At 68.8% G+C, this 54,467-nt stretch carries 57 protein-coding genes and 1 pseudogene (2 of these 58 cut by a window edge); 37 read left to right on the top strand and 21 right to left on the bottom strand.

Annotation, left to right across the window (positions count from 1 at the left end; translation table 11 throughout):
- The 7 genes in view from ccoN to AC1DYD_RS02930 are tightly spaced (at most 34 nt apart) and all read left to right on the top strand, a layout consistent with a single transcriptional unit that may run on beyond the window.
- Positions 1–155, top strand: the final stretch of a protein-coding gene (ccoN, locus tag AC1DYD_RS02960) for a cytochrome-c oxidase, cbb3-type subunit I (protein ID WP_478171250.1). It extends 1,285 nt beyond the left edge of the window; 155 of the gene's 1,440 nt are visible here — the last part of the coding sequence; its start codon lies off the left edge, out of view; its stop codon occupies positions 153–155.
- 9 nt (positions 156–164) lie between these two features.
- The gene (gene ccoO, locus AC1DYD_RS02955) at positions 165–791 is read left to right on the top strand and encodes a cytochrome-c oxidase, cbb3-type subunit II (RefSeq protein WP_478171249.1); all 627 of its coding nucleotides are present in this window, start codon (positions 165–167) and stop codon (positions 789–791) included.
- A 14-nt stretch (positions 792–805) separates the two neighbouring features.
- Complete coding sequence (locus AC1DYD_RS02950; RefSeq protein WP_478171248.1) at positions 806–952, top strand: cbb3-type cytochrome oxidase subunit 3; 147 nt, start codon at positions 806–808, stop codon at positions 950–952.
- Positions 949–1,866 carry a cytochrome-c oxidase, cbb3-type subunit III gene (ccoP, locus tag AC1DYD_RS02945; protein ID WP_478171247.1) on the top strand — a complete coding sequence of 306 codons (918 nt, stop codon included), beginning with the start codon at positions 949–951 and terminating at the stop codon, positions 1,864–1,866. Before AC1DYD_RS02950 ends, ccoP begins: the two co-directional genes overlap by 4 nt.
- Positions 1,867–1,900: 34 nt before the next feature.
- Positions 1,901–3,331, top strand: a complete 1,431-nt coding sequence (gene ccoG, locus AC1DYD_RS02940) for a cytochrome c oxidase accessory protein CcoG (RefSeq protein ID WP_478171246.1) — start codon at positions 1,901–1,903, stop codon at positions 3,329–3,331.
- A gap of 23 nt (positions 3,332–3,354) precedes the next feature.
- Positions 3,355–3,633: a FixH family protein gene (locus AC1DYD_RS02935; protein WP_478171435.1), complete on the top strand. Its 279-nt coding sequence runs from the start codon at positions 3,355–3,357 to the stop codon at positions 3,631–3,633.
- A gap of 4 nt (positions 3,634–3,637) precedes the next feature.
- On the top strand, positions 3,638–3,883 hold the full coding sequence (locus tag AC1DYD_RS02930; RefSeq protein WP_478171245.1) for a hypothetical protein: 246 nt from the start codon (positions 3,638–3,640) through the stop codon (positions 3,881–3,883).
- Here AC1DYD_RS02930 and fnr read toward each other — a convergent pair.
- Positions 3,864–4,580 (bottom strand): fumarate/nitrate reduction transcriptional regulator Fnr, encoded by a 717-nt coding sequence (gene fnr / locus AC1DYD_RS02925; RefSeq protein ID WP_478171244.1) that lies wholly within the window; start codon positions 4,578–4,580, stop codon positions 3,864–3,866. The genes AC1DYD_RS02930 and fnr overlap by 20 nt on opposite strands.
- Before the next feature lie 124 nt (positions 4,581–4,704).
- Here fnr and hemN point away from each other — a divergent pair, with 124 nt between their 5' ends.
- A complete protein-coding gene (hemN, locus tag AC1DYD_RS02920) occupies positions 4,705–6,120 on the top strand; it encodes an oxygen-independent coproporphyrinogen III oxidase (protein ID WP_478171243.1) in 1,416 nt (471 codons plus the stop codon).
- 151 nt (positions 6,121–6,271) lie between these two features.
- On the top strand, positions 6,272–6,985 hold the full coding sequence (locus AC1DYD_RS02915; protein WP_478171242.1) for a sulfite exporter TauE/SafE family protein: 714 nt from the start codon (positions 6,272–6,274) through the stop codon (positions 6,983–6,985).
- Between the two features lie 22 nt (positions 6,986–7,007).
- On the opposite strand, the gene AC1DYD_RS02910 is transcribed toward AC1DYD_RS02915, so the two are convergent.
- A complete protein-coding gene (locus tag AC1DYD_RS02910; RefSeq protein WP_478171241.1) occupies positions 7,008–9,686 on the bottom strand; it encodes a bifunctional acetate--CoA ligase family protein/GNAT family N-acetyltransferase in 2,679 nt (892 codons plus the stop codon).
- 199 nt (positions 9,687–9,885) lie between these two features.
- Here AC1DYD_RS02910 and AC1DYD_RS02905 point away from each other — a divergent pair, with 199 nt between their 5' ends.
- From AC1DYD_RS02905 to ubiM, 6 genes are all read left to right on the top strand, one after another.
- Positions 9,886–10,506, top strand: coding sequence for a hemerythrin domain-containing protein (locus tag AC1DYD_RS02905; protein ID WP_478171240.1), 621 nt, complete (start codon positions 9,886–9,888; stop codon positions 10,504–10,506).
- Between the two features lie 66 nt (positions 10,507–10,572).
- Entirely contained in the window at positions 10,573–11,016 is a 444-nt protein-coding gene (locus AC1DYD_RS02900) for a universal stress protein (protein WP_478171239.1), read from the top strand.
- 87 nt (positions 11,017–11,103) lie between these two features.
- Complete coding sequence (locus AC1DYD_RS02895; protein WP_478171238.1) at positions 11,104–12,345, top strand: NAD(P)H-dependent flavin oxidoreductase; 1,242 nt, start codon at positions 11,104–11,106, stop codon at positions 12,343–12,345.
- Entirely contained in the window at positions 12,342–14,741 is a 2,400-nt protein-coding gene (locus tag AC1DYD_RS02890) for an adenosylcobalamin-dependent ribonucleoside-diphosphate reductase (protein ID WP_478171237.1), read from the top strand. The genes AC1DYD_RS02895 and AC1DYD_RS02890 overlap by 4 nt, the downstream gene beginning before the upstream one ends.
- On the top strand, positions 14,738–15,628 hold the full coding sequence (locus tag AC1DYD_RS02885) for an acyltransferase (protein ID WP_478171236.1): 891 nt from the start codon (positions 14,738–14,740) through the stop codon (positions 15,626–15,628). Before AC1DYD_RS02890 ends, AC1DYD_RS02885 begins: the two co-directional genes overlap by 4 nt.
- Entirely contained in the window at positions 15,612–16,838 is a 1,227-nt protein-coding gene (gene ubiM, locus AC1DYD_RS02880; RefSeq protein WP_478171235.1) for a 5-demethoxyubiquinol-8 5-hydroxylase UbiM, read from the top strand. The genes AC1DYD_RS02885 and ubiM overlap by 17 nt, the downstream gene beginning before the upstream one ends.
- On the opposite strand, the gene AC1DYD_RS02875 is transcribed toward ubiM, so the two are convergent.
- On the bottom strand, positions 16,813–18,015 hold the full coding sequence (locus tag AC1DYD_RS02875) for an acyl-CoA dehydrogenase family protein (RefSeq protein WP_478171234.1): 1,203 nt from the start codon (positions 18,013–18,015) through the stop codon (positions 16,813–16,815). The two genes, ubiM and AC1DYD_RS02875, sit on opposite strands and share 26 nt — an antisense overlap.
- A 41-nt stretch (positions 18,016–18,056) precedes the next feature.
- Positions 18,057–18,839: an enoyl-CoA hydratase/isomerase family protein gene (locus AC1DYD_RS02870; protein ID WP_478171233.1), complete on the bottom strand. Its 783-nt coding sequence runs from the start codon at positions 18,837–18,839 to the stop codon at positions 18,057–18,059.
- Positions 18,840–19,148: 309 nt separating this feature from the next.
- Between AC1DYD_RS02870 and AC1DYD_RS02865 the strand changes: the two genes are divergently transcribed.
- The 16 genes from AC1DYD_RS02865 to AC1DYD_RS02790 are packed head-to-tail and all read left to right on the top strand — an operon-like array spanning position 19,149 to position 36,889.
- Positions 19,149–19,940, top strand: a complete 792-nt coding sequence (locus AC1DYD_RS02865) for an ABC transporter ATP-binding protein (RefSeq protein ID WP_478090181.1) — start codon at positions 19,149–19,151, stop codon at positions 19,938–19,940.
- Positions 19,937–20,719: an ABC transporter ATP-binding protein gene (locus AC1DYD_RS02860; RefSeq protein WP_478171232.1), complete on the top strand. Its 783-nt coding sequence runs from the start codon at positions 19,937–19,939 to the stop codon at positions 20,717–20,719. Before AC1DYD_RS02865 ends, AC1DYD_RS02860 begins: the two co-directional genes overlap by 4 nt.
- Positions 20,716–22,629, top strand: a complete 1,914-nt coding sequence (locus AC1DYD_RS02855) for an AMP-dependent synthetase/ligase (protein WP_478171231.1) — start codon at positions 20,716–20,718, stop codon at positions 22,627–22,629. Before AC1DYD_RS02860 ends, AC1DYD_RS02855 begins: the two co-directional genes overlap by 4 nt.
- Complete coding sequence (locus tag AC1DYD_RS02850; RefSeq protein WP_478090178.1) at positions 22,629–23,501, top strand: branched-chain amino acid ABC transporter permease; 873 nt, start codon at positions 22,629–22,631, stop codon at positions 23,499–23,501. Before AC1DYD_RS02855 ends, AC1DYD_RS02850 begins: the two co-directional genes overlap by 1 nt.
- Entirely contained in the window at positions 23,501–24,547 is a 1,047-nt protein-coding gene (locus AC1DYD_RS02845) for a branched-chain amino acid ABC transporter permease (protein ID WP_478171230.1), read from the top strand. Before AC1DYD_RS02850 ends, AC1DYD_RS02845 begins: the two co-directional genes overlap by 1 nt.
- 26 nt (positions 24,548–24,573) lie before the next feature.
- A complete protein-coding gene (locus AC1DYD_RS02840) occupies positions 24,574–25,770 on the top strand; it encodes an ABC transporter substrate-binding protein (protein WP_478171229.1) in 1,197 nt (398 codons plus the stop codon).
- A gap of 11 nt (positions 25,771–25,781) precedes the next feature.
- Complete coding sequence (locus tag AC1DYD_RS02835; RefSeq protein WP_478171228.1) at positions 25,782–26,717, top strand: SDR family oxidoreductase; 936 nt, start codon at positions 25,782–25,784, stop codon at positions 26,715–26,717.
- Positions 26,714–27,517: an enoyl-CoA hydratase-related protein gene (locus AC1DYD_RS02830; RefSeq protein ID WP_478171227.1), complete on the top strand. Its 804-nt coding sequence runs from the start codon at positions 26,714–26,716 to the stop codon at positions 27,515–27,517. The genes AC1DYD_RS02835 and AC1DYD_RS02830 overlap by 4 nt, the downstream gene beginning before the upstream one ends.
- The gene (locus AC1DYD_RS02825; RefSeq protein WP_478171226.1) at positions 27,514–29,319 is read left to right on the top strand and encodes an acyclic terpene utilization AtuA family protein; all 1,806 of its coding nucleotides are present in this window, start codon (positions 27,514–27,516) and stop codon (positions 29,317–29,319) included. The genes AC1DYD_RS02830 and AC1DYD_RS02825 overlap by 4 nt, the downstream gene beginning before the upstream one ends.
- Positions 29,316–30,179, top strand: a complete 864-nt coding sequence (locus AC1DYD_RS02820; RefSeq protein WP_478171225.1) for a TetR/AcrR family transcriptional regulator — start codon at positions 29,316–29,318, stop codon at positions 30,177–30,179. Before AC1DYD_RS02825 ends, AC1DYD_RS02820 begins: the two co-directional genes overlap by 4 nt.
- Entirely contained in the window at positions 30,176–31,648 is a 1,473-nt protein-coding gene (locus tag AC1DYD_RS02815; RefSeq protein WP_478171224.1) for an acetyl-CoA carboxylase biotin carboxylase subunit, read from the top strand. The genes AC1DYD_RS02820 and AC1DYD_RS02815 overlap by 4 nt, the downstream gene beginning before the upstream one ends.
- A gap of 19 nt (positions 31,649–31,667) precedes the next feature.
- A complete protein-coding gene (locus AC1DYD_RS02810; RefSeq protein ID WP_478171223.1) occupies positions 31,668–32,153 on the top strand; it encodes an acyl-CoA carboxylase biotin carboxyl carrier protein subunit in 486 nt (161 codons plus the stop codon).
- Positions 32,150–33,760: an acyl-CoA carboxylase subunit beta gene (locus AC1DYD_RS02805; RefSeq protein ID WP_478171222.1), complete on the top strand. Its 1,611-nt coding sequence runs from the start codon at positions 32,150–32,152 to the stop codon at positions 33,758–33,760. The genes AC1DYD_RS02810 and AC1DYD_RS02805 overlap by 4 nt, the downstream gene beginning before the upstream one ends.
- A 33-nt stretch (positions 33,761–33,793) precedes the next feature.
- A complete protein-coding gene (locus AC1DYD_RS02800; RefSeq protein ID WP_478171221.1) occupies positions 33,794–35,464 on the top strand; it encodes an AMP-binding protein in 1,671 nt (556 codons plus the stop codon).
- Positions 35,461–36,102: a DsbA family protein gene (locus tag AC1DYD_RS02795; RefSeq protein WP_478171220.1), complete on the top strand. Its 642-nt coding sequence runs from the start codon at positions 35,461–35,463 to the stop codon at positions 36,100–36,102. Before AC1DYD_RS02800 ends, AC1DYD_RS02795 begins: the two co-directional genes overlap by 4 nt.
- 4 nt (positions 36,103–36,106) lie before the next feature.
- Positions 36,107–36,889: an enoyl-CoA hydratase/isomerase family protein gene (locus tag AC1DYD_RS02790; RefSeq protein WP_478171219.1), complete on the top strand. Its 783-nt coding sequence runs from the start codon at positions 36,107–36,109 to the stop codon at positions 36,887–36,889.
- Positions 36,890–36,895: 6 nt separating this feature from the next.
- Here AC1DYD_RS02790 and AC1DYD_RS02785 read toward each other — a convergent pair whose 3' ends face one another.
- The 3 genes from AC1DYD_RS02785 to AC1DYD_RS02775 all read right to left on the bottom strand — a co-directional run bounded on the left by AC1DYD_RS02785 (position 36,896) and on the right by AC1DYD_RS02775 (position 37,946).
- On the bottom strand, positions 36,896–37,339 hold the full coding sequence (locus AC1DYD_RS02785) for a bacteriohemerythrin (RefSeq protein ID WP_478171218.1): 444 nt from the start codon (positions 37,337–37,339) through the stop codon (positions 36,896–36,898).
- A 96-nt stretch (positions 37,340–37,435) separates the two neighbouring features.
- Positions 37,436–37,588: a hypothetical protein gene (locus AC1DYD_RS02780; protein WP_478171217.1), complete on the bottom strand. Its 153-nt coding sequence runs from the start codon at positions 37,586–37,588 to the stop codon at positions 37,436–37,438.
- A gap of 79 nt (positions 37,589–37,667) precedes the next feature.
- The gene (locus AC1DYD_RS02775; RefSeq protein ID WP_478171216.1) at positions 37,668–37,946 is read right to left on the bottom strand and encodes a hypothetical protein; all 279 of its coding nucleotides are present in this window, start codon (positions 37,944–37,946) and stop codon (positions 37,668–37,670) included.
- Positions 37,947–38,650: 704 nt separating this feature from the next.
- On the opposite strand from AC1DYD_RS02775, the gene AC1DYD_RS02770 reads away from it, so the two are divergent.
- Positions 38,651–39,298, top strand: a complete 648-nt coding sequence (locus AC1DYD_RS02770; protein ID WP_478171215.1) for a mannitol dehydrogenase family protein — start codon at positions 38,651–38,653, stop codon at positions 39,296–39,298.
- On the opposite strand, the gene AC1DYD_RS02765 is transcribed toward AC1DYD_RS02770, so the two are convergent.
- The 3 genes from AC1DYD_RS02765 to AC1DYD_RS02755 form a co-directional block, all read right to left on the bottom strand.
- On the bottom strand, positions 39,282–39,695 hold the full coding sequence (locus AC1DYD_RS02765) for a hypothetical protein (RefSeq protein ID WP_478171214.1): 414 nt from the start codon (positions 39,693–39,695) through the stop codon (positions 39,282–39,284). The two genes, AC1DYD_RS02770 and AC1DYD_RS02765, sit on opposite strands and share 17 nt — an antisense overlap.
- Positions 39,696–40,381: 686 nt before the next feature.
- Positions 40,382–42,250, bottom strand: a complete 1,869-nt coding sequence (locus AC1DYD_RS02760; protein WP_478171213.1) for a potassium transporter Kup — start codon at positions 42,248–42,250, stop codon at positions 40,382–40,384.
- A gap of 12 nt (positions 42,251–42,262) precedes the next feature.
- The gene (locus AC1DYD_RS02755; protein ID WP_478171212.1) at positions 42,263–42,445 is read right to left on the bottom strand and encodes a hypothetical protein; all 183 of its coding nucleotides are present in this window, start codon (positions 42,443–42,445) and stop codon (positions 42,263–42,265) included.
- Positions 42,446–42,675: 230 nt separating this feature from the next.
- Here AC1DYD_RS02755 and AC1DYD_RS02750 point away from each other — a divergent pair, with 230 nt between their 5' ends.
- Positions 42,676–43,536: a protein kinase family protein gene (locus tag AC1DYD_RS02750; protein WP_478171211.1), complete on the top strand. Its 861-nt coding sequence runs from the start codon at positions 42,676–42,678 to the stop codon at positions 43,534–43,536.
- On the opposite strand, the gene minE is transcribed toward AC1DYD_RS02750, so the two are convergent.
- The 6 genes from minE to AC1DYD_RS02720 all read right to left on the bottom strand — a co-directional run bounded on the left by minE (position 43,533) and on the right by AC1DYD_RS02720 (position 48,167).
- On the bottom strand, positions 43,533–43,805 hold the full coding sequence (gene minE, locus AC1DYD_RS02745) for a cell division topological specificity factor MinE (protein WP_478171210.1): 273 nt from the start codon (positions 43,803–43,805) through the stop codon (positions 43,533–43,535). The two genes, AC1DYD_RS02750 and minE, sit on opposite strands and share 4 nt — an antisense overlap.
- A gap of 2 nt (positions 43,806–43,807) precedes the next feature.
- Positions 43,808–44,620, bottom strand: a complete 813-nt coding sequence (gene minD, locus AC1DYD_RS02740) for a septum site-determining protein MinD (protein WP_478171209.1) — start codon at positions 44,618–44,620, stop codon at positions 43,808–43,810.
- Positions 44,621–44,677: 57 nt separating this feature from the next.
- A complete protein-coding gene (minC, locus tag AC1DYD_RS02735) occupies positions 44,678–45,439 on the bottom strand; it encodes a septum site-determining protein MinC (protein WP_478171208.1) in 762 nt (253 codons plus the stop codon).
- A 241-nt stretch (positions 45,440–45,680) separates the two neighbouring features.
- Complete coding sequence (locus AC1DYD_RS02730) at positions 45,681–46,118, bottom strand: universal stress protein (RefSeq protein WP_478171207.1); 438 nt, start codon at positions 46,116–46,118, stop codon at positions 45,681–45,683.
- Between the two features lie 202 nt (positions 46,119–46,320).
- On the bottom strand, positions 46,321–47,685 hold the full coding sequence (locus tag AC1DYD_RS02725) for a solute carrier family 23 protein (RefSeq protein WP_478171206.1): 1,365 nt from the start codon (positions 47,683–47,685) through the stop codon (positions 46,321–46,323).
- Between the two features lie 53 nt (positions 47,686–47,738).
- Positions 47,739–48,167 carry a hotdog fold thioesterase gene (locus AC1DYD_RS02720; RefSeq protein ID WP_478171205.1) on the bottom strand — a complete coding sequence of 143 codons (429 nt, stop codon included), beginning with the start codon at positions 48,165–48,167 and terminating at the stop codon, positions 47,739–47,741.
- Between the two features lie 221 nt (positions 48,168–48,388).
- On the opposite strand from AC1DYD_RS02720, the gene AC1DYD_RS02715 reads away from it, so the two are divergent.
- A complete protein-coding gene (locus tag AC1DYD_RS02715) occupies positions 48,389–48,781 on the top strand; it encodes a hypothetical protein (protein WP_478171204.1) in 393 nt (130 codons plus the stop codon).
- Positions 48,782–48,812: 31 nt separating this feature from the next.
- Here the strand turns inward: AC1DYD_RS02715 and AC1DYD_RS02710 are convergent.
- Positions 48,813–48,878 (bottom strand): annotated as a pseudogene (locus tag AC1DYD_RS02710) (methyl-accepting chemotaxis protein); the annotation flags it as partial.
- Between the two features lie 147 nt (positions 48,879–49,025).
- A complete protein-coding gene (locus AC1DYD_RS02705; RefSeq protein WP_478171203.1) occupies positions 49,026–49,481 on the bottom strand; it encodes an FHA domain-containing protein in 456 nt (151 codons plus the stop codon).
- Positions 49,482–49,695: 214 nt separating this feature from the next.
- Between AC1DYD_RS02705 and AC1DYD_RS02700 the strand changes: the two genes are divergently transcribed.
- Positions 49,696–50,334, top strand: coding sequence for a LuxR C-terminal-related transcriptional regulator (locus AC1DYD_RS02700; protein WP_478171202.1), 639 nt, complete (start codon positions 49,696–49,698; stop codon positions 50,332–50,334).
- 5 nt (positions 50,335–50,339) lie between these two features.
- Here the strand turns inward: AC1DYD_RS02700 and AC1DYD_RS02695 are convergent, their stop codons facing one another.
- Positions 50,340–51,266, bottom strand: coding sequence for a LysR family transcriptional regulator (locus tag AC1DYD_RS02695; RefSeq protein ID WP_478171201.1), 927 nt, complete (start codon positions 51,264–51,266; stop codon positions 50,340–50,342).
- Between the two features lie 134 nt (positions 51,267–51,400).
- On the opposite strand from AC1DYD_RS02695, the gene AC1DYD_RS02690 reads away from it, so the two are divergent.
- Together AC1DYD_RS02690 and AC1DYD_RS02685 are read left to right on the top strand one after the other, a co-directional pair.
- A complete protein-coding gene (locus tag AC1DYD_RS02690; RefSeq protein WP_478171200.1) occupies positions 51,401–51,754 on the top strand; it encodes a protocatechuate 4,5-dioxygenase subunit alpha in 354 nt (117 codons plus the stop codon).
- 3 nt (positions 51,755–51,757) lie between these two features.
- Positions 51,758–52,597, top strand: coding sequence for a class III extradiol dioxygenase family protein (locus AC1DYD_RS02685; RefSeq protein WP_478171199.1), 840 nt, complete (start codon positions 51,758–51,760; stop codon positions 52,595–52,597).
- A 43-nt stretch (positions 52,598–52,640) separates the two neighbouring features.
- On the opposite strand, the gene AC1DYD_RS02680 is transcribed toward AC1DYD_RS02685, so the two are convergent.
- Both AC1DYD_RS02680 and AC1DYD_RS02675 read right to left on the bottom strand, forming a co-directional pair.
- A complete protein-coding gene (locus AC1DYD_RS02680) occupies positions 52,641–54,452 on the bottom strand; it encodes a feruloyl-CoA synthase (RefSeq protein WP_478171198.1) in 1,812 nt (603 codons plus the stop codon).
- Positions 54,449–54,467, bottom strand: partial view of a 3-hydroxyacyl-CoA dehydrogenase NAD-binding domain-containing protein gene (locus AC1DYD_RS02675; RefSeq protein WP_478171197.1) — the 3' end only. 989 nt of this gene lie beyond the right edge of the window; only the last 19 of its 1,008 coding nucleotides appear in the window; its start codon lies off the right edge, out of view; it ends in the stop codon at positions 54,449–54,451. Before AC1DYD_RS02675 ends, AC1DYD_RS02680 begins: the two co-directional genes overlap by 4 nt.

Genomic DNA, 54,467 nt, shown 5'->3' with positions numbered 1-54,467 from the left:
TGAAGGCGACCTATCCCTACTACGTGGTGCGCGTGCTCGGCGGCGTCCTGTATCTCAGCGGCATGCTGGTGATGGCATGGAACGTCTGGATGACGGTGATCTCGGGCTTCTCCAGGCCGTCGCCGATTCCGCAGACCGCCATTGCCCACGCCTGAGGACACACCATGAGTTCGAATACCCCCCCGGCCGGCTTCTCGCACCAGAAGATCGAGACCAACAACTTCCTGATGATCGTGCTGATCCTGCTGGTGATCGCGGTCGGCGGCCTGGTCGAGATCGTGCCGCTGTTCTTCCAGAAGTCGACCACCGAAGCGGTCACCGGCGTCCAGCCGCTGACGCCGCTGCAGCTCGCGGGCCGCGACATCTACGTGCGCGAGGGCTGCTACAACTGCCACTCGCAGATGATCCGGCCGTTCCGTGCCGAGACGCTGCGCTACGGCCATTACTCGGTGGCCGGCGAATTCGTCTACGACCACCCCTTCCAGTGGGGCAGCAAGCGCACCGGTCCCGACCTGCAACGGGTCGGCGGCAAGTACAGCGACGAATGGCACCGCATCCACCTGAACAACCCGCGCGACGTGGTGCCCGAGTCGAACATGCCGGCCTACACCTGGCTCGAGAAGACGCCGCTCGACGGCGCCGAGTCCGCGGCCCACATGACGGCGCTGCGCCGGGTCGGGGTGCCCTACACCGACGCGCAGATCGCGGCTGCGGCGGCCGAGGTCAAGGGCAAGAGCGAGATGGACGCCATCGTCGCGTACCTGCAGTCGCTCGGTCTCGCACTCAAGTAAGCAGGAGCGCAACGATGGACACCATCACCACCCTGCGGATCGCCGCCACGCTGGCGTCGTTCGCCACTTTCATCGGCATCCTGGTCTGGGCCTATTCGCGCCGCAACGCGAAGGCCTTCGAAGAGGCCGCTCGACTCCCCTTCGAAGAGGACCCCTCATGAGTGACTTCACCAGCGGCTTCTGGTCGCACTTCGTGACCGCCATCGCACTCGGCGGCATCCTGGCCTGCGCATTGCTGCTGTGGTGGACCGCGCGCTTCCGCGGCCCGGCCAGCACCGACAACACCACCGGCCACGTCTGGGACGAGGACCTGCGCGAGATGAACAACCCGCTGCCGCGCTGGTGGATGGGACTGTTCGTGCTGACCATCGTGTTCGGCATCGGCTACCTGGTGGTGTTCCCGGGCCTGGGCAGCTACCGCGGCACGCTGGCCTGGAGCACCCAGGGCGAATACGCGAAGGAGGTCGAGAAGGCCAATGCCGATTTGGCACCGGTCTACGCCGCCTACTCGGCCCAGCCGGTCGAGCGCCTGGCGACCGATCCCGGTGCCTTGGCGATCGGCGAGCGCCTGTTCCTCAACAACTGCGCGCAGTGCCACGGCTCGGATGCGCGCGGCAGCAAGGGCTTTCCGAACCTGACCGATGGCGACTGGCTGCACGGCGGCACGCCCGAGAAGATCCACGAGACCATCGCGCTCGGCCGCATCGGCGTGATGCCGCCGATGGCCGAAGCGGTCGGATCGACCGAGGACGTGAAGAACCTCGCCAACTACGTGCTGAGCCTGTCGGGCAGCCCGCACGACTCGGTGCGCGCCGGACTCGGCAAGAGCAAGTTCACGGCCTGCGCAGCCTGCCACGGCATCGGCGGCGTCGGCAACCCCGCGCTGGGTGCGCCGAACCTGGCCGACAAGATCTGGCTGCACGGCTACGGGCAGGAGGCGATCATCGCGATGATCAATGGCGGCAAGACCAATCAGATGCCGGCGCAGCAGGGCCGCCTGACCGAGGCGCAGATCCATGTGCTGACCGCCTACGTCTGGGGCCTGTCGAACAAGCCGGCCGCTGCGACGCAATGAAGCCGATGGACTGAGTTCCCCGATGAGCGCTTCCATGACCGAACCGACACCACAGAAGCCGCGCACCGTGATCCCGATCGCGGTGGCCGAGGAGAGCGTCGGACTCTACGCGGCCCACAAGAAGATCTATCCGCGCAGCGTCAGCGGCTATTTCGCTCGCTGGCGTTGGGCGCTGGTGTTCGCGACGCAGCTGGTGTTCTACGGACTGCCGTGGCTGGAGTGGGGCCAGCGCCAGGCCGTGCTGTTCGACCTCGGCGCTCGGCGCTTCTTCCTGTTCGGGCTGGTGCTCTATCCCCAGGACCTGATCTACCTGACCGGGCTGCTGGTGATCTCGGCCCTGTCGCTGTTCCTGTTCACCGCGGTGGCGGGCCGCCTGTGGTGCGGCTATGCCTGTCCGCAGACCGTCTACACCGAGATCTTCATGTGGGTCGAGGAGAAGATCGAAGGCAGCCGGATCGCGCGGATGCGACTCGACAGCGGCGACTTCTCGACCGAGAAGCTGGTCAAGAAGTGGTTCAAGCATGTGGTCTGGATCTCGATCGGGCTCTGGACCGGCTTCACCTTCGTCGGCTACTTCACGCCGATCCGCGAGCTGGCCATGGAGTTCCTGCAGACCCGCATGGGCTCCTGGGAAATCTTCTGGGTGCTGTTCTACGGCTTCGCGACCTACGGCAACGCCGGCTTCATGCGCGAGCAGGTGTGCAAGTACATGTGCCCCTACGCGCGCTTCCAGAGCGCGATGTTCGACCGCGACACGCTGATCGTCAGCTATGACACCGCGCGCGGAGAGCCGCGCGGCGTGCCGTCCAAGGCGCGGGCAGCCACGGCGCCGGCGCTCGGCCACTGCATCGACTGCAAGCTGTGCGTGCAGGTCTGTCCCACGGGGATCGATATCCGCCAGGGCCTGCAGTACGAATGCATCGGCTGCGGCCTCTGCGTGGACGCCTGCAACATCGTCATGGACAAGATGGAGACCCCGCGCGACCTGATCCGCTATGCCACCCAGAACGGCATGGCCGGACGCTGGACGCCGCAGCAGGTGCTGCGCCGCGTGCTGCGGCCGCGGGTGCTGATCTACACCACGATCCTGGCCGCCTTGAGCATCGGCCTGCTTGCCAGCCTGGTGACGCGCACGCCGCTCAAGGTCGACGTGGTGCGCGATCGCGCGTCGCTGGCGCGCATCGTCGAGGGCGGCCAGCTCGAGAATGTCTATCGTCTGCAGATCATGAATGCCACCGAGCAGGTGCAGCGCTATCGCATCGAGGCGAGCGGCCTCGAAGGGCTGCACGTGTCCTCGGAACCCGTGGTCGAGGTCGCGCCGGCGCAGTCGCGCTGGGTGGCGGTCCGGCTGCAGCTGCCCTATGGCGCGGCACCGGCCGGTTCGCACAAGGTGCACTTCGATGTCCGTGCGGAAGGCGGCCTGGGCAGCGTGTCCGAGAAGGCCGTGTTCCTGGTCCCGCGATGAATCCCCTGGCTTCCAAGGAGACGATGATGACCGACGAGAACGACGCGCTCCGCCCCTGTCCGCCCTGGTACCGCTTTCCGCTGGTGTGGATGGTGATCGGCGGGCCGGGCGTGGTGGTGATCGCGAGTTTCGCCACGCTGTGGCTGGCCCTGCGCACGCCCGATCCGGTGGTCGACGAGGACTACTACCGCAAGGGCGTGGAAATCAACCGCACGCTGCCCGACAAGAAGCTGATGCCGGCGGTGGCCGGTCGCAACCACGCGGTGACGCCGGGCGCCGACGTGCCGGGCCCGAGGCGCTGAGGCCATGCGAGCGCAGCGCTGGATGTGGATTCTCTGGCCGGCCTTCCTGCTGGCTTGCGCGCTCGAGGTGCTGGTGTTCGCGCTGGTCGACCCGGGCGACCTGCACTGGCGCGGCGAGACGCTCGGGGCCTCGCGGCAGGCCGTCTACACGGTCGGCTTCTTCGCCTTCTGGCTGCTGGCCGTGGGGTCGGGCGCGCTGACGCTGATGCTGACCCGTCCGGCGCGGGAGATCAACAACCTGGCGGATTGACGATGTGCCGGAGTGCTTCGGGGTCGAGGATGCGCACGTTGCGCTGCTCGACCTCGACGATGCCGTCGGCCGCGAATTTCGACAGCGTCCGGCTCACGGTCTCGAGCTTGAGCCCGAGATAGCTGCCGATCTCCTCGCGGGTCATGCGCAGCACCAGCTCGGAGCGCGAGAAGCCGCGCGCATGCAGCCGCTGCACCAGGTTCAGCAGGAAGGCCGCCAGCCGCTCCTCGGCCCGCATGCTGCCGAGCAGCAGCATCACGCCGTGCTCGCGCACGATCTCGCGGCTCATGATCTGGTGCACGTGGCGCTGCAGCGCCGTGACCTCGCGCGACAGCTCCTCGATGCGGTCGAAGGGCATCACGCAGACCTCGGAATCCTCCAGCGCCACGGCGTCGCAGGTGTGCTGGTCGTTGACGATGCCGTCCAGCCCGATGATCTCGCCGGCCATCTGGAAACCCGTGACCTGGTCGCGCCCATCCTCGCTGGTGACCCGAGTCTTGAAGACGCCGGTGCGGATCGCATAGAGCGAAGTGAAGGGTTCGCCGTTGCGGAACAGGGTCTCGCGCCGCTTGACCTTGCGTCGCGTGGCGACGATATCGTCGATGCGCTGCAGCTCACCGGGCGCCAGGCCCACTGGCATGCAGAGTTCGCGCAGGTTGCAGTTGGAACAGGCGACCTTGATATTTTCTGGTTTCATTGATGCAGTCGAGGTCATGCGGGGATTCTCCGATGGGGGCTGGGCCGGATGCTTGACCCAGGTCAAGATTAGCGGGTCGCGACAGCGGCATAGTGACACACCAAAGCCCTTGCCGCCGTCCGCGATGCTCATTGCCTCCGCTCCCGTTCTCACACCGTCCGTTCCGGTGCCCACGCCGGCCGTGCTGCAGGAATTCGACGTGGCAGGGCCGCGCTACACCTCCTATCCGACAGCGGACCGCTTCGTCGACGCCTTCACGGCCGAGGACTATGCGCAGACGCTCGAGCAGCGCGGCGGGGCCGGCGCCAGCGCCCGGGCGCTGTCGCTGTACGTGCACATCCCGTTCTGCGAATCGCTCTGCTACTACTGCGCTTGCAACAAGATCGTGACCAAGCACAAGAGCAAGGGCCGCGAGTACCTGGACTACCTGGCCCGCGAGATCTCGCTGCAGGTCGAGAAGCTCGGCCGCGGTGCAGTCGTTCGCCAGCTCCACCTCGGCGGCGGCACGCCCACCTTTCTCGACGACGCCTCCCTGCGCCAGCTCATGGCCATGCTCCGCGATGCCTTCACGCTGTCGCCCGACGGCGAGCATTCGATCGAGATCGATCCGCGCACCGTCGACCGCGAGCGCCTCGTGACGCTGGCCGCGCTGGGCTTCAACCGGCTCAGCTTCGGCGTCCAGGACTTCGACCCCGACGTGCAGAAGGCGGTGCACCGGATCCAGCCCGCCGAACAGGTCTTCGACCTGATGGCCACCGCCCGCGGGCTGGAATTCGATTCGGTCAACGTCGACCTGATCTACGGGTTGCCGCGCCAGAGCGCCGCGTCCTTCGACCGCACGCTGGCGCAGGTCTGCGCGCTGCGGCCCGATCGCATCGCGCTCTACGCCTACGCCCACCTGCCCGAGCGCTTCAAGGCGCAGCGCCGCATCGCCACCGAGACCCTGCCCGACGCGGCGACCAAGGTCGAGATGCTGTCGCGCTCGATCGCCGCGCTCACCGCGGCCGGCTATGTCTACATCGGCATGGACCATTTCGCGCTGCCCGGCGACGCCCTGGCCGTGGCCAAGCGTCAGGGTCGGCTGCACCGCAACTTCCAGGGCTACAGCACGCAGCCGGATTGCGACCTGGTGGCCCTCGGCGTGTCGGCGATCGGCCGCATCGGCGCCACCTACAGCCAGAACGCCAAGACGCTCGAGGAGTACTACGACCTGCTCGACCAGGGGCGGCTGCCGGTGGTGCGCGGCCTGGCACTGACGCGCGACGACGTGCTGCGGCGGTCCGTGATCATGGCGATCATGTGCCAGGGGCGGGTCGACTTCGAAACCATCGGTGCGGCGCACCTGGTCGATTTTGCGCAGTGCTTCGCCGCCGAACTCGAAGCGCTCGAGCCGCTCGAGGCGCAGGGGCTGGTGCTGCTGAGCGACCGCCACATCGAGGTCACGCCGCTCGGCTGGTTCTTCGTGCGCGCGATCGCCATGGTGTTCGACCGCTACCTGCAGGCCGACCGCAACCGGACGCGCTTCTCGCGCATCGTCTGAAGTGAAGCCCACCCCCGATAGCGCCTGCGGCGCCCCCCTCGAGGGGGCGATACCAGCGGCCCGGCAAAGCCGGTTCCGCGGTATCCCTGGCATTGGGCTGCGCCGGTTTCATGCGTTGTGGGTGGCGCGCAGCGCCATGGACAACTGAGCCATGCAGGCGGCGCTGCTGGCCTCCGCGCTGGTGATGGGGCTGGTGGGCGGCCCGCACTGCGTCGCGATGTGCGGTGCCGCCTGCGCGGGCGTGGTCCGCCTGGTGCGGGCGCCGGTCGGCGGCGGCGCCGCCGTGCTGGCGCCCTCGGCCCGTTCGCTGCCGGCGGGGATGCTGTTTCACGCCGGGCGCGTGGCGGGCTATGCGGCTGCCGGGGCAGCGGCTGCCGCCATGGTGCAGGGCCTGGCGCTGGCGGGCGGGCAGCTGAGCGCGCTGCGCCCGGCCTGGATGCTGCTGCATGTTTTCGTCTTCGCCTGGGGCCTTCTGCTCGCCGCCTCGGGCCGGCAACCGGCGTGGGCGCATCGTTTCGGACGATGGGCCGCGGCACGGCTGCGGCCCATGACCCGCAGCCCCTTCGGCGTGCTGGCGGCCGGTGCATTGTGGGTCGCGATGCCCTGCGGCCTCCTGTACTCGGCGCTGATGCTGGCGGCCCTGAGCAACGGCGTGCTCGAGGGCGCGGCCGTCATGGCGTCGTTCGCGGCTGGCAGTGCCGTGTCGCTGCTGCTGGCGCCGTGGCTGTTCGAGCGTCTGCGTTCGGGGGGCGGCCGGATGTCGCAGCAGTGGGGCACGCGTCTGGCGGGCGTGTTGCTCGCCGCGGTGGCCCTGCAGGCGCTCCGGATGGATCTCGCGCAGCAGATCGAGATCTGGTGCCGCTGAGCTTCGCCTTCTTCGCGGCGCCTCAGGCGCCGGGCGCGGGCTCGTCCAGATTCATGACCACGTGGAACACGTCGGACGATTCTTCCTCGCTGGGCGCGCGCACGAAGCCCAGGGCACGCGACAGCTTCAGCATCCGGGTGTTCTCGCGCAGGATCAGCCCGGCCAGGCGCCGGGTGCCGCGGCTGCGCGCATGGGCGATCAGCTGCTCGAACAGCAGCCTGCCGAGCCCGCCGCCCTTGAGGTCCGAGCGCACGACCAGCGCGAATTCGGCCTCCACGTTGTCGGGGTCGCAGATGGTGCGGGCCACGCCCAGCGTTTCCGGCAGGCCGTCGTCGCCGATGGATTCGGCGATGAAGGCCATCTCGCGGTCGTAGTCGATCTGGGTCAGGCGGGCGAGTTCGCTGCGCGGCAACTCGCTGCGGGCCTGGAACAGCCGCATGCGGATGTCCTCCGGATCGAGCTTCGCCAGGAAGCGCAGGTGCTGCGCCTCGTCCTCGGGCCGGATCGGGCGGAGGACGAGGGTGCGGCCGTTCCATGCGATCGTCCGGACCCATTGCGTCGGATAGGGCCGGATCGCAAAGCGGGCGGCACCGGCGACCGGCGCGGCCGCCACCCGCAGCCGCGCATCGAGCGCCAGCGCGCCGTGCTCGTCGACCCACAGCGGATTGATGTCGAGCTCGGCCAGCTGCGGCAGGTCGGCCAGCATCTGCGACACCGCGATCAGGACATCGTGCAGCGCGTCGAGGTCGGCCGGCGGGTGGTCGCGGTAGCCGGCCAGCAGCCGCGACACCCGGGTGCGCGAGAGCAGCTCGCGCGCCAGGCTGCGGTTGAGCGGCGGCAGGGCGACGGCGACGTCGGCCGTCACCTCCACGGCGATGCCGCCGCCGCCGCAGAGCACCACGGGGCCGAAGACCTCGTCGATGCTGGCGCCGACGATCACTTCCTGCGCATGCGGCCGGTGCACCATGGGCTGCACCGTGAAGCCGTCGATGCGGGCACCGGGCTGCGCGCTTTCGACCGCCTGCCGCATCTCGATCGCGGCGCGTTCGAGCGCCGCCGCATCGCGCAGGTCCAGCCGGACGCCGCCGACGTCCGTCTTGTGCGCGACGTCGCGCGAGACGATCTTGAGCACCACCGGATAGCCGAGCTCGCGGGCCGCCTCCAGCAGGCCCTCGCCCGACGCCGGGACGATCTGGGTGCGCACCACCGGCACGCCGTAGGCCTGCAGCACCGCCTTGGCCTCATGCTCGCCGAGCCATTCGCGGCCGTCGGCGGCCGCGGCTTCCAGCAGCCGCCGTGCCGCCGGCACGTCGGGCGCCGGGTTCTCGCTCGCGCTGGGCGCTTCCATCAGGAGCGCCTGGTTGCGGCGGTAGGTCTGCAGCATCCCGAAGGCCCGGACGGCGTCCTCGGGCGTCGGGTAGTCGGGAACGCCGGCGGCATCGAACAGCCGGCGCGCCGGGTCCATCTCGGCATCGCCGAGCCAGCAGCCCATCAGGCGCGGGTTGCCGCTGCGCAGCAGCGGCGCGCAGGCGCGCGCGACGTCCTCGCCGTGCAGCGCCGCGGTCGGGGCGTGGACGAGCAGCAGCGCGCCGGTCGACGGCTCCGCCAGCAGGGCCGACAGGGCGGCTGCGTAGCGTTCCGCCGGGGCGTCGCCGAGGATGTCGATCGGATTGGCGCAGGACGCGTTCGGCGGCAGGATCGCGCCGAGCTGTTCCAGCAGCGCGGCGCCGGGTTCGGCCAGCCGGATGCCGGCACGGGCCGCTGCATCCGCCGCCATCACGCCGGCGCCGCCGCCGTTGCCCAGGATGGTCAGCGACTCGCTCTGGTTGCCGCGGAAGCGCGCCAGCGTCGCGGCCGCCATGAACAGCTCCTGCAGCGTGTCCACGCGCAGCATGCCGGCGCGGCGGATGGCCGCGTCGTGGACGATGTCCGAACCGGCCAGGGCGCCGGTGTGCGACGCGGCGGCGCGCAGGCCCTGGCCCGCGCGGCCGGCCTTGACGACGATCACCGGCTTGTTGCGCGCGGCGGCACGCGCGGCCGACATGAACTTGCGCGGCGATTCGATCGATTCGATGTAGAGCAGGATGGCGCGCGTGCGGCCGTCGCTCGCGAGCCGGTCGAGCAGGTCGCCGACGTCGACGTCGCAGTGCTCGCCCAGCGCCACCAGGTGCGACAGGCCGACCCCCCGGCTCCTGGCCCAGTCCAGCATGGCGCTCGCCAGCGCGCCGGACTGCGAGACAAATGCCAGTTCGCCCGGCAAGGCGTCGACCGGGGAGAGGCTGGCATTGAGGCCGAGGCGCGGACTCAGCAGGCCGATGCTGCCCGGTCCGAGCAGGCGCATGAGGTGCGGGCGCGCGGCGTCGAGCGCGGCTTGCTTCTCTGCGGCGCTCAATCCCGTGCTGAGGATCACCGCGGCCCGGGTGCCGAGGGCCCCGAGTTCGGCCACCAGGCGCGCCACCGTCCGCGCCGGCGTGCAGATCAGGGCCAGGTCCGGCGGCGCGGGCAGGTCGGCCGCATGCGCGAACACCGGCTCGTCGCCGAGCCGCGCATGCTTCGGATTGACCGGGTAGGCCGGGCCCGCGAAGCCGCCGGCGCGCAGGTTGCGCCAGACCGTGGCGCCGATCGCGCCGGGTCGGTTCGAGGCGCCGAAGACGGCGACGGATCGCGGCGACAACAGTCGGTCGAGGTGGCGGATGCTCATGGATGGCCTCGGCAGGAACAGCAGGCACGCATCATGCGCCGGCTTTCGCGGCGGCTGCACGCGCGCGAGCCGCCGCGTTGACCTCGGTCAAGACGACGCCGGTGACGCCGGTTGGCGCGTCGAATGCAGCGTTTCTTGATCTGCGGCAAGGTGGCGAGGCCGGCGGCGTGAAAAGCTGCTTCATCCAACGGAGACAAACATGACACACGCCACCACCCGCATCATCCGGGACGAGCACGCGGCCCTCTCGGCCATGCTGCGGTCCATCCTGCTGCTGCTCGATGCCCATCGAAGACAGCAGAGCGCGCCCGACTTCTCCGCCTTGCGGGCGATGCTGTTCTACGTCGACCAGTTCCCGGAGCAGCGGCATCACCGCCACGAGACCGAGCTGCTGTTCCCCAAGCTGCGTGCCCGCACGCCCTTGTCGCGCGACCTGCTGGACCACCTGGACCAGGACCACGCGCGCGGCGAGCGCAACATCCGCGAGGTCGAGCATGCCTTGCTGGTCTACGAGATGCTCGGCGAGGCCCACCGCGAGCCCTTCGAGCGTGAGGTCGCCCGCTACACCGACTTCTACCTGGCCCACATGGCGCTGGAGGAGAAGGAGATCCTGCCGCTGGCCGAACGCGTGCTGACCGAGGAAGACTGGCGCGACCTCGACGCCGTCTTCGGCGCCCACCGCGATCCGTTCGCCGGCAACGAGCCGGAGGACGAGTACCGCGCGCTCTTCACCCGCATCGTCAATGCCGTGCCGACGCCGATCGGCCTGGGCCCCGCGCTGGCCCCCGGCAAGCCGAGCCGGCAAGCGATGCAAGCTTGATCCCTGTCAATTCGCCCGGCCCTGGCCTGGCCGAGACTGGAGGCCTTCCATTTGGAGACTTCCATCATGTTCAAGAAAATCCTGGTCGCGACCGACGGTTCCTCCCTGTCCGACAAGGCTGTCGAGAGCGCCATCGAACTGGCGCGGCAGCACGGCGCCGAACTGGTCGCGTTCACCGTGGCCCGCCGGCCGCCCCACAGCTACATGGAAGGCACGTCGCTCCAGCAGACGACCGACAGCGAGCACATCGACAAGCTGCGGCTCGAGAAGGCCCAGGCCATGGTGGCCGCGATCGGCGAGCGGGCGAGCGCCAGCGGCGTGTCCTGCCATCCGCTGGTGGCCCATTCGAACCAGGTCGCCGAATCGATCATCGCCGCCGCCGAAAAGCACGCCAGCGACCTCATCGTGATGGCGTCGCATGGCCGCAAGGGCCTCGGGCGCCTGCTGATCGGCAGCGAGACCCAGCATGTGCTGACCCATTCCACCCTGCCGGTGCTGGTGCTTCGCTAGATGGGCCCCCATGCTGCGTCACTTCGTGTACTCGCTGCCCCCCGAGGGGGCGCAGGCCGCCTTGGGAGCGGCCCGGCGGCGGCCTCGATGACGGACGAAACCAACGAAGTGGCGGTCGCTGCCCGCAGCCTCGAGGCGCTCGCCTCGGCATCGGGCCTTCGAAGCTGGACGCTGGCCGGCCGCGAGTTGCTGCCGGTGGTGCAGGGCGGCATGGGCGTCGGCGTCTCGGCGGGCCGCCTGGCCGGCACGGTGGCCGGCCTGGGCGGCATCGGCACGGTGTCCTCGGTCGACCTCCGGCGCCTGCATCCCGACCTGTGGGCGCAGACCTCGCACCTCGAGGACGCGCCCGATGCCGGGGCGCGCATCGACGCCGCCAACCTCGAGGCCCTGGGCCGGGAGATCGCCAAGGCCCGGCAGCTGGCCGGCGGCCGGGGCCTGGTGGCCGTCAACGTCATGAAGGCCCTGAGCGCCTACGAGGCGCAGGTGCGGCACGCGATGGCCTGCGGGGCCGATGCGCTGGTGGTCGGCGCCGGCCTGCCGCTGGACCTGCCGGAACTGGCGCGCGAGTATCCGCGCGTCGCATTGATCCCGATCCTGTCGGACGCGCGCGGCGTGCAGCTGATCGTGCGCAAGTGGGAGAAGAAGGGGCGCCTGCCCGATGCCATCGTGATCGAGCATCCGCGTCTGGCGGGCGGCCATCTCGGCGCCGCCAAGGTCGGCGACCTGAACGACCCGCGCTTCGAATTCGACGTCGTGCTGCCGCAGGTGCAGGCCTTCTTCAGGACTGCGGGCATCGAGGGCCGCATCCCGCTCATCGCCGCCGGCGGCGTCGAGAGCCTGGACGACATCCGCCGACTGCAGTCGCTCGGCGCCTCGGCGGTGCAGCTCGGCACCGCCTTCGCGGTCACCGCCGAATGCGACGCCGACCCGGCGTTCAAGCGCGTGCTCGCCGACGCCGGGCCCGAGGACCTGGTCGAGTTCACCAGCGTGGCGGGCCTGCCTGCGCGCGCCGTGCGCACGCCCTGGCTGGCCAAGTACCTGCGGCTCGAGCCGCGGCTGATGGCCAAGACCCACCGCGAGACCGAATGCACCATGCGCTTCGACTGCCTGGCGCACTGCGGCCTGCGCGACGGCACGCCGGGCTGGGGCAAGTTCTGCATCGACAAGATGCTGGGCCATGCGCTCGCGGGCCGCACCGGGCAGGGGCTGTTCTTCCGCGGTGCCGGCCGGCTGCCCTTCGGCAAGGAGATCCGGCCGGTGCTGGACCTGATGCAGTGGCTGCTGGGCGGGTTGCGCCCGCAGCCTGATGCCGGCGGCGCCGCCGCATGAAGCGCGACGACGCAGTGACCGGCCAGCCGCCGGTGCAGGCCATCAGTCGCGACGTGCTGGCGCAGAAGTACCTGAAGGGCGCCGAGCAGAACGCCGATGACCTGTTCGTGCGCGTCGCGGCGGCGCTGGCCTCGGTCGAGGCCGAAGGCGAGCGCGCGGCGTGGCAGGCGCGCTTCCTCGGCAACCTGCGGGCCGGGGCGATCGGTGCCGGCCGCATCATGAGCGCGGCCGGTACCGGGCTCGACGCCACGCTGATCAACTGCTTCGTCCAGCCGGTGGGCGACTGCATCCAGGGCAACGACGCGGGCGGCCAGCCCGGCATCTACGAAGCCCTGCGCGAAGCGGCCGAGACCATGCGCCGCGGCGGCGGGGTCGGCTACGACTTCTCGCGCATCCGGCCGCGCGGCGCCGAGGTGCGGGCCACGGCCTCGCTGGCCTCGGGCCCATGCAGCTACATCGACGTCTTCGACCGTTCATGCTCGACCGTCGAGAGCGCGGGCGCGCGCCGCGGCGCCCAGATGGGCGTGCTGCGCATCGACCACCCCGACGTGCTCGAGTTCATCACCGCCAAGCGCACGCCGGGGCGCTGGAACAACTTCAACGTCTCGGTGGCGGTCAGCGACGCCTTCATGCGTGCGCTCGCGGCCGATGAGGACTGGGCACTGGTGCACAGCGCCCGTCCAGGCCCGGCGTTGATCGCCCAGGGCGCGGTGCAGCAGGGCGAGGCCTGGGTCTACCGCCGCCTGCCGGCGCGCGAACTCTGGGACACCGTGATGCGATCGGCCTACGAATTCGCCGAGCCCGGGATCCTGTTCACCGACACCATCAACAACGACAACAACCTGGGCTATTGCGAACGCATCGTCGCCACCAACCCCTGCGGCGAACAGCCGCTGCCGCCCTACGGCTGCTGCGACCTCGGCCCGGTCATCCTGCCGCGCTTCGTGCGCCATCCGTTCGGCATCGGCGGCGCGGCGCAGTTCGACTTCGACGGCTTCGGCGCCGCCGTCGCGCTGCAGGTGCGCGCGCTGGACAACGTGCTCGAACTGAGCTTCTGGCCGCTGCCGCAGCAGCGGGTCGAAGCCATGGCCAAGCGGCGCATCGGCGTCGGCTTCACGGGGCTCGGCGATGCGCTGGCCATGCTGTGCCTGCGCTACGACCAGGCCGACGGCCGCGAGATGGCGGTGCGCATCGCGCGCACGCTGCGCGACGCGGCCTATGCGGCTTCGGTGGCGCTGGCGCGCGAGAAGGGCGCCTTCCCGGTCTTCGACGCCGAGCGCTACCTGGCGCCCGGCACCTTCGCCAGCCGGCTGGCACCGGCGCTGCAGGCGCAGATCCGCGCCCACGGCATCCGCAACAGCCACCTGGTGTCGATCGCGCCGACCGGCACCGTGAGCCTGGCCTTCGCCGACAACGCCTCCAACGGCATCGAGCCGGCGTTCTCGTGGACCTACCAGCGCAAGAAGCGCGAGGCCGACGGCAGCACCTCGGTCTACGAGGTCGAGGACCATGCCTGGCGCCTCTACCGCTTCCTCGGCGGCGACACCGATCGCCTGCCGGACTACTTCGTCTCGGCCCTGTCGATGCCGGCCGAGGCGCACCTGGCGATGATGGAATCGGTGCAGCCCTATGTCGATACCGCGATCTCGAAGACGGTCAACGTGCCGGCCGAGTTTCCCTACGCGGATTTCAAGGGGCTGTACCTGCAGGCCTGGAGCGCCGGCCTGAAGGGCCTGGCCACCTACCGGCCGAACGCGATCCTCGGCGCCGTGCTGGAGGTCGTGCCGGCGCCGGAGGCTGCCGGCGCGCCGAACGGTGCCGCCGCCGATCCGATGCGCGCGATGATCGAGAGCCGGCCGACCGGCGCGCTCGACGCCGTCGCCGAGAAGATCGAGTACTGGACGCACCAGGGCCGCCAGACGCTCTACCTCGTGGTCTCCTTCCTGCCGGTGGCCGATGGCCGCGAGCGCGCCGTGGAGTTCTTCATGCCGGTGGGCCAGAGCGGCGAGTCGCAGCAATGGATCACCGCCAGCATGCGGCTGCTGTCGCTGGCCGCGCGCGGCGGCTTCCTCGAACGCGCGCTGGCCGACATGCGCAAGGTCGCCTGGGACCGCGGGCCGGTGCGCCTGGGCAGCCACCGCAAGGCCGACGGCAGCCGGGTGCCGCTGTGGCACGACTCCGAGGTGGCCGCGATCGCCTATGCGGTGCAGCAGTTGATCGTCCGGCGCAGCGGGGCGGAGGGCTCCGCGCAGGACGATGCCACGCCATCGGTCGTCACCGGTGCGATGCCCTTGGCAACCGGAAACAAGTGCCCCGAGTGCGGCGCCCACGCGATGATCCGCAAGGACGGCTGCGACTTCTGCACCCAGTGCGGGCATCTCGGAAGCTGCGGATGAGTCTGCCGCCCGCCGTGCGCGGCGCCGCCAACGGCCTGCTGCTCGGCCTGAACACGCTGCTGGCTTTCTCGCTCATGGTGCTGCCGGCGCTGGTCAAGCTGCTGGTGCCGGTCGAGCGCGCGCGCTCCGGCTGCGACCGGCTGCTGAACGCGGTGGCGGCCGGCTGGGTCGCTGTCAACAACGCCTGGATCGCGGCCGCCGGCCGGACGCCCTGGCAGGTCCGCGGCCTCGATGGGTTGAACCCGCGCGGCTGGTACCTGGTGTCGAGCAACCACCAGAGCTGGGTCGACATCCTGGTGCTGCAGCGGGTGTTTCACGGCCGCATTCCGTTCCTGAAGTTCTTCCTGAAGCGCGAGCTCATCTGGGTGCCGGTGATCGGCCTGGCCTGGTGGGCGCTCGATTTCCCGTTCATGAAGCGCGGCCGGGGCCGCGGCGCGCGGCGCGGCGACCTGGCTGCGACGCGCAAGGCCTGCGAGAAGTTCAAGCGCATCCCGACCGCGGTCATCAACTTCGTCGAGGGCACGCGTTTCACCGCGGCCAAGCATGACGGGCAGAACAGCCGCTACCGGCACCTGCTCGAGCCCAAGATTGGCGGGCTCGGCGTGGCACTGGAGACCATGGGCGAGCAGTTCGAATCGATGCTCGACGTCACCATCGTCTACCCCCAGGGGCCGCCCGATTTCTGGACGCTGCTGTCCGGCCGGCTGGAGGCGGTGACCGTCGACGTGCGGCGGCGCGAGATTCCGCCGGCGCTGCTCGAAGCCGATGCCCTGCGCGACAAGGCGCATCGGCAGCGCCTGCGCGAATGGACCGAAGGGCAGTGGGCGCAGAAGGATCGGCTCATCGCCGCATTGTTGAAGGAGCAGATGCATGTCGCTGGACCCTGAAGTCCTGATCGTCGGCGCGGGCCCGACCGGCCTGGCCATGGCCATCGCGCTGGCCGATGCCGGCTTCGCTGCGACCGTGCTCGACCAGCAGTCGCGCGACGCGCTGGCCGCACCCGCGGAGGACGGCCGCGAGATCGCGCTGACGCATTCCAGCGTCGAGACCTTGCGCGCGCTGGGCCTCTGGCAGCGGCTGCGGCCCGAGGAGATCGGGCGCATCCGCGAGGCCCGGGTGACCGATGGCGGCGGGCATGACGCCGCCCTGCATTTCAAGGCCCGCGACCCGCTCGGCTGGATCGTCCCCAACCATGCGTTGCGACGCATCAGCTTCGAGGCCGCGACCGAACGGCCCGGGCTGAATGTGCGCACCCGGTCGCGGCTGCTGCGCGTCACCACCTCGGCCGCGCAGGTCGAGCTGGAGGTCGAGCGCGCTGAGGAGGCGCTGCCGGAGTCATTGCACGGGCGCCTCCTCATCGCTGCCGACAGCCGCTTCTCGTGGGCCCGCCGCCAGCTCGGCATCGCTGCCGACATGCAGGACCTCGGCCGCACCATGATCGTCTGCCGGATGCGCCACACGCTGCCGCACCGCGACGTGGCCCATGAGTGCTTCGGCTACGAGCGCACGCTGGCCATCCTGCCGCTGGCCGGCGACATCTGCTCCGCGGTGCTGACCACCGACACTGCGGCCGCGGCGCGGCTGATGGACTTGCCCGGCGGCGAATTCGCGGCGCTTGTCGAGGCGCAGTTCGGTGGCCGGCTGGGCGCCATGAGCCTGCTCGGCGATCGCTTTCCCTATCCGCTGGTCACGGCCTTCGCGCGCCGATTCAGCGCCACGCGCAGCGCGCTGATCGGCGACGCCGCGGTCGGCATGCATCCGGTCACGGCGCATGGCTACAACCTCGGGTTGCAGAGCGTCGCAACGCTGGCCCACGCGCTGTGCGATGCGCGCGCGGCCGGGCTGGACATCGGCGACGCCGGCGTGCTGGCCGGCTACGGCCGCAAGCACCGTCGCGATGCCGCCGTGATGTACCACGGCACCAACGCCGTGGCGAAGCTCTATGCGAACGACGGCGCGCCGCAGCGGCTGGCGCGCCAGCTGATCCTGCGCGGCGCGCAGCACCTGCCGCCGCTGAAGGCCGCGATCACGGCACGGCTCACCGGACGTGGCGGGCTCCGGCTGCCGACGCTCAACGGCGCAGCAGTTCGTCGCTGATGATGATCTTGCGGACCTCCGTGGTGCCGGCGCCGATTTCGAGCAGCTTGATGGCGCGATAGAGCCGGTTGACTTCGGATTCCCAGATGTAGCCCGTGCCGCCGTGGATCTGCACCGCCTCGTTGAGCACCTTGTTCATGGTCTCCGAGGCGAACATCACGGAGGCGGCGGTGATCATGTGGATGTCGCCGCGCCCGCCGCCGCCGATCTCCAGATCGTTGGCCGCGCGCAGCGCCTGGTAGGTGAAGACGCGCATCGATTCGATCCACACGTACATGTCGGCCAGCTTGGCCCGGATCATCTGGAAGTTCGAGATCGGCTGGCCGAACTGCTGCCGGGTGCGCGCATAGTCCAGCGCCAGTTCGAGCGCGCGCTCGCAGATGCCCAGGCAGATCGGCGCGATCATCGCGCGCTCCAGGTCGAGCCCGCTCATCACCACCTGCACGCCGCGGTCCTCCTCGCCGACCCGGTTGCGCGCCGGCACGCGGCAATTCTCGAACACCAGCTCGGCCGTCTGGCTGCCGCGAAAACCCATCTTGGTGAGCTTCTGGGCGACCTTGAAGCCGGCGCTGCGGGTGTCGACGATGAAGGCCGAGATGCCCTTGGCGCCGCGCTCCTTGTTGGTCTTGGCGTAGACCAGCACCACATCGGCCACCGCGCCGTTGGTGATGAAGATCTTGCTGCCGTTGAGCAGGTAGTCGTCGCCGTCGCGCGTGGCCGTGGTCCGCATCGAGCCCAGCGCATCGGAGCCCGCGCCGGGCTCGGTCAGGCCCAGTGCGCCGATGGTCTTGCCGCTGCACAGGCCCGGCAGGTAGGCCTTGCGTTGCGCCTCGTCGGCGTTGCGGTAGATGTTGTAGAGGCACAGGTTCTCGTGCGCCACCCAGCTGAGCGCAAGCGCGTGGTTCCAGCGCGAGAACGCCTGCACCACCAGCCCGCTGGCGAAGAGATCGAGGCCGGCGCCGCCATAGGCCTCGGGCACCGGAATGCCGAAGTAGCCCGTGGCGCCGATCTGCGCAAAGGCCTCGGGCGGCCACCACTCCTCGTTGTCCATGCGGCTGGACAGGGGGTAGAGCTCGTTGCGCGCGAAGCGATCGGCCTGGTCGAGGATCTGCTGCTCGTCGTCGGACAGGCCCGAGAAGCGCTGGGCGGCGCCTGGAGCGGAAGCGGTGGTGTTCATGGGTCTCCGGGGGATGGAAGGAAAAAAAGACGGAAGGCGGTTCAGGCGCCGTGGCCGCCACGCTCGGCGAATGCGGCGACACGGGCGGCGAAATCGGCGCTGGCGGCGCAGCGCAGGAAGGCGGCCTTCTCGCGCGCCAGCTGCGCCTGCAGGCCTTCACGCGACTGGACGGCGGTCAGTTCCTTCAGCTCGCGCACCGATTGCGCCGGCAGGGCCGCGAGCTCGCGCGCGTAGCGCTGCGCCTGGGCGTCGGCACGCTCGGCGTCGACGATGCGGCTGATCAGCCCGAGCGCCAGCGCTTCTTCCGCATCCATCGTGCTGCGCAGCGTGAGCAGATCGAAGGCGCGCGCGGCGCCCAGGCGCTGCGTCAGGCGGAAGCTCAGGCCGCCATCGGCGGGCGCGCCGAGCTGCGCGTAGGCCGTGACGAAGCGAGTGCCGCGCGCCGCCAGCACCATGTCGCAGGCCAGCGCCAGCGAGATGCCGCCGCCGGCCACCGCGCCATGGACGCTGGCGATCACCGGGACCGCGAGGCGATTCAATGCCATCACGCTGGCGTGGAAGCTGTCGATCATGCGGGCGATGAACGCAGGCAGCTCGGACCGGTGCGCATGCATCGCGGCCACGTCGCCGCCACCGCAGAACGACCGGCCTTCGCCACGCAGCACCAGCGCCCGCACGCCCGGCGCGGCAGCCACCTTCTCGATCGCGCGATGCAGCGCCTCGGCGGCTGGATAGTCCAGCGCATTGAGCGCATCGGCGCGGTTCAGCGCGATCGTCGCGACTTCGTCGTGGAAGTCGATGCAGACGGGGTCATGCGTGTCCATGGGTCTCCGGGGGTGTGCCGCATCGAGTTGACCTAGACTCAATAAAGTCCGTTGATGCGGTGCCAATGAGACACCGGTTGGCTTCGTTTGAGAAGAGATGAAATGCTAGGTTTAACCCTAAGACAGCAAAGAGAAGCGGGAGATGTTCCGGCGGAGGAATTCGAAGAACAACAAATTGAGTAAGGGTCAGAAAACTGTTGACAGGGGGAAATCGACGCCGCAATATCCGCCCCACAACCAGACGCCACGACCGGCGCGGAGACAAGCCTTGGAATCTCACCATCCCTCGTTCGGCCGGGGCCGTTGCCCATGTTGAGCATCACCAACCTGCAGGTGTTCTACGACCGTGCGGTCGAGGCCGTGCGCGACGTCTCGCTCGAACTCGACCAGGGCCGCATCGTCGCCTTGCTGGGCAGCAACGGTGCGGGCAAGTCGACCGTGCTCAAGGCGATCAGCGGCGTGCTCTATCCGGAAGACGGCGAGATCACGGGCGGTGCGATCCGCTACGACAACGCCTCGCTCGAACGCTGCGCGCCGCACGAGATCGTCCGGCGCGGGCTGGTCCAGGTGCCCGAAGGCCGCAGGCTGTTCGACACGCTCACGGTCGAGGAGAACCTGCGCATGGGCGGCTACCTGCGGCCCGGCACCGACGAATCCCAGGCGCTGGCCAACATCTACGCCTTGTTCCCCGCGATCGAGGCCCATCGGCATCGCGTGGCCGGCTACCTGTCCGGCGGGCAGCAGCAGATGGTGGCGATCGGCCGCGCGCTCATGGGCGAGCCGAAGCTGCTGCTGCTCGACGAGCCCTCGCTCGGACTCGCGCCGCAGGTCATCGCGGAGATCTTCGACATCATTCGCCGCCTGCGCGACGAGCGCGGCCTGACGGTGCTGCTGGTGGAGCAGAACGCACAGCTGGCGCTCTCGCTCGCCGACTACGGCTACATCATGGAGCGCGGCCGGATCGTGCTCGACGACACGCCCGCCAAGCTGCTCGCGAACGACGACGTGAAGGAGTTCTATCTGGGCGTGCAGGCCGGCGGCCAGCGCCGCAGCATGCGCGAGATCAAGCACTACAAGCGGCGCAAGAGGTGGCTCTCGTGAGCGCGGCGTTGCTCGAGTTGCAGGGCGTGGGCAAGCGCTTCGGCGGCCTCGAGGCCTTGTCGGCCATCGACCTGCAAGTGCAGCGCGGCCACATCTTCAGCGTCATCGGGCCCAACGGCGCCGGCAAGACCACGCTGTTCAACCTGATCTCGTGCCTGCTCGCGCCCAGCACGGGACGGATCGTCTTCGACGGCGAGGACATCGCGGGCGCGCCGGCCCACAGCCTTTCGAAGCGCGGCATCGCACGCACCTTCCAGAACCTCGCGGTCTTCAAGCACGAGACCGTGATCGACAACATCCTGACCGGCCTGCACGCGCGGCTCACCACCGGCGTGCTGGGCGCCGCCGTGTTCTGGGGTTCCGCGCGGCGCGCCGAGATCGCGGCCCGCGAGACCGCGGAGGAGATCGTCGAGTTCCTCGAGATCGAGACCATCCGCGACCTGCCGGTCGGCACGCTCTCCTACGGCCTGCAGAAGCGGGTCGAGCTGGGGCGCGCGCTGGCGATGCAGCCGCGCCTGCTGCTGCTCGACGAAATGGTGTCGGGCATGAACCAGGAGGAGACCGAGGACATCGCCCGCTTCATCCTCGATATCCGCGAGGAGCGCAATGTCACGGTGATGATGATCGAGCACGAGATGGGCATCGTGATGGACATCTCCGACCACGTCTGCGTGCTGAACTTCGGCCGCAAGATCGCCGATGGCACACCCGCCGAGGTGGCGGCCGACCCGGCCGTCATCGCGGCCTACCTGGGCGTTGCCGCGCCCGTCGCAGCATGAAGCCGGCGCAGACCTCCGACCACCGCGTGCTGGCCGATGCCGCACTGCCGCCCGGCGTGGCCGAGGGCCGGGCGACGATGCCGGGCCTGCTGCGTCATCGCGCGCGCCAGACGCCCGAGCGCATCGCCTTCCGCGAGAAGACGCGCGGCATCTGGCAGGGAACGACCTGGTCCGGCTACTTCGAGCAGGTGCGCGCCTTCGCGCTGTTCCTGCAGCGGGCCGGCTTCGGTGCCGGCGACAAACTGGTCATTGCCTCCGACGGCACGCCCGAGTGGTTCATCGCCGATCTGGCGGCGCAATCGCTGGGTGGCGTGACGGTCGGCATCTATCCGACCAACCCCTGGCCCGAGCTGCAGTACATCGTTCGCCATTGCCGCGCCAAGGTGGCGGTGTGCGGCGACCAGGAGCAGACCGACAAGGTGCTCGAGGCGATGCGACGCGACGGCGGCCTGCCGGACCTCGAGCGCGTGCTCACGGTCGACTGGAAGGGCCTGCGCCACTATGACGAGCCGATGCTGATGCCGTTCGCGCAGGCGCTCGCCGAAGGCCGCGCGCTGGCGCAGCAGGAGGGCCGCAGCGCCGCCTGGGAGGCCGTGCTCGATGCGCTCGATGCCGGCCAGGATGCGCTGATCGTCTACACCTCGGGCACCACCGGGATGCCCAAGGGCGCGCGCCTCTCGCACGCCGGCATCGTGTCCGACGCCGCGGCGCTGGGTGCGGTGCAGGGCTTCGCCGGCAGGCCGCTCACGGTGGTCTGCTACCTGCCGCTGTGCCATGTCGCCGAGCGCCTGATGTCGCCGGTGATGCAGCTGGTCTACGGCTCGATCGTCAACTTCGCCGAGTCGATCGACGCCGTCACCCACAACCTGCGCGAGATCGGCCCGAGCTTCTTCTTCGGCGTGCCGCGCATCTGGGAAAAGCTGCAGTACGAGATCCTCATCAAGTCGCGCGATGCGCGGCCGATCGCGCGGCGCGCCTTCACGAAGGCGATGGCCATCGCCACGCCGATCGCCGAACGCAGCATCGCCAACGGCGGCCGCGCGGTCAGCCGGCGCGACGCCTTCGTCGCCTGGCTGCTGCGGGTGACGGTGTTCAGCAACCTGCTGGCCGGCGTCGGGCTCGACCGCACCTGGGTCGCGATGACCGGCGGCGCGTCGATCTCGCCCTCGGTGATCCTCTTCTTCCGCGCGCTGGGCGTGCCGATCTACCAGATCTACGGCATGACCGAGACCAGCGGCGCCAGCCATTCGCAATCCGTGGCGCTGTCGCGCCTGGGCTGGTGCGGCCCGCTGCTGCCGGGGGTGGTCGAGCAGCGCGTCGCCGCCGACGGCGAGCTGCAGCTGCGCGGCGCGATCGTCTTCAACGGCTACCTGCACGACGAGGCGGCCACGCGCGCCGCCTTCGACGACGGCTGGCTGCGCACCGGCGATATCGTCGAGCTCGACGAGGCCACCGGGCAGGTGCAGATCGTGGACCGCAAGAAGGCCATCCTGATCACCAGCGGCGGCAAGAACATCACGCCCTCGCTGATCGAGAACGCCTTGAAGGAAAGCCTCTACATCAGCGAGGCCGTGCTGCTCGGCGACGGCCGGCACTTCGTCTCGGCGCTGATCCAGATCGACCTCGACACGGTCGGCAAGTGGGCGCAGGAGCGCGGCATGGCCTACACCACCTACGAGACGCTGGCGCAGCTCGAGGCGGTGCGCGAGCTCATCGCCGACGACGTCAAGCGCGTCAACGAACGCTTCTCGCGCGTCGAGAGCATCCGCAAGTTCGCGCTGCTGAAAAAGCAGCTCGACCACGACGACGGCGAGCTCACGGCCACGATGAAGGTGCGCCGGCGGGTCATCGAGCAGAAGTTCGCGGCCGAGGTCGCGCACATCTACGGCGCCGAGAAAGCGACGGCCTGATGAACTACTTCCTGAACCTCGTCACCTCGGGCCTGGTGATCGGCGCGCTCTACGGCCTGGTCGCGATGGGCTTCGCCATCGTCTACCGGGCGACCGGCATGGTGAACTTCGCGCAAGGCGAGGTGATGATGCTGGTCGCCTACATCAGCTTCAGCCTGGCCACCATCCCGGGCATCGGCTTCGGCCCGCTGCTGGTGGCGGTGCTCGCGGTGTCGGTGCTGCTGGGCCTGGCGATCGAGCGCATCTTCATCCGCCCGATGCTCGGCGAGCCGATGTTCTCGCGCGTGATGGTGACCATCGGCCTCGCGGTGGTGATCCGCTCCACCGTGATCCTGATCTGGGGCGTCGAGCCCACCGCCTTCCCGCGCCCCTTCGGCAACGCCGTGATCCGGTTCGCGGGCCTTGCGCTCTATCCGGGCCAGATCTTCGCGCTGGTCTCGCTGGCCGTGCTGTGCGGCCTGATGTGGCTCTTCTTCTCGCGCTCGCGCATCGGCATCGCGATGCGGGCGACCTCCAACAACGAGACCACCGCGCTCCTGATGGGCATCAACGTGAAACGCATCAGCGCCGTCGCCTGGGCGCTGTCGGCGGTGTTCGCGGCCTTCGCCGGCCTGGCGTTCTGCCTGATGTTCAGCCTCGAGCCCGAGATCTCGCAGATGGGCCTGCGCGGCTTCCCGGCGACCATCCTCGGCGGCCTCGACTCGGTGGTCGGCGGCGCCTTCGGCGGGCTGGTGATCGGTGTCTTCGAGAACCTCGCCGGCGGCTACCTGGGGCGCGGCCTCAAGGAGATCGCCGGCTTCGTGCTGATCATCGTGGTGCTGATGGTCAAGCCCTACGGCCTGTTCGGCCAACGTGAAATCGAAAGAGTCTGATGCGCAGCAGAACCTACCAGACCTCCTATGCCGGCCTGGTCGCCCTGGCTCCCCAGCGCGTCACCTGGTGCTGGGCGCTGGCCGGGCTCGGCCTGCTGCTGATCGCGCCGGCCTGGTTCGGCGCCCACGGGCTCAACATGCTGACCAGCATCTTCGTGGTCTCGGTCGGCGTGCTCGGGCTCAATCTGCTGTCGGGCGTGGCCGGCCAGATCTCGCTCGGCCATGCCGGCTTCCTGCTGATCGGCGCCTACGCGCAGGCGATCCTGACGACCGACTACGGCGTGCCGTCGCTGCTGGCGATTCCGCTGGCGGGGCTGGTCGCGGCCCTCGCCAGCCTGATCGTCGGCGTGCCCTCGCTGCGGCTCAAGGGCTTGTACCTGGCGATCACCACGCTGGCCTTTACCTTCATCGTGCGCCACGTGGTGCTGTTCGCCGAGGGCATCACGCGCGGTTCGGCGGGCATGCCGGTCGAGCCGCTCAGCGTGCTGGGCGTGTCGTTCAAGGGCGACCAGCGCTTCTACTACGCGGCGCTGTTCTTCCTGGTGCTGGCGGTGTTCGCGACGCTGAACCTGATGCGCTCGCGGATCGGCCGCGCCTGGCTGGCCCTGCGCGACCACGACATCGCGGCGCGCGCCATGGGCATCGACCTGATGCGCTACAAGCTGCTGGCCTTCATGGTGAGCGCCTTCTACACCGGCGTCGCGGGCGCGCTGGTGGCCTTGCAGACGCGCTTCGTCAATGTCGACACCTTCAGCGTCCTGATCAGCATCGAGGCGCTGGCGATGGTGATCGTCGGCGGCATGGGCCGCATCCATGGCGCGATCCTGGGCGCGGCGCTGATCCTGCTCTTGCCCGAATTGCTGAACTTCGGCTTCGAAGCGGCGGGCGACGGCGTGCGCACGCTCATGGCCGACCGCATCTACGAGGTCAAGGGCTTGATGTACGGCGTGGTGATCCTGCTGTTCCTGCGGCTCGAACCCGAGGGACTGGCCGGCATCTGGCGCAAGGCCAAGCGCTTCTGGGTGCAGTGGCCGCTGTCCCAATGACAACCGAATCACAACAGGAGACGACGATGGGCAAGCAAGAAGGCAAGGCGATGGTGGTGCGTGCGTTGGCGGTGTCGGGCATGCTCGCGGCCGCGGCCGGCGCGCAGGCGCAGGACGTCGGCGTCACGGCCAGCGAGATCCTGATCGGCGAGGTGCAGCCGATGTCGGGCCCGGCCTCGCTGATCGGCAAGGCCGGCGCGGCGGGCTCCAAGCTCGCCATCGCCGAGATCAACGCCGCCGGCGGCATCAACGGCCGCAAGCTGCGCGCGATCTACGAGGACGACGGCTACGTGCCGGCGCGCTCGGTGTCGGCGGTCAAGAAGCTGATCGACACCGACAAGGTGTTCGGCATCACCGGCACCACCGGCAGCTCGCACATGGTGGCGATGCTGCCGGCGATCGAGGAGGCGAAGATCCCGACCATCGTCCACATGGCGCCGAATCCGGCCGTGGTGTCGCCGCGGCGGCCCAGCGTCTTCATGATCGGGCCCGACTACGACTATGCCGGCTACGTGCCGGTCCGCTACATGGTCGAGAAGATGAACAAGAAGGGCGCCAAGTTCGGCATCCTCTACCAGGACGACGACTTCGGCAAAGCCCTGCTCGCGGGCTACCAGAAGGCGGTCAAGGAATTCGGCCTCTCGAGCGTGGCCGAGATCTCCTTCAAGCGCGGGGCCAAGGACTTCTCGGCCGAGGTACTGACGCTCAAGGACAAGGGCGTCAACGCGCTCTACCTCGGCACGCTGACCACCGAGTCGGCCTCGATCATGTCGGAGCTGCGGCGCCTCGACATGGACGTGACGCTGGGCACGCTGTGGGCCGGCCAGCTGCCGGCTGCCGTCAAGCTGGCGGCGCCGTCGGGCTACCAGTACCTGATCCCCGACTACTACGCCTCCAACTACGACCCGGCGGGCGCGGCGCTGATGGGTTCGGCCAAGAAGTACCTGAGCGCCGACGACTACGCCAACTTCAACCGCTACACCGTGAGCGGCTACGTCGGCACGATGGTCTTCGCCGAGGGCGTGCGCCGCTGCGGCGCCAACGTGACGCGCGCCTGCGTGATCGCGCAACTCGACAAGCTGCACGACTACAAGATCGGCGGCCTGAGCGGCCCGGTCTCCTTCGACAACCCGAAGGGCCAGGCCGTGATGCCGATCAAGCTGTTCCAGACCGATCCGCAGAGCGGCACCGTGAAGTCGCTGACCGACTTCGTCGCCTACTGAGCCTTCATCCGATGTCGAGCGCCGCCTCTTCTTCCGCCAGCACCGAGCGCTACCGTTCGGCTTTTCGTCCCGGCCTGTTCGACGGCCGCACGGTGGTCGTCACCGGTGGCGGCAGCGGGCTCGGCCGCTGCACCGCGCACGAGCTCGCGAGCCTCGGCGCGCACCTCGCGCTGGTCGGGCGGCAGTCGGGCAAGCTCGAGGCGGTGGCGGCCGAGATCGCCGCCATCTACCCCGAGCGCGCAGGCGACGTCACGACCCATGTCTGCGACATCCGCGACGAGGCGGCGGTCCAGGCGACGGTGGCCGAGGTCATTGCGAGGCACGGCCGGCTCGACGGGCTCTTCAATTGCGCCGGCGGGCAGTTTCCGGCCCGGCTGCGCGACATCTCGCTCAAGGGCTGGGATGCGGTGGTGCGCAACAACCTGCACGGCACCTTCCTGTTCTCGCGCGAATGCTTCGTGCAGTGGATGGAGGCGAACGGCGGCAGCATCGTCAACATGCTGGCCGACATCTGGGGCGGGCTGCCGGGCATGGGCCATTCGGGCGCGGCGCGCGGCGGCGTGTTGACGCTGACCGAGACCGCGGCCTGCGAGTGGGGGCATGCCGGCGTGCGGGTCAACGCGGTGGCGCCGGGCTGGATCGCCTCGGCCGGCATCGACACCTACGACGAGGACTACCGCAACCTGCTGCGCGGGCTGCGCAACAAGGTGCCGCTGCAGCGCTTCGGCACCGAGGCCGAACTGTCCTCGGCCGTCGTCTATCTGCTGTCGGAGGCCGCGGGATTCATCAGCGGCGCCGTGATCCGCGTCGATGGCGGCGTGCCGACGGCACGGCCGACCTGGAAGCTGGAACCGGCGGCGCGCAGCTTCGCCTACGACGGCTTCCCGCAGTACCAGCCGCCGGCCACCTTCGACGACCTGCCGGGCGAGGACGAGGAAACCCCATGAGCATGAGCACCCATCCGACGCCGGCACAGGTCAGGGTCGAACGGCAAGGCGCCGCCTGCCGCATCACCATCGACCGTGCCGAGGCGCACAACACGATGACCGACACGGTAATGGTCGCGCTGACCGAGGCGCTGCGCCAGGCCGAGGCGATGGAAGGCGTGCGCGCCATCGTGCTCACCGGCGCCGGCGACAAGACCTTCTGTGCCGGCGGCCAGCTCAAGCCGACCGCCGACGGCTCGCCGTTCGCGCTGGAGCCCGGCCGCTTCGACAATCCGGTGGCCGAACTGTTCCGTGCGCTCGATCGCTGCAACCTGCCGATCATCGCGCGCGTCAATGGCGGCGCCTTCGGTGGCGGGCTGGGCCTGGTCTGCGCCTGCGACTTTGCGATCGCCGCCGAGGGCGCGATGTTCGGCACCACCGAAGCCCGCGTCGGCGTGTTCCCGATGATGATCCTGCCGCTGCTGATGCGCGTGATCCCGCGCCGGCGGCTGCTCGAGATGTGCTTCCTCGCGCATCGCTTCCCGGCCGGCGATGCCGAGCGCTTCGACATCGTGAACCGCGTGGTGCCGGCCGCGGAGCTCGATGCCGCGGTCGACGAACTGGTGGCCAAGCTCGCGGCCAATTCGCCGGTCGCGCTGCGCATCGGCCGCCGCGCCATCGGCGCGATCACCGACCTGTCCTTCAACGACGCCTTGAATCTCGCGCAGGCCATCCTGCCCGTGCTGTCGCAGAGCGAGGACACGCGCGAGGGCATGAAGGCCTTTGCCGAACGCCGCGCGCCGGAGTGGCCCGGACGATGAACACCTTGCCTGAACGCCGAACCCGTCCGCTGCGCATCGGCTGCGCCAGCGGCTTCTGGGGCGACTCCGAGAGCGGCGCCTCGCAGCTCGTGCGACTTGGCGAGATCGACTACCTGGTCTTCGACTTCCTGGCCGAGATCACGATGTCGCTGCTGGCCCGTGCCAAGGCCAAGTCGGCCGACGCCGGCTATGCGCCGGATTTCGTGCGGGTGGTGGCGGCGCTCGCGCCCGAGCTGCGTGCGTGCGGCATCCGCGTGGTGTCGAACGCCGGCGGCGTCAATCCGGCCGCCTGCCGGCTGGCGCTGCAGAAGGAACTCGAAGCCCAGGGCATCGCGCTGCGGATCGCGGTGGTGGAGGGCGACGACCTGTCCGGCCAGGCCGATGCACTGCGCGCGGCCGGCACGCGCGAGATGTTCAGCGGCGCACCGATGCCGGCCGAGCTGCTCAGCATCAATGCCTACCTTGGCGCGCAGCCGATCGTCGCCGCGCTGGCGGCCGGGGCCGACATCGTGATCACCGGCCGCGTGGTCGACAGCGCGGTCACGCTGGCGCCGCTGGTGCATGAATTCGGCTGGGGCTGGCAGGACTGGGACCGGCTCGCGACCGGCAGCCTGGCCGGCCACCTGATCGAATGCGGCGCCCAGGCCACCGGCGGCCTCTTCACCGATTGGGAGCGGGTGCCCGGCTGGGACGACATGGGCTTCCCGATCGTCGAATGCCCGCCCGACGGCCGGAGCTTCGTGCTGACAAAGCCGCCCGGCACGGGCGGGCTGGTGATCCCCGCCACCGCGGCCGAGCAGATCGTCTACGAGATCGGCGACCCGCGCGCCTACCTGCTGCCCGACGTGTGCTGCGACTTCTCCGAGGTGCGGCTCGAACAGGACGGGCCCGATCGCGTGCGCGTCAGCGGCGCGCGCGGCCGGCCGGCGCCGCCCAGCTACAAGGCCAGCGCCACCCATGCCGACGGCTGGCGCCTGCTGGGCACGCTGATGATCGGCGGGCCGGAAGCGGCACGCAAGGCGCAACGCGTGGGCGAGGCGATCCTGGCGCGCTGCCGGCGGCTGCTGGCCGAGCGCGGCCTGGCCGATTTCAGCGAAGCCCACATCGAGGTGCTGGGTGCGGAGAGCACCTACGGCCCGCATGCGCGCACGCGGCACAGCCGCGAGGTGGTGCTGAAGCTGGCCGCGCGGCATGCATCGCGCGCCGCGCTCGAGCTGCTGGCGCGCGAGATCGCGCCGTCGGCGACTTCCATGGCACAAGGCATCACGGGCTTCGCCGCGGGCCGGCCGTCGCCTTCGCCGGTGGTGCGGCTGTTCTCGCTGCAGGTGGACCGTGCGGCGGTGCCGGCACGGGTCTCGCTCGACGGGCAGGCGCTGCCCTTCGACGAGCTGCAGCTCGGCCAGCCGGTCGCCGCGCTCGATGCCGCCGAGGAGCGGCCGGCCGGAGCGCCGGCGGCCGACACCGTGCGTGTCCCTTTGATCCGCATCGCCCATGCGCGCAGCGGCGACAAGGGCGACATGGCCAACATCGGCGTCATCGCACGCTCGCCCGAAGCCTATGCATGGCTGCTGCGCGCGCTCGACGCCGACACCGTCGCGGCCTACTTCGCGCACGTGGCCAAGGGCCGCGTCAGGCGCTACCCGCTGCCCGGCTTTCACGCGCTGAACTTCACGCTCGAGAACGCGCTCGGCGGTGGCGGCATCGCCTCGCTGCGCTACGACCCGCAGGGCAAGGCGCTGGCGCAGATGCTGCTCGACCTGGAACTCGACGTGCCGGCCGACTTGGTACAAAGCCTTTCATGAAATCCACAGCCACAAAGTCCAAAGCACCTGCCAGAAAAGGCAGCCCGAACGCGGCGGGTTCGCCCGGCGCGATCCCGGGCGAATCCCCGGCCCCCATCGCCGCCGGCAAGCAGACGCCACGCCGGCTGCGCCGCGCGGCCGAGATCCTGGCCGCGGCGCGCGAAGTGTTCCTCGAGAAGAGCTTCGAGCGTTCCTCGGTGGCCGAGATCGCGGCCCGCGTCGGCGTCGTCGAAGGGCTGGTCTACACCTATTTCCCGACCAAGCGCGACCTGCTCAACGAGGTGCTGCGCGGCATGTACGAGCCGCTGATCCAGGACATCGCCGATGGCTTCGCGCGCATCCATGGCTTCCGCAGCCGGCTGCGTTTCCTGGTCTGGCGGCACCTGCGCGTGTACGTCGAGGAGCCGGGCCTGTCGCGCATCGTGCTGCACGAGGTGCGCACCAGCCCGGACTACTTCCAGTCGGTGCTGCACGACCTGCAGGTGCGCTACACCGCCTTTCTGGTGCGCACTGTGCGCGAGGCGGTGGAGGAGGGCGAACTGCCCGCCGACACCGACGTCGAGCTGATCCGCAGCATGCTCTACGGCGGCATCGAGCACCGCATGTGGTCGCAGCTGTACGGCCGCGGCAGCATCGACATCGAAGCCACCGCGGACCGCTGCACGGCCATGCTGCTGGGCGGCATGCTGATGACGCGCGAAGCCGCGCTCGACCTCGCGCCCGGCACGGCCGCTGCGGCCCAGCGCGCGAACGGCGACATCGAGGCCCGTCTCGCGCGGCTCGAACGGATCGTGGCCGGCGGCGTGCTGCCGCCGGCTCCCGCAGCCCCGACAGCGAAGCGACGCAAAGACCTCCCATGACCCCGATCCGAAAGCTCTTCATCGCCAACCGCGCCGAGATCGCGCTGCGCATCGTGCGCACGGCCAGCCGTCTCGGCATCGAGACCGTGGTCCCCTGGCACCGGCAGGACCGCGCTGGCCCCGCGCTGCTCGCCGCCACCGGGTCGGTGGAGGTCTTCGGCGAGCCGCCGGTCGCGGCCTGGCTCGATGCCCAGGCCATGATCCGCGCCGCGCGCCAGAGCGGCTGCGACGCCATCCATCCGGGCTATGGCTTCCTGTCGGAGAACGCGGCCTTCGCGCAGGCCGTGGCGGATGCCGGCCTGGTCTTCGTCGGTCCGCCCGCGGGCGTGATCGAGCTGATGGGCGACAAGATCAGCGCGCGCCGCTTCGCGGTGCAGCACGACGTGCCGGTCACGCCCTCGGCCGACGAGGCCGACGACCCTGCGAGCTTTGCCGAGCGCGCGCGCAGCATCGGTTTTCCGCTCCTGATCAAGGGCGCCGCGGGCGGTGGCGGCAAGGGCATGCAGATCGTGCGGCGCGAGCAGGAACTGGCCGCCGCCATCGACATCGCGCGCGCCGAGAGCCAGCGCTATTTCGGCGACGGCCGCCTGTTCGCCGAGCGCTTCGTCGAGCGGCCGCGCCACATCGAGGTGCAGGTCTTCGGCGACAGCCACGGCCACGTGATCCACCTGGGCGAGCGCGAGTGCTCGATCCAGCGCCGCTTCCAGAAGCTGATCGAGGAGTCGCCGGCACCCGGGCTGCCGCCGGCGCTGCGCGAGCGCATCTGCGCCGCGGCCGTGCGCCTGGCGTCGGCGGCGGGCTACGTCAACGCGGGCACGGTCGAATGCATCGTCTCGCCCGAGGGCGAGTTCTTCTTCCTCGAGATGAACACGCGGCTGCAGGTGGAGCATCCGGTGACCGAGATGGTCACCGGCCTGGATCTCGTCGAGCTGCAGCTGCGCGTGGCGCAGGGCGAAGCGCTGGGCATCGCGCAGGCGCAGGTGACGAGCGCCGGTCACGCCATCGAATGCCGCATCCTGGCGGAAGACGCGGACGCCGGCTTCGTGCCGGACACCGGCCGCGTGCTGCTGCTGCACGCGCCGCAGGGGCCGGGCGTGCGCTTCGACGTCGGTGTCACCGAAGGCGCGCCCGTGACCGCCGATTTCGACTCGATGCTCGCCAAGCTCGTGGTGCACGGCGCCGACCGCCGCCTCGCGATCTCCCGCATGCGCACGGCGCTGGCCGAGACCACGATGCTGGGCGTCACGATCAACAACGACTTCCTGGCGCGGGTGCTGCAGCATCCGGCCTTCGCCCAGGGCGAGACCGACACCGGCTTCCTCGAACGGCATCGCGAGGCGCTGGCACCGGCCGCGCTGACCGATGGCGAGCGCCACGCGCTGCTGGCAGTCGCCGCATCGGCGGCGCCCGACCGCGCCGCCCGCACCGTCCCCGAGCCCTACGCCTCGATGGGTGCCTGGCGCAACTGATCTTCACTAGGCCTCATTCATGACCACCTTCCTGTTCAGCCATGCGCCCGCGGTGCGGCACCGCGTCCACGCCCACGCCGAAGCGGTGCAAGTCGACGATGTCCGGCTCGCGGTGCGCGCCGCCGGCGGCGGCAGCTTCGTCACCACGGTCGACGGCCGCAGCGAGCGCCTGAATGCCGTGGCGCACGGCGACTCGGTCTACGTGCAGCTCAAGGGACGGGCCTGGCGCATGGACCGCGTCGATCCCGCCCGCTCGAGCAACGGTGCCGCGGCCGGCGTTGCGGGCGCCTCGCTGGCACCGATGCCGGGCGTCGTCGTCTCGCTGCAGGCCACGCTCGGACAGGCGGTGCGCCAAGGCGATGCGCTGCTGGTGATCGAGAGCATGAAGCTGCAGATGACCATCGGCGCCGCGGCGGACGGCGTGGTGGCCGAACTGCCGCTGGCGGTCGGCCAGACCTTCCAGCGCGGCGCGGTGCTGGTGCGCACGCAGGAGCCATCGCAATGAGCCGCATCCAGAGCCAGATCGACACCGGCAGCGCGAGCTTCCGGCAGAACCACGCGGCCATGGCCGAACGCGTCGATGCGCTGCGCCGCAAGCTGCACAGCGCGCGCTACGAGCGACCGGAACGCGACATCGAGCGCCTGCACCGGCAGAAGAAGCTGACCGTGCGCGAGCGGCTCGATCTGCTGCTCGACCCGGGCACGCCGTTCCTGGAGATCGGCGCACTGGCCGCCAACCGCGCGTACGAGGGCGAGGTGCATGGTGCGGGGCAGGTCTCGGGCATCGGCATCGTCCAGGGCCGCGAGGTGATGATCCATGCGGACGATCCGAGCATCAAGGGCGGCGCCTGGTATCCGCTGTCGATCAAGAAGATCGTCCGCACGCTCGACATCGCGATCGAGAACCGGCTGCCGGTGATCCACCTCTGCGACAGCGCGGGCGGCTTCCTGCCGCTGCAGTCGGAGCTGTTCCCCGACCGCCATGCGGCCGGCCGCATCTTCCGCAACCAGTGCACGCTGTCGAAGATGGGCGTGCCGCAGATCGCTGTCGTGCTTGGCCACTGCACCGCGGGCGGCGCCTACATCCCGGCGCTGTGCGACTACAGCGTGATCGTGCGCGGCAACGGCGGCGTGTTCCTCGGCGGGCCGCCGCTGGTCAAGGCGGCGACCGGCGAGGTGGTCACGGCCGAGGCGCTGGGCGGTGCGCAGATGCACACCACGGTCTCGGGCACCTGCGACTACGCGGCCGACGACGAGCCGCATGCGCTGTCGATCGCGCGCGACATCCTGGCCCAGACCACGCCCGGCCGCAAGCAGGCGATCGACCGCATCGAGGCCGAGCCGCCGCACTACGACCCGCAGGAACTCTACGGGATCATCCCGACCGACTGGAAGACCGGCTTCGACATGCGCGAGGTGATCGCGCGCATCGTCGACGGCAGCCGGTTCCACGAGTACCAGCCGGACTACGGCACCACCATGGTCTGCGGCTATGCGCGCATCTGGGGCTGCAAGGTCGGCATCCTGGCCAACAACGGCGTGCTCTTCAACGACAGCTCGCTCAAGGCCGCGCACTTCATGCGGCTGTGCGACCGCGACCGCACGCCGCTGGTCTTCCTGCAGAACATCACGGGCTACATGGTCGGGCGCGAGTACGAGGAGCGCGGCATCACCAAGGACGGCGCCAAGATGATCATGACGCAGGTCGGCTGCACGGTGCCCAAGTTCACCGTGATCGTCGGCGGGTCCTTCGGCGCCGGCAACTACGGCATGTGCGGGCGCGCCTTCGACGGCCGCTTCCTCTGGATGTGGCCGCAGTCGCAGATCGCGGTGATGGGCGCCGAGCAGGCGGCCAACACGCTGGCCGATGTGAAGGTGCGCCAGCTGCAGCGCAACGGCCATGCGCTGTCGGACGAGGAGATCGCGGCCATCCGCGACCCGGTGCTCAAGAGCTTCGAGGCCGAGAGCGATGCGTACCACTCGACCTCCGAGCTGTGGGACGACGGCATCCTCGATCCGGTCGACACGCGCAATGCGCTCGGCATGGCGATCGCGGCCTCGCTGAACGCGCCGTTCAGCGACGACGTGGGCTACGGCGTGCTCAGGCTCTGAGCCGCCGCGCGGCGAAGAAGGAGACGACGGAACATGATCGCGATCGACGACAACAGCACCATCGGCGACACCTTCTCCAGGGCCGCGGACAGGTATGCGGACAAGGTCTTCCTGGCCGTGCCCGCCAACCCCGCGCGCGCCTACGCGGCCGAAGGTGTCGAGATCAGCTACCGCGCCGCGGCGCAGGCCGTGCAGGCGTTGACGCGAACCTATGCCGCCGCGGGCTACGGCGTCGGCCACCGCATCGGCCTGCTGCTGGAGAACCGGCCCGAGCACCTGCTGCACAAGCTCGCGATGAACGCGCTGGGCGTGTGCTGCGTGCCGCTCAATCCCGACCATCGGGCAGGCGAGCTGGCCTTCGTGATCGACCATGCGAAGGTCGAGCTGGTGGTCGTCGTCGCGGCGCTCGACGATCTGCTGCAGGCCGCGCTGGCCGAGGCCGCGCAGCGGCCGGGCGTGGTGCGCCTCGATGCCTTCGAGCAAGGCCTGCCGCGTGCGGCGCGAGCCGCCGCATCCACCACGCCCGACGGCCAGACCCCGGCCAGCGTGCTCTACACCAGCGGCACCACGGGCCGGCCCAAGGGCTGCGTGCTGTCGCACCGCAGCGAGCTCGCGTTCGGCGCCTGGTACGCGACGCGCGGCGGCCTGGCCGACTTCGGCGAGGGCTGCGAGCGAATCTACAACCCGCTGCCGCTGTTCCACGTGAACGCGTCGATCTTCTCCTTCTACTGCGCGATGCTCAAGGGCAACTGCCAGGTGCAGACCGACCGCTTCCATGTCTCACGCTGGTGGACCGAGGTGCGCGAATCGCGCGCGACGGTCGTGCACTACCTGGGCGTGGTGGTGCCGATGCTGCTGGGCCAGCCGCCGAGCCCGCTGGACCGCGAACACGCCGTGCGTTTCGCCATCGGCGCGGGCGTCGAGCCGCAGCGGCATGCGAGTTTCGAGCAGCGCTTCGGCTTCCCGCTGATCGAGATCTGGGGCATGACCGAGATCGCGCGCGCATTGGTCGACAACCAGGCGCCGCGCCGGGTCGGCACACGGGCCTTCGGCCGCGCGCAGCCCGGGCTCGAGGTCCGCGTGGTCGACGACGCCGACATCGATGTGGCCGACGGCACCGACGGCGAGATGCTGATCCGCCATTCGGCCGCGACGCCGCGCAAGGACTTCTTCAGCGGCTACCTCGACGATCCCGGCGCCACCGAGCAGGCGTGGCGCGGCGGCTGGTTCCACACCGGCGACATCGTCCGGCGTACGCCCGACGGCATGCTGCACTTCGTCGACCGGCGCAAGAACATCATCCGGCGCTCGGGCGAGAACATCGCCGCGGCCGAGGTCGAGGCGCTGCTGCAGACGCATCCGTGGGTCGACCAGGTGGCGGTGCTGGCATTGCCGGACGACGTCCGGGAGGAGGAGGTGCTCGCCTGCGTCGTGCTGCGCCCGGAGGCCGGCGCGGATGTCGATGCCGCGGTGCGCGCGCTGTTCGATCTCTGCCACGCGAAGCTGGCCTACTACAAGGCGCCGGGCTGGGTCTGGGTGACCGACCGCATCCCGACCACCGCCACGCAGAAGATCCAGAAGCACCAGATCTTCCCGCCGGGCATCGATCCGCGCGGCCTGGCCGGCATGCGCGACCTGCGGGCCCTGAAGAAGCGCGGCGCCACCCCCGGCCCGAGTCCGGCGCTGGCCGGGACATCGACGTGAGCGCGCAGGCACCGATCGACTTCTGGTTCGACTTCGCGTCGCCCTATGGCTACCTGATGTCCGAGAAGATCGATGCGCTGGCCGCGCGGCACGGGCGCAGCGTTCGCTGGCGGCCGGTGCTGCTGTTCGCGGTGTTGCGGGCGCTCGACCTGCCGGCGCCGCTGGCCAGCGAGACCAAGCGCGCCTACATGTGGCGCGACTTCGAACGCTCGGCGCGCTTTCTCGGTGTGCCTTTCCGATTGCCCGATGGCTTTCCCGCGATCGCGCCGCATGCTGCGCGCGCCTTCCATCTCCTCGACCGCAGCGAACCCGCGGCCGCCGTGCGCTTCGCCCGGGTGGCCATGCGCGGCTACTTCCGCGACGGGGCGGCACTCGACGACGCGGGCCAGGTGGCGCGCTGGGCCTGCGAGGCAGCGCCCGCCCTCGGTGATGCAAAGGATGTCGAGCACCGGCTCGGGGGCACCGAAGCGAGGGAGCTGCTTCGCCAGGAGGTCGAAGAGGCCGTGCGCCAGCGTGTCTTCGGCTCGCCCTTCATCGTGATCGATGGCGAAGCCTTTTTCGGCGTCGACCGCCTGCCGCAGATCGACGCCTGGCTGGACGGCCGCCTGCCGCCGGCCCCCCACGCACAAGGAGCCTGATCGCATGTCCGATCCCGTACTGATCCATGTCGAGAGCGCCGTCGGCGTCATGCGCTTCAACCGCGGCCAGTGGCTCAACACCCTGGACCTGCCCATGCTGCTCGCCATGGAGGCAGCATTGACCGCGCTGGAGGCCGACGATGCGGTGCGCGCCATCGTCGTCACCGGGGCCGACGATCGGGCCTTCGTCGCCGGCGGCGACATCAAGGACTTGAACAGCCGGCGTGGGCTGGCGCACTACCAGGCGTTCGGCGCCGTGGTGCAACGCGTGTTCCGCCGCTTCGAGAGCTGCCCGAAGCCGACGCTCGCGGCCGTCAACGGATGGGCGCTCGGCGGGGGCATGGAGCTGATGCTGTGCATCGACATCCGCCTGATCGGCGAGGGCGTGCGCATCGGCTTGCCGGAGATCAAGCTCGGCCTGTTCCCGGGCGGCGGCGGCTCGCAGCGCCTGATGCGCCAGCTGCCCCTGTGCCAGGCCAAGCTGCTCATGTTCGCGGGCGATCCGATCGAGGCGCGCGAGGCGCTGGCGATGGGACTGGTCAACGCGGTGGTCGCGCCCGAGCGGCTGCAGGGCGAGGCGATGGCGCTGGCCCGGCGCATCGCCGAGCAATCCCCGGTGGCCTTGCGCCTGCTCAAGAAGTCGATGCTGCACGGGGCCGACATGCCGATCGACGCGGCGCTCGAATACGAGCGCGCCATGATCAGCCTGGTGTTCGACAGCGACGATGCGCACGAGGGCTGCGAAGCCTTCATCGGCAAGCGCAAGCCGGTCTTCAACGGGTCCTAGCCGCCCTCAGGCGCGCGCCGCCGCCGCCAGGCTGCCCGGCCCCCGATCCCCGTTCGCGGGGTCGAAGCGCACGCCGCGCAGGTGGAGCGCCAGCGCGGCGTCCATGGTCTGCACGTGCTTGCTGTGCCAGTCGCGCAGCTGCCACACCATCTGCCGGACCTGGAGCAGGCGGCCCTCGTCGGCCTGGACGATGCCTTCGCGCATCACCTCCAGCACCACCCGGTGCTGCAGCATGTGGTCCTTGCGCGAGGAAAAACCGGTGGTCTGCATCCAGAGATCCTCGCGGGCGAAGTTCGCGGCGGTGCAGGCGACCACCTCGCGCCAGGCCGCCGGCAGTTGCGCGTCGTCGGCGGCGTCGGCGATCGCCAGCCGCGCGACGAAGGCCTCGCGGGCCTGGTCCATGAAAGGCAAGTCGAGCGACAGTGCGCCGGACCGATCCGAGGCTGACATGTGTTCTCTCCTGGATAGAAAGACACAAGGCTAGTCCTCCCGCGCGAGGGCGTCATTGACCTGCGACAAGCATCGCGGCAGGTCGCGAACGAAGGCCTAGCTGCGCAAGCTGAAGACGACAGAGAGATACGACACCGGCAGCGTGCCGATGTCCTCGATGCCATGCACGACGAAAGGCCTTTCTCGACGATGATTGCGGCGCTGATGGACCGCCTCACGCATCGCTGCCACATCGCGATCGCGGCCCACGGGCGAGGGTTCCAATCCGAAGACGTTTGGGCCGATCGACGAAAACCCCGAGAGCCAGCCGGCACGGGTGCCAGGACTTTCACCCGGTAAGTGCTTCCCCCATGCGCGGGTCGCCATCTACGACAGGTCGATTCAGGTTGGCGGTCGACACCACGTAGTCACTCACCCACCTCTCGAACTGGCTGACCAGGTCTGCATTTGCCTTGCTGCCGGCGGAAGTGATTCGGCCAAGTGGCTTGTCCTTGTACGAGATCTCCCCCACATAGAGGATCGACTCCCCATCCGCTAAGCGCACCTTGGTAATGGTCAGGAACCAGTCAGCCAGTATGGGGTGCGGAAATGAAACGAATGCGTCCATTTTGACCTCCGGTGACGAGACTCGCGCTGCTCGTGATGTACGACACGGCGCGGTCTCTGATGCCATCGCCGTCGGTCCCTTGCAAAAGTAACACTAAATTCTGACATTTTGTGCGGCGCGGTCAATCAACAGATTGCACCCGGCGATCCTGGGGTCCGCTGTAAGTCGGGTCTGGGCCCGAAGCTTCAATTCGCGAGGTGCGGAAGCTGTCGTCCGCGCACGATGTCGTCCTGATCGTCCGTTGCCGCCCAAGCCGAATTCATCGGCGATGTCGGCAAAGGTCAAGTTCCGAAGATAGACCGGCCGTTCGCGAGGAAAGACGCCAAGGTCTGGTTTCGTCAGCCGCCGACATTCGACAGGCGAAGGCGAACGACGGCAGTCAGTCTGAAGCCGACATGGCGATCGGCCTCCCGCACGTTCAGGGGCACTCCACGGTGCGGCTAGAGGCGCGCCGGGTTTGACATCGGAGCGATCGCAGGTCTAGACAGAATGGCTTGAGCCGTTGAGGTGGCCCGTCTCCGGGACTACCGTGGATTGCGCACCGTGGGTGCGCCGAGCCACAACGCTGCACCCCGAGGGGCGGACAGCGTGTCAACGAGCAAGGAGACGGGCCATGAGTCAATCTACCACCACCGCGGCCACTGTGTACGCTGGCCTGGACGTCCACAAGGACAGCATCGACATCGCCCTGGCCGAGGCCGGCCGTGACGGCGAAGTACGCCATCTGGGAGGACGTCAAACCCTTCGAGGACGCCAAGCTGCGCATGCTCAACGGCAGCCACACGGCGCTGGCCATGATCGGAGCCGTGCAGGGTTGGGCCACCGTGGCCGATGGCATCGCCCAGCCCGGCGTGCGGCGCTTCGTGCACGCCTTCATGTCGCGCGTGGCCATGCCCAGCCTGAGCCGGCCCGGGCTGCCCGCCTACCGCGACGCGCTGCTGGAGCGCTTTGCCAATCCGCACCTGCGTCACCGCGTGCATCAGATTGCGAGCGACAGCTCGTTGAAGATCCCGCTGCGCTGGGGACCGCCGCTCGTCGATGCCCTGGCGGCGGGACGCGAGCTGGAGCCCCTGGCACTGGCCTGCGCGGCCTGGATGCGCTACTTGCGGGGCGAAGACGAAGCCGGGCGCGCCTACGACATCTCGGACCCGCAGGCGGCTGCCCTGCAGGCGCTGGCCCGCCAGCATGCGGGCGATGCCGAAGGCGTACATGCGCTGCTGTCGGTGGCAACCATCTGGCCCGCTGGCTGCGCGGAAGACGCGCGCTGGGCGCCGCGCGTGGTCCATTGGCTGCGCCGCATCGAGTCTGCCGGCCTGGCAGCGGCGCGCAACGAAGTCACGGTTTCGCCCTGATCGTTTGCACCTTGGCTTGCGCGGTGCGAAGCGTCGAGCTTGCCGTCTGGAGCGCATCAACGGCAAGGCCGACGGCATCGATGCGGCGCCCGAACTCGGCGTGCACCAGCGCCACCAGGGCGCGCAATTCGGTCGGGGTGACGTAGAACTCGTCACTGCGCTGGATCTCGACGGGGACGAGCAGGCTTTCGAGGCAGCCAAAGGCGCGGTACGTCTCCTTCAATTCACTGAGTTCGTCGGAGACGTCCAAAGCGAGGCTGGCGATGTTGCTCAGGCGGTCGGGCAGCGGAATTCCTGGGCCTTGGGCCTTTGGCTTGCGGGCCTTCTTGGCTGGGGGAGGTTTGGTGCGGACGCGGATGTTGCGAGGTTTCGCGGGGGCGGGGGCGGGACGAGCCATGAGTGGACTCCAAGAGCTGCGGTTTGCACAAACCGCCGCACCGCTGCTAAACGATGGCGGCGACTCGAACGGGTTAGCAGACCGGGCAGCTCTTGCGAGAACCGGCGAGCCTCGCGGCTCCCCGCTCGAGCCGCCAAAAATGGGGCACGAACGACGAAGCCGCAGGACTACTGCGGTAGTGGCTGCGGCTTGCGTCGCAGAACTGCTTCAGGCTGCTAAACCCGGTCACGCCTTTTTTGACGTGACCGAGAAAGTATAGCCAGGGCGTGAGGTGCGGTCGCAGCAGGGGTTGATCGGTGATCGCTGCATGCGGAAGACCCGATGCTCGAAAGCGGTCATTGAGGAAGAGGATCAATGCGGCCAACGGCTTTCGCCGCGACTACTCGGGTTCGACGTGTAGGGCCTCCCCACATCACCCGGTGAGGCCGACCTCCGAGGATCTCATCGCGCGGAGCACGTCGTCTGCACGTCCTTTTGCGGGCTTCCGATACCACCTCGCAACGTGTCAAAGAAGCCAATTCGCTCAGGAATGAGAGGCTGAGCTCGTAACTTTCATGGCCCTTGGCGATGCCGCGAAGGCGGTCGAGGAGCATGAGGAACTCGGTGAGTCGATTTGGCGGCGGGCAGTCCTCTCGGCGCGGGCGATGGACCACGCAGTCAGAAGCGCCTGGTTAGCGATCCACGATTCAAATCTCCACCTTCGACCCGAGTTCGACGACCGAATTATTGGGCAGGTAGAGGTACTCGGCCGCCGCGCTCGCGCCGCGATGCATGGTGGCAAAGATCTTCTCGCGCCAGTCGGCCATGCCGTCGCCGACGGTCGGCACCACGATGTCGCGAGAAAGGAAGTAGCTCGTGGTCATGGGGTCGAACGGAAGGCTGCCGCGCATGACATGTGCGAGCGCCCCAGGCACGTCCGGGTTCTGCATGAAGCCAAAGTCCAGCTCCACTCGCCAGCAGTCCTGGCAAATCCGGGCGACCTCCCCGCGCTGGTCGGGCGGCAGCCGCGGGACCTCGTGTGTGCGCACGGTCACGAACAGGTTGCGCTCGTGCAGTACCTTGTTGTGCTTCAGGTTATGCAGCAATGCATTGGGGACCATGTCCGGTTGCGCGGTGAGGAATACCGCGGTGCCCGGAACCCGGGTGGGTGGATCGCTGGTGACGAGCTCCAGAAACTCCTTCAGGTCCAGCGCCTCGGCGCTCCGCTTGCCGGCAAGAATGGCCTGGCCGTCGCTCCAGGTCGCAAGGATGATGAACAGCGCGGCGGCCAACAGCAGCGGGAACCAGCCGCCTTCCGCGATCTTGAGCAGGTTCGACGCAAAGAACAGGATGTCGATCACCATGAAGAATCCGGTGGCTGCGATGCACAGCGGCAACGGATAGCCCCAGCCATAGCGGATGACGAAGAATGTCATGGCGGTGGTGATCACCATCACCAGGCTGACCGAGATCCCATAGGCCGCGGCGAGTGCCGACGACGAGTGGAACATGCCCACCGCCAGCGCCACCCCGACCAGCAGCGCCAGATTCACCGCGGGGACGTAGATCTGTCCCTTGTCGTGCTCCGACGTGTGCAGGATCGTCATGCGCGGCAGATAGCCGAGCTGAATGGTCTGCTTGGTGGCCGAGAACGCACCCGAGATCAGCGCCTGTGAGGCGATGACGGTGGCGGCGGTGGCAAGACCGACCATTCCGATCAACGCCCAGGTCGGGGTCATCAGGAAGAACGGGTTCTCGATCGCCTTCGGATCGGCGAGCACCAGGGCCCCTTGGCCGAAATAGTTCAGCGCCAGCGCAGGCATCACCAGGCCGAACCAGGCCCATTGGATCGGAGCCTTGCCGAAGTGCCCCATGTCGGCATAAAGGGCCTCCGCACCGGTGACGCACAGAAACACGGCGCCGAGCAGCACGAACGCGAGCCGCATATTCTCAAGTCCGAATCGCAGGGCGTGGTGGGGAGACAGGGCCCACAGCACGGACGGATTGCGCAGCACCGGCATGAGGCCACACAGCGCGATGGTCAGGAACCAGAGCACCATGATCGGGCCGAAGTAGCGCCCGATCTGTGCCGTGCCATGCTTCTGGACCAGGAACAGCGCAATCAGCACGGCAAAGGAGATCGGAAGCACATAGGGCTTTGCCGCCGGCGTCACGATCTCCAAGCCTTCCACGGCTGAAAGCACCGAGATGGCCGGCGTGATCACCCCGTCGCCGAAGAACAGGGCAAGCCCGAAAATGCCGCAAACCATCAGCGCGCGCCGAACCCGCGGCCGATCGTGGACCGAGTGAGAAGCAAGCGCGAGCAGCGCCATCAGGCCCCCTTCGCCATGGTTGTCCGCGCGCATGATCAGGCCGACGTACTTGATGGAGACGACGATCGTCAGCGTCCAAAAGAACAGCGACAGGATGCCGAGGATGTTGTCGGGCGTGACCGCCACTTGGCCGCTGGCGAACACCTCCTTGAACGCATACAGCGGCGATGTTCCGATGTCGCCATACACCACGCCGATGGCGCCGAGGCTGAGCGCCGCAAGGGAGGAGCGAGATCCGTTCATTGCAGCAGCGCCTCAGTCCGAACCGCTTGGGCCGGTGTTGCTCGCGCGAATCGCGAGGTTGGAATCGATCAATTGCACGCGAACTCGCCACGCTGATCGCTCGATGCTCTTGCGCATTGCTGAACAATTCCTGACTGACTGCCCCATGCGGGCGGCAGACGCGGCGAGCAAAGCCTTTTCGAATTCGTGTTTCATATTGATGGATGCTTGGGATGCCGAAAGCGTATGGCTGCACTCGTAAAAAAATCATAAAAACCGCTGCTGTGCGCGTAAAAGTTCAGTCGTACTTCAGCCCGCATGACGCTGGCGCTCCTCATCCGCAATGGGCCCGCTGGCGCCGACGCGGATGTGGCAGGATGCGCCAGGAACGGACATTCAATCCCGACGCCCCGGAGTAGCCGTTCCGACGCAGATCACAATTCGGTATGACGAATCCTTCACTGCCGAAAGCCGCCGAACCTGCGTGCCTCACCAAGGCGCTGCTCAAGTCCGGGGCACTCGACGGGGGTCGCGTGGCCGGCGTGTCGATCGAGGCTTCGTTCGCAACCGTGCTTTCACACATCTTCAGGTTGCGCCTCGTTTATGCCAACGCGGCTGCCGGTGCGCCCGCAACGCTCATCTTGAAAGCCGGCTTAGCGGACCGCCACGGCGGACCGTGGTTTGGCGGCCGGCACGAGGTCGCGTTTTATCGGGAACTTGCGCCTGCGATGCCCGCGGACATCGCGCCGCACTGCTTCGACGCCCAATGGAACGCCGACACGGGCACCTGGCATCTATTGCTTGAAGACCTCACAGACTCGCACGCCGTTGCGACGCGCTGGCCCCTGCCACCCACCTTTGCGCAGTGCGAGGCCATCGTCCGCACGCGAGCCCGATTCCAGGCTGCGTGGTGGGACAACCCGCGACTCGGCGTCACGGTCGGCTCCTGGCAGGATGCGAGCGCTTCCGATGAAGCGACAAAGAACCTTATGGCGCAGTTTGCGCGCTTCGCCGACGAAATGGGCGATCGGCTTTCCGAGGATCGACGTGCGCTTTACGAGCACTTGTTCGAAGCCGCGCCGCGCCTAGCCGCACGCTACCAAACGCATCGCCACATGACAATCATCCAGGGCGACGCGCACGTCTGGAACTGCTTCCTGCCGCGCGATGGCGTAAGGGACGGCGGCAGGTTGTTCGACTGGGATGCCTGGCGCGTCATTGAAAGACACAAGGCTAGCCAGCCCTCCCGCGCGAGGGACTCATTGACCTGCGACAAGCATCGCGGCAGGTCGCGGATGAAGGCCTAGCCGCGTGCCGCCAGCGCGTCCGGCAGCTCGATCTTGACCTCGAGCACCTCGAGGTCGTCCTGCTTCTCGAGGTGCACCTTGATGTCCTCGGCCTTGATCGACACGTACTTCGAGATCACGGCGATCAGCTCGCGCTGCAGTTCGGGCAGGTAGTCGGGCCGCTTGGCGCCCAGGCCGCTGCGCTCGTGCGCCAGGATGATCTGCAGCCGTTCCTTGGCGACGCTCGCCGTCTTCTTCTTCTCGCCGAGCAGAAAGGAAAACAGGGACATGGCTACCTTCCGAAGATTCGTTTGAAGAAGCCCTGCTTCTCGGCATCGACGAAGCGCATCGGCTTGTCTTCGCCGAGGAAGCGCGCCACCACGTCGCTGTAGGCCTGCGAGACGTCGGTGCCGGTGTCGTGGATCGCGGGCACGCCCTGGTTGGAGGCCTGCAGCACGGTTTCGGACTCGGGGATCACGCCGATCAGCTTGATCCGGAGAATGTCCTGGATGTCCTCCAGCGACAGCATCTGGCCGCCGGCCACGCGGTTCGGGTTGTAGCGCGTGATCAGCAGGTGCTCCTTGATCGGCTCGCCGCCTTCCTTGGCGCGCTTGGTCTTGGAGCCCAGCATGCCCAGGATGCGGTCCGAGTCGCGCACCGACGACACCTCGGGATTGGTCACCACCAGCGCCTCGTCGGCGAAGTGCATGGCCATCAGCGCACCGGTCTCGATGCCCGCGGGCGAGTCGCAGACGATGTAGTCGAAGCCTTGTTCGTCGAGGTCCTTGAGGATCTTCTCGACGCCTTCCTGGGTCAGCGCGTCCTTGTCGCGGGTCTGCGAGGCGGCCAGCACGAACAGGTTGTCGCACTGCTTGTCCTTGATCAGCGCCTGGTGCAGGTTGGCCTCGCCCTGGATCACGTTGATCAGGTCGTACACCACGCGCCGCTCGCAGCCCATGATCAGGTCGAGGTTGCGCAGGCCGACGTCGAAATCGATCACGGCCGTCTTCTTGCCCGCCAATGCCAGTCCCGATGCAAAGCTCGCGCTCGTGGTCGTCTTGCCGACGCCGCCCTTGCCCGAGGTCACCACCACAATTTTGGCCATGCCATTCCTTCTTCGTTCGTATGTTTCAGTTGTTCGGTTGCCGAGCGCGCCCATCGATCAGAGGATCGGCTCCATGACGATCTTCTTGCCGTCAAGCGAGATCCGGGCCGGCTTGCCGGCGATCTCCGCCGGCAGCGCCACCTCCGAGGTGCGGTAGATGCCCGCGATGGCCACCAGCTGCGCCTCCATGCAGGTCGTGTAGATGCGGGCCGCAGTATCGCCGCGGGCACCGGCGATCGCCTTGCCGCGCAGCGGCGCGTAGACGTGGACATTGCCGTCGGCAATGACTTCGGCGCCGAAGCTCACCACCGCGGTGACGATCACGTCGCCGCCGCGGGCGTAGACCTGCTGGCCCGAGCGCAACGGCTTGTCGATCACCAGCGTGCCGTTGGCCGGCACCGGCACCTCGCGCACGATCTGCGGCGCCTCGGCCGCGGCTTCGGCCGGCGGAGCCGCCGGGCGCGGGGCCGGCGCCACCGGCATCGCGGTGATCGACAGGCCGGCGGCGCGGGCGGCGGCGTTCTGGGCGTCGCTGCCGCCACGCACCGCCACCGGCTGGGTCTGGTGGCGCGCCAGCAGACCGCGCAGGGCGGCGAAGTCGAGCGTGCGGCCCGCCTGCGCGTTGTCTTCCTGCAACAGCGAGAGGTCGATGACCACCGGCTCCTGCTCGAAGAAGTCGGGCGAGTCCGCCAGTTGGGCGTCGAGCGCTTCCGCCAGCACCTCGAGATCGGCCGTCTTGAGGATGACCGCGATCAGCGGCAGTGTGGCGCTCTTGAATTCGAATACCGCCTTGGTGCGCGCGGCGGATGCATCTGCCATGGAAAAGCTTGGTGCGAAAAGCGTTGGAGTCTAACGGGCACTGGGCTTCGCGTCGCAAAAGGGCGGCGCAATACGCCCGCCGGACAACATTTCTTGCACCAGGTTGCACTTCGCAGGCCCCGCTGCCAGTCTGACTGACGCCTCGCACGGCTGTAACAGTTCGTTAGCGGGCCGAACAACTGCCGCGGATCCTGTCGGATCCGCTCGTCAAGGCCCCGCTCGCGCGGGGCTTCATCGTCCTTCAGCGCAACACCAGCACCGGCACGGTGCTGTGCGTCAGGACCTTCTGCGTCTCGCTGCCCAAGAGGACGGCCTGCAAGCCGCGCCGGCCATGCGATGCCATCACGATCAGGTCGCAGCCCGCATCCCGCGCCGCATTGATGATCGCCTCGTAAGGGTGATCGGCGACGACCGTGCGCGTGTCGACGCCAAGACCCCTTTCCTTCGCACCTTGCTCGATCGGCACGAGGTACTCCCGTGCCCGTGAATACACATTGGCCTCGTAGCTTGCGCGGGTGTCCTCGACCATGTCGACGTGGTACGAAGCCAGGTGGAATGGCTGGATCACATGCAGTCCGGTGACCCGGGCGTTGCCTTCGCCAGCGATCTCCAGCGCCTTGCGAATGGCCTGTTCGGACGCGGCCGAACCATCGGTGGGTATCAACAAATGCTTGAACATAGCGCGCTCCTTTCACCGGGCACTCATCTCGGAGATGGCAACGAACCTTCCCCAATGGTTCCTGCGTTGCCAAGGCCTAGCTTCAAGCAGTTGCGTCCGACAGCCTTGCGCTGGGTCAAAGAATCATCGCGTGCCGGCGCTCCGATTGGCGGGGTTCACGGTTCACCTCGGACGCTTCAGCCGAGGATTCGCATCGCCCCGGCTACGCGCGCGAACGCGACAGCAACGCGTACAGCAGGATCGCGCCGAAGGTCGCGGTGCCGATGCCCCCGAGCGCGAACTGGCCGAATTTGAGCGTGAAGTCGCCGGTGCCGAGGATCAGCGTGATCGCGGCCACGATCAGGTTCTTGTTCTGCGAGAAGTCGACCTTGTTGTCGACCCAGATCTTGGCGCCCGCGACCGCGATCAGGCCGAACACCACGATGCTCACGCCGCCCATCACCGGCAGCGGAATCGCCTGCACCAGGGCCCCGAACTTGGGGCTGAAGCCCAGCACCAGCGCGATCAGCGCGGCGACCACGAACATCGCGGTCGAGTAGATCTTGGTCGCCGCCATGACGCCGATGTTCTCGGCGTAGGTCGTGACGCCGGTGCCGCCGGCCGCACCGCTCACCATGGTGGCGACGCCGTCGCCGATGAAGGCACGGCCCAGCAGGGGATTGAGGTCGCGGCCGGTCATCGCGCCGACGGCTTTCAGGTGGCCGAGGTTCTCGGCCACCAGGATGATCGCCACCGGCGCGATCAGCAGGATGGCGTTGACTTCGAACACCGGCTTCGAGAAGGTCGGCAGCCCGAACCAGGGCGCTGCCGCCAGCGGTGCCAGGTCGATCGGCTTGCCCAGGCCCATGCCGTTGGTCAGCACGGCGTAGATCAGGCTGGCGGCGATCAGGCCCATCAGGATCAGCAGCCGCTGCACCATGCCGCGCGCATAGACCGCGATCAGCCCGACGCAGAGGAAGGTCAGGGCCTGGATCCAGGTGTCGAAGCCGGTCGGCGCCATGTTCTTGATCGGCACGCTCGCCAGGTTGAGCCCGATCACCGCGACCACCGCGCCGGTGACCACCGGCGGCATCAGGCGCTCGATCCAGTGCACCGCGACGTCCTGCTCGACCTCTTCCACCTCGAGGCCTTCGAGCCCCTTGACCGGCGCCGCCTTGGTGTGGCGCTCGTTGGTCAAGGCCACCAGCACGCCGATCAGCGTGTAGACCGCGCCGCAGACGATGATGCCGCCGAGCGCGACCCCCAGGTTGGCGTTCGGCCCGCTGCCCGCATAGCCGCTGGCCGCGATCACCACGCCGATGAAGGCGAAGCTCGAGCCCAGGTAGCTCGGCACGCGCCCGCCGGTGATGAGGAAGAACAGCAGGGTGCCGATGCCGCTCATCAGGATCGCGATGTTGGGGTTGAAGCCCATCAGGATCGGCGCCAGCACCGTGGCGCCGAACATCGCGATCACGTGTTGGACGCCCATTGCGGCCGTTTGCGGCCACGGCAGGCGTTCGTCGGGTGCGACGACGGTGCCCGCCGTGGCGCTCACCTGGCGCCAGCGGGGCAGGTAGGAATCGGTCATGCTCTTCTTCTCCTCGGTGGTTGTTCTTCGGCCGGCGCGCGCGCCGGTGGTGCTCAGCCGGCCTGCGGGGCCAGCACCGCCATGGTGATGCGCGAGACGCAGCTCAGGTCGCCGGCGTCGTTGCTCATGTCGATCTGCCAGACCTGCGTCGTGCGGCCGCGATGCACCGGGCGCGCCGTGCCGGTGACCCAGCCCGAGGTCACGGACCGGATGTGGTTGGCATTGATGTCCAACCCGACCGCACGCTGGCCTTCCGGCGCGGAGTAGAAGGCGCCGCACGAGCCCAGGGTTTCCGCCAGCACCACCGAGACCCCGCCATGCAGGATGCCGTAGGGCTGCACGGTGCGGCGGTCGACCGGCACGCGGGCCCGGATGGTGTCGTCGCCGACCGCCAGGAATTCGATGCCCAGCAAGGACACCACGGTGTTCGCGTGGCTCAGGGTCAGGGCTTCGATCGAGATCTCTTTCTTCCAGATGCGCATGGGATGGCTCCGTGTCGGGATTGTCAAAACTATAACGACAGTCGCCGCTGCAGTGCGCTGGCCGGGCGGCGGCATGCGGCTGCTCGATGCGCTGCTGCCCACCGATGGCAAGCTCGCGGCCGAAGTCGGCGCCCGCTTTCGACAACGGCGAAAATCGCGCCGGACGCGACGTCCGCGTCGGTCGTCAGTTCTCAGTTGCCGCTCGTCCCGAGGTCCATCCCATGCAGTTCAGCAATTCGGTCTTCACGGAAGTGACTTTCTGGCTCATGGTGGCGTTCTCGGTGGTGCTGCCCTTCGGGATCTACGCGGTGATGATCGCCAAGCAGGCGATCTCGCGCTGGACCGTGCTGCTGCTCGGCGTCACGCTGGTCGCGATCGCGGCCGTGAATGTCTACTTCCTGCAGCGGCTGGCCACGCTGGCGGCGATCACGCCGTCCCTGGCCGACGACGTGCTCTTCGTGTCGGAGGTGCGGGTGGCGCTCTACCTGTTGCCGGCCTTGTTCGCCGGCATCGGCATCAACCTGATCTCGCATGTGCTCACCACCCACCTGACTGCCGCGGAAAGGCGGTTCAGCGAGGCCCATCCCGATGCCGGCGATGGCGAGGATGTCTAGGGGCGACAGCCCGTGGCGACCCCGATCAGGCGGCCCGCGCCGCTTCCACCGCCGCGTTCAGCGCCAGGATGTTGGTCTGGAAGGCGATGCCGTAGATCGGCGCCTGCGTGCCTTCGCCGTCGAACTCGAACTCGGCGTTCCGCCCTCAAGTTTCCCGTCGGGCTGTCGATATCAAGGCTGGTTCTCCAGGGATCTTCTCACCAGAGATCATTCGGCCCGCTTCGTGCGGGCCATTTTTTTGCCTTCATACGCGCCGCTCGCCGCGGCCGCCTCGATGCGCCTCGCCGAGCCTTCCCCCGCTGCCCTGGCGGAAGAAGGTGCCCCAGTCGCTGCGCTCGCGCACCGCGTCGATGTCGACCGGGTCGTCGGACAGCGTGATCAGCCGCAGTGCCTCGTCGTGGGGCAGCGTCCGGTTCTCGTAGAGGAAGCGCAGCTGGCAGTCCCCGGCGCTGATGGCGTCGCCGTTGGCCAGCGCCCGCTCGCGGATCCGCGTCTTGTTGACGAAGGTGCCGTTGCGGCTGGCCAGGTCGGTCAGCACGAAGCGGTCGCCGGTCCAGTGGATCGCGGCGTGATGGCGGCTGACGCCGAGGCTGTCGATGTGAACCCCGCAGGCCGGGTCGCGGCCGATGGTCGTGATCGGCCCCTTGATGTTGACCTGCCGGACGCTGCCGTGGCGGGTCAGGACGATGAGTCTGGACATTTCTATCTCGCTGTGGGTGGGTTGCAGTCACCGCATTTCGGCAACCCTTCGCACTTTCTGAAGCCGACGGAGTCCCGAAAATTGAGACTTTCGTCGCGCTCGCCGCGATCGCGATGCCGCGAGAAGCGACCCAGCGGTTGTTTCGTCCACTAATCTCGGCGCTTTTGGCGATCTGATTCGCCGTGACCTGTCGAGCGGCGGAAAGATTCTGGCAATGAGAAAAGCGCGTAACGTCTTCTATGTGGTCGACGACCATCCGATGATGAGGGACGCCATTGCGTTGATGCTGCGGCGGCTGCAACCGGCCGCCGGCATCGTCGAGATCGATCGACTCGACAAGCTGGCCGGCGCGGTCGAGCGCAATGGCGCCGCCGACCTGATCTGCCTCGACCTGAACCTGCCCGACACCCAGGGCTGCGCCGGCGTGCAGGCGGCACGGCGCGAGCACCCCGAGGTGCCGATCGCGGTCTACTCCGCGCTGCCCGCCGCCGACATGGAAGCGCTGTGCCTTTCGGCCGGCGCCGATATCTATATCGAGAAGGCCTCGGATGCCGCCGGCCTGATCAGGGGGCTCAAGAGCGTGCTGAAGACCGGCGAGGACAAGGACGACGCATCCTCTGCGGGGCCCGAGAGCGGCACCCGGCTGACCCCGCGCCAGGTCCAGCTGGTGCAGCTGATCGCCGAGGGACTCGGAAATCGCGAGATGGCCGAGCGGCTGGCGATCAGCGAGGACACGGTCAAGGTCCACATGTGGCGCCTGTACCGCCGCATCGGCGTCAACAGCCGGACCCAGGCGCTGCACTACGCGCGCACCAACGGCCACCTGTCGAACGCGGCCGCGAGCCTGGCATAGGCGTCCTAGGCAGGGGTGGCGACGGTTGCAGCGGCCAGTGCCGGCTCCACCACCCGCTCGAGCTGCTCGCGCAGCCAGCGGTGGATCGGATCGGCCTGGTGGCGCAGGTGCCAGACCATGTACATCGGCATCGACGGACACGCCACGGGCACCGGCGCCATGTCGAGGTCGCGCAGCAGATGGGTGCGCAGCAGGCTGGGCAGCGTGGCGATCGAAACGCCGCCCAGCAGGAATGGACCGATGCCCGCGAAGCTCGGCAGTTGCGCAACGAAGCGCCGCTGCAGACCGCGATCGGCCAGCACCTCATCGATGTCGAGCCGGCGCCGAGGCTCGTACAGCACCGTCACATGTTCGGCGGCCAGATACTCGTCCCGGGTGTGTGGCGGCTCTCGCTGGCTGGCATCGTAGAAGACCCGGTACTGGTCCTCGAACAGGCGCTTCTGCAGCACGTCGCTGGCGCACGGCGGGCGCGGCGTGATCACGAGCTGGCAATGTTCGTCGCGCAGCATCTCGGCCGTCGGCGCGCCGGAGGAGATCACGCGCAGCGCGAAGCCCGGCGCCTGTCGTCGAACATGCCGCAGCAGCGCGGGCAGCAGCAGGTCGCGCTGCAGGTCGTTGGCGGCGATCGTCACCGTGGCGACGAGCGTGGCCGGATCGAAGCCGGCGGCATTGCCGAAGCTGCGCAGCTCGTCGAGCATGACGCGTGCGCGCGATGCCAGCGCATGCGCATGCGCGGTGGCCACGATGCCGCGCCCGGACTTCACGAACAGGGGATCGCCGACGATGGCGCGCAGCTTGTCGAGCAGATGGCTGACGGCCGACTGGGTGACGCCCAGGCGCTGCGCCGCACGCGTGACCGAGCCTTCTTCGAGCACCGCCAGCAGCAGTTGCAGCAAGTGGCCGTCGAGGTCCAAATGATCGAATCGGCTCATGGCTGGAATGAGTATCCGTGCGTTGATCGGGCGATGCCCCCGAGTTGATACTGAACCCATCGCGCCGGCAACGACATGTCGCGCGAAAGTTGATTCGGATCAAGGCGCTACGCACAACCACCAAGGAGACTTTCTTGCCAACAGCCAATCCAAGGCAGCCCATACCGGGCACCACCATCTTCGACGGCGAACAGGCCCGCAAGGGGTATGCGCTCAACAAGATGTGCTATTCATTCAACCAGGCCGCCAACCGGGCCGCCTTCGTCGCGGACGAGGATGCCTACTGCGCGGCCTACGGGCTGAACCCCGAGCAGCGCGAGGCGATCCGCAACCGCAACGTGCTGCAGCTGATCGAGGCCGGCGGCAATGCGTACTACCTCGCCAAGTTCGCCGGCATCTTCGGTCTCGACATGCAGGACATCGGGGCCCAGCAGACCGGCATGACGAAGGACGAATTCAAGGCCAGGCTGCTGGCCGCGAGGGGTTGAGCCATGGCAAGAATCGTTGGTGGCATCACCACCTCCCACGTGCCGGCGATCGGCCGGGCGATCGAGAAGGGCCTGCAGAACGATCCGTACTGGAAGCCGTTCTTCGACGGCTTCCCGCCGGTGCGCGACTGGCTCGCGAAAGTCCGGCCCGACGTCGTCGTGCTGGTCTCGAACGACCACGGGCTGAACTTTTTCCTCGACAAGATGCCGACCTTCGCGATCGGCGCTGCCCCGGAATATCACAACGGCGACGAAGGCTGGGGCATTCCCAGCCTGCCGCCGCTGCCGGGCGATCCGGTGCTGTCCTGGCGCTTGATCGAGTCGCTGGTCGCCGAGGACTTCGACCTCACCACCTGCCAGGAGATGATGCTCGACCATGCCGCCATGCTGCCGATGGCGCTGTGCTGGCCGGACATGAAATGGCCGGTGCGCGTGCTGCCGGTGTGCGTCAACACGGTGCAGGCGCCGTTGCCATCCGCGGCCCGCTGCTACAGGCTCGGCCAGGCGATCGCGCGCGCAGTGGCGGCATGGCCGGGCGACGAGCGGGTGGTCGTGATGGGCACGGGCGGGCTGTCGCACCAGCTCGATGGCGAGCGTGCCGGCTTCATCAACAAGGACTTCGACCTGAAGTTCATGGAGAGCATGCGCTCCGACCCGGCCTGGGCCACCCGCTTCTCGACCGTCGAACTGGTGCGGCTGGCGGGCACCCAGGGCGTGGAGCTGCTCAACTGGATGGTCGCGCGCGGCGCCTTGCCCGAGAAGGTGCGCGAAGTGCACGCCAACTATCACATCCCGATCTCGAACACGGCGGCGGGGCTCATGGTGCTGGAGCCGCTGGGGTAGCTTGGCGCGCGCGGCCGTGCGCGCCGCACCCCCGGCGACGCCGTCACGCCAGCCGGACGACCTCCGGGTCGTGCGCGTCCGTGTGCAGGCGCTCGACCGCCGCGGCGCGCCGCGCGAGCACCGCGCGCTGGTTGATGTAGCCCTTGTCGGTGATCTCTCCGGCGTCGATGTCGGGCGGTGCGTCGAGCACCAGCGCCCGCACTGGGCATTGCGACGAGCCGGCACCGGCATCGCGCAACTCGCGCATCGCGCCCAGCAGGGCGGCGTGCAGGGCGTCGCGCGGCTGGGCCGCGGCCTGCGGGCTGGCGAACACCAGCAGTCCGATCTCGTGGCGGTCGTGGCCGGTGACCACGATGTCCTGCACCAGCGGCGCGAGCCGCGACACCAGCTCGACGCGCAGCGTGCCCACCGAGACCCAGGTGCCGCTCGCGAGCTTGAAGTCCTCGGCCACGCGGCCGTGGAACATCACGCCGCGCTCGGGCCGTTCGCGATCCGCGAGGAAGCCGGCATCGCCGATGCGGTAGTAGCCTTCGTCGTCGAAGGCCTCGGAGGTCTCGCGCGGCGCGTTGCGGTAGCCCGGGAACACCGACACGCCCTTGACCCGCATCTCGAGCTTGTCGCCGTTCGGCACGAACTTCAGCTCCAGTCCCGGCAGCGGCGCGCCGATGCAGCCGGCGCCGTCGAGCCGCCAGTGCGCCGAGGTGATGGCCGGCGAGGTTTCGGTCGCGCCCCATGACGTGGTGAGCCACAGCGGCCTGTCGGGGCGCGCACGCCGGGCCACCGCTTCGAGCCGCTGCCAGGTCGAGGGCGCCAGGGCCGCCGCGGCATAGAAGGCCAGCCGCAGCCGCGACGTCACTTCGGCGGCCAGCGCCGCGTCGGCCTCGAGGAAGGGCAGCAGCATGTCGAAGCCGCGCGGCACGTTGAACAGCAGCGTGGGCCGCACCTCGCGCAGGTTGCGCAGCGTCTTCTCGATCAGCCCGGGGGCCGGCCGGCCCTCGTCGATGTAGAGCGCGCCGCCGTGGCACAGCACCATGTTGAAGTTGTGGTTGCCGCCGAAAGTGTGGCTCCACGGCAGCCAGTCGACCAGCACCGGCTTCTCGTGGCTCAGGAAGCGCCAGGTCTGGGCCATCATCTGCTGGTTGGCGCACAGCATGCGGTGAGTGTTGATCACCACCTTGGGCCGGCCGGTCGAACCCGAGGTCAACAGGTACTTGGCAGGGTCGTCGGGCAGGATCGCGTCGAAGGCCTGCATCACGGCCGGCGTCTCCTCGGTCCGCATCAGCTGCGCGAAGGGGAGGGCGCCCGGCCGCATGTCGGCATGGCGGCTGAACACGGCCGGCGCGTCGAGCCCGCAGCCCCCGAGCGCCGCGCCGTAGACCTTGGCGTCCGAGGCGTAGACCAGCGCCGGATCGAGCGCGCGCAGCATGCCGTGCAGCCGGGCCGGGTCCTTCGCCATGCGCGAGTAGGCGCTCGACAGCGAGCAGGCGGTGCGGCCGATGTGCATCGTCGCCAGCATCAGCACCGCATGGTCGATCGCGTTGTCCGACAGGATCACCACCGGCCGGTGCTTCGGCACGCCGAGGTCGAGCAGGCTCTGCGCGACCGCGCCGACCGCATGGCGCAAGGCGCGGTAGTCGAGCGTGCGCCAGGCCTCGCCGTTGTCGTCGCGCTCGGCCAGCGCCAGCGCGTCGGGTGTTTCGCGTGCCCAGCGCTCGAGCCATTCGCCGACGCAGCGCGCGTAGGGCCGCAGCGCCACCGGCGAGCGCAGCGCGAATGAGCCGTCGTCGAAATCGATGCGCACGGTGCGCGGCGCCGCGAGCTGGCTTTCGTCGTCGAAGAAGCCGGGATGGGTCATGAGCAGCCTCGGGGT

The sequence above is a fragment of the Variovorax sp. P4_B11 genome, from assembly GCF_056402355.1.
Note: the sequence above shows the minus strand (reverse complement) of the source record. Positions and strands in the feature narration are given on the sequence as shown.

Bases quoted from the DNA above. Each gene is read 5' to 3' on its own strand.
- ccoO (WP_478171249.1), top strand. From the start codon at position 165: ATGAGTTCGAATACCCCCCCGGCCGGCTTCTCGCACCAGAAGATCGAG.
- AC1DYD_RS02950 (WP_478171248.1), top strand. From the start codon at position 806: ATGGACACCATCACCACCCTGCGGATCGCCGCCACGCTGGCGTCGTTC.
- ccoP (WP_478171247.1), top strand. From the start codon at position 949: ATGAGTGACTTCACCAGCGGCTTCTGGTCGCACTTCGTGACCGCCATC.
- ccoG (WP_478171246.1), top strand. From the start codon at position 1,901: ATGACCGAACCGACACCACAGAAGCCGCGCACCGTGATCCCGATCGCG.
- AC1DYD_RS02935 (WP_478171435.1), top strand. From the start codon at position 3,355: ATGATGACCGACGAGAACGACGCGCTCCGCCCCTGTCCGCCCTGGTAC.
- AC1DYD_RS02930 (WP_478171245.1), top strand. From the start codon at position 3,638: ATGCGAGCGCAGCGCTGGATGTGGATTCTCTGGCCGGCCTTCCTGCTG.
- fnr (WP_478171244.1), bottom strand. From the start codon at position 4,580: ATGAAACCAGAAAATATCAAGGTCGCCTGTTCCAACTGCAACCTGCGC.
- hemN (WP_478171243.1), top strand. From the start codon at position 4,705: ATGCTCATTGCCTCCGCTCCCGTTCTCACACCGTCCGTTCCGGTGCCC.
- AC1DYD_RS02915 (WP_478171242.1), top strand. From the start codon at position 6,272: ATGCAGGCGGCGCTGCTGGCCTCCGCGCTGGTGATGGGGCTGGTGGGC.
- AC1DYD_RS02910 (WP_478171241.1), bottom strand. From the start codon at position 9,686: ATGAGCATCCGCCACCTCGACCGACTGTTGTCGCCGCGATCCGTCGCC.
- AC1DYD_RS02905 (WP_478171240.1), top strand. From the start codon at position 9,886: ATGACACACGCCACCACCCGCATCATCCGGGACGAGCACGCGGCCCTC.
- AC1DYD_RS02900 (WP_478171239.1), top strand. From the start codon at position 10,573: ATGTTCAAGAAAATCCTGGTCGCGACCGACGGTTCCTCCCTGTCCGAC.
- AC1DYD_RS02895 (WP_478171238.1), top strand. From the start codon at position 11,104: ATGACGGACGAAACCAACGAAGTGGCGGTCGCTGCCCGCAGCCTCGAG.
- AC1DYD_RS02890 (WP_478171237.1), top strand. From the start codon at position 12,342: ATGAAGCGCGACGACGCAGTGACCGGCCAGCCGCCGGTGCAGGCCATC.
- AC1DYD_RS02885 (WP_478171236.1), top strand. From the start codon at position 14,738: ATGAGTCTGCCGCCCGCCGTGCGCGGCGCCGCCAACGGCCTGCTGCTC.
- ubiM (WP_478171235.1), top strand. From the start codon at position 15,612: ATGTCGCTGGACCCTGAAGTCCTGATCGTCGGCGCGGGCCCGACCGGC.
- AC1DYD_RS02875 (WP_478171234.1), bottom strand. From the start codon at position 18,015: ATGAACACCACCGCTTCCGCTCCAGGCGCCGCCCAGCGCTTCTCGGGC.
- AC1DYD_RS02870 (WP_478171233.1), bottom strand. From the start codon at position 18,839: ATGGACACGCATGACCCCGTCTGCATCGACTTCCACGACGAAGTCGCG.
- AC1DYD_RS02865 (WP_478090181.1), top strand. From the start codon at position 19,149: ATGTTGAGCATCACCAACCTGCAGGTGTTCTACGACCGTGCGGTCGAG.
- AC1DYD_RS02855 (WP_478171231.1), top strand. From the start codon at position 20,716: ATGAAGCCGGCGCAGACCTCCGACCACCGCGTGCTGGCCGATGCCGCA.
- AC1DYD_RS02850 (WP_478090178.1), top strand. From the start codon at position 22,629: ATGAACTACTTCCTGAACCTCGTCACCTCGGGCCTGGTGATCGGCGCG.
- AC1DYD_RS02845 (WP_478171230.1), top strand. From the start codon at position 23,501: ATGCGCAGCAGAACCTACCAGACCTCCTATGCCGGCCTGGTCGCCCTG.
- AC1DYD_RS02840 (WP_478171229.1), top strand. From the start codon at position 24,574: ATGGGCAAGCAAGAAGGCAAGGCGATGGTGGTGCGTGCGTTGGCGGTG.
- AC1DYD_RS02835 (WP_478171228.1), top strand. From the start codon at position 25,782: ATGTCGAGCGCCGCCTCTTCTTCCGCCAGCACCGAGCGCTACCGTTCG.
- AC1DYD_RS02830 (WP_478171227.1), top strand. From the start codon at position 26,714: ATGAGCATGAGCACCCATCCGACGCCGGCACAGGTCAGGGTCGAACGG.
- AC1DYD_RS02825 (WP_478171226.1), top strand. From the start codon at position 27,514: ATGAACACCTTGCCTGAACGCCGAACCCGTCCGCTGCGCATCGGCTGC.
- AC1DYD_RS02820 (WP_478171225.1), top strand. From the start codon at position 29,316: ATGAAATCCACAGCCACAAAGTCCAAAGCACCTGCCAGAAAAGGCAGC.
- AC1DYD_RS02815 (WP_478171224.1), top strand. From the start codon at position 30,176: ATGACCCCGATCCGAAAGCTCTTCATCGCCAACCGCGCCGAGATCGCG.
- AC1DYD_RS02810 (WP_478171223.1), top strand. From the start codon at position 31,668: ATGACCACCTTCCTGTTCAGCCATGCGCCCGCGGTGCGGCACCGCGTC.
- AC1DYD_RS02805 (WP_478171222.1), top strand. From the start codon at position 32,150: ATGAGCCGCATCCAGAGCCAGATCGACACCGGCAGCGCGAGCTTCCGG.
- AC1DYD_RS02800 (WP_478171221.1), top strand. From the start codon at position 33,794: ATGATCGCGATCGACGACAACAGCACCATCGGCGACACCTTCTCCAGG.
- AC1DYD_RS02790 (WP_478171219.1), top strand. From the start codon at position 36,107: ATGTCCGATCCCGTACTGATCCATGTCGAGAGCGCCGTCGGCGTCATG.
- AC1DYD_RS02785 (WP_478171218.1), bottom strand. From the start codon at position 37,339: ATGTCAGCCTCGGATCGGTCCGGCGCACTGTCGCTCGACTTGCCTTTC.
- AC1DYD_RS02775 (WP_478171216.1), bottom strand. From the start codon at position 37,946: ATGGACGCATTCGTTTCATTTCCGCACCCCATACTGGCTGACTGGTTC.
- AC1DYD_RS02765 (WP_478171214.1), bottom strand. From the start codon at position 39,695: ATGGCTCGTCCCGCCCCCGCCCCCGCGAAACCTCGCAACATCCGCGTC.
- AC1DYD_RS02760 (WP_478171213.1), bottom strand. From the start codon at position 42,250: ATGAACGGATCTCGCTCCTCCCTTGCGGCGCTCAGCCTCGGCGCCATC.
- AC1DYD_RS02755 (WP_478171212.1), bottom strand. From the start codon at position 42,445: ATGAAACACGAATTCGAAAAGGCTTTGCTCGCCGCGTCTGCCGCCCGC.
- AC1DYD_RS02750 (WP_478171211.1), top strand. From the start codon at position 42,676: ATGACGAATCCTTCACTGCCGAAAGCCGCCGAACCTGCGTGCCTCACC.
- minE (WP_478171210.1), bottom strand. From the start codon at position 43,805: ATGTCCCTGTTTTCCTTTCTGCTCGGCGAGAAGAAGAAGACGGCGAGC.
- minD (WP_478171209.1), bottom strand. From the start codon at position 44,620: ATGGCCAAAATTGTGGTGGTGACCTCGGGCAAGGGCGGCGTCGGCAAG.
- minC (WP_478171208.1), bottom strand. From the start codon at position 45,439: ATGGCAGATGCATCCGCCGCGCGCACCAAGGCGGTATTCGAATTCAAG.
- AC1DYD_RS02730 (WP_478171207.1), bottom strand. From the start codon at position 46,118: ATGTTCAAGCATTTGTTGATACCCACCGATGGTTCGGCCGCGTCCGAA.
- AC1DYD_RS02725 (WP_478171206.1), bottom strand. From the start codon at position 47,685: ATGACCGATTCCTACCTGCCCCGCTGGCGCCAGGTGAGCGCCACGGCG.
- AC1DYD_RS02720 (WP_478171205.1), bottom strand. From the start codon at position 48,167: ATGCGCATCTGGAAGAAAGAGATCTCGATCGAAGCCCTGACCCTGAGC.
- AC1DYD_RS02715 (WP_478171204.1), top strand. From the start codon at position 48,389: ATGCAGTTCAGCAATTCGGTCTTCACGGAAGTGACTTTCTGGCTCATG.
- AC1DYD_RS02705 (WP_478171203.1), bottom strand. From the start codon at position 49,481: ATGTCCAGACTCATCGTCCTGACCCGCCACGGCAGCGTCCGGCAGGTC.
- AC1DYD_RS02700 (WP_478171202.1), top strand. From the start codon at position 49,696: ATGAGAAAAGCGCGTAACGTCTTCTATGTGGTCGACGACCATCCGATG.
- AC1DYD_RS02695 (WP_478171201.1), bottom strand. From the start codon at position 51,266: ATGAGCCGATTCGATCATTTGGACCTCGACGGCCACTTGCTGCAACTG.
- AC1DYD_RS02685 (WP_478171199.1), top strand. From the start codon at position 51,758: ATGGCAAGAATCGTTGGTGGCATCACCACCTCCCACGTGCCGGCGATC.
- AC1DYD_RS02680 (WP_478171198.1), bottom strand. From the start codon at position 54,452: ATGACCCATCCCGGCTTCTTCGACGACGAAAGCCAGCTCGCGGCGCCG.